This window comes from Maribacter aquimarinus (assembly GCF_047345505.1).
Taxonomy (GTDB): Bacteria; Bacteroidota; Bacteroidia; order Flavobacteriales; family Flavobacteriaceae; genus Maribacter.
In genome coordinates this window covers 57,246-114,916 of sequence record NZ_JBLFEO010000013.1, presented here as the reverse complement: position 1 = coordinate 114,916, position 57,671 = coordinate 57,246, and the positions used below count along the sequence as shown (strand labels likewise).

The following is a 57,671-nucleotide window of genomic DNA, read 5'->3' as shown; positions in this document are numbered from 1 at the left end:
ATATAGTTTAACCAAATATATGGCCAGCGGAGCGTTTGATCCAAAAATTGCCCTTGCGGGTGAAGAGATCAAAAATCTGTTTGTGCCGTGGTAAGGGAAACAATAGGGATGTGTAACGGGGAAGCCAAAGAATTGGAAAAGAAGGCCCGCTGTGTGTAAGGTATTTTTGATTTAAGGCCCCTTGGTCTTGAGCGCAACCACCGCGGCCGTCCCATGTTGGTTTCTTTGAAAGAAATGGATTTTAGTATGAGTACAGTTAAAGCTTGGAAGGAAAAAGTGACCCTCCCCACCTATGAAATCGGGGAGGCAGAGAAGTATCCGGTGTTTTTGGAGAAACGCGTGTATCAGGCCAGCAGTGGATCGGTGTACCCCAATCCGGTGGTGGAGCACATCAGTGACAAAAAAGTGGACAAGGAATGGGATGCCGTGTTCCTTGAGAACGATTATATAAAAATAATGGTGCTTCCCGAACTTGGGGGTAGGGTACAGATGGCCTATGACAAGATCCGTGAGCGTCACTTTGTGTACTACAACCACGTTATAAAGCCGGCCCTTGTGGGGCTAACGGGTCCATGGATTTCGGGTGGCATTGAATTCAATTGGCCCCAGCACCATAGGCCAAGCACGTATGCTCCAACGGACTGCACCATAGAAACCTTTGGGGATGGCAGTGTTACGGTCTGGGTGAGCGAGGTGGAACGGATGTTCCGCACCAAGGGCATGGCCGGATTTACCCTCTACCCGGACAAGGCCTATCTGGAAATTAAGGCCCAACTGTACAATCGCACGCCGCATCCGCAGACCTTCTTGTGGTGGGCCAACCCCGCCGTAGCGGTCAACGACCACTATCAATCTGTCTTTCCTCCAGATGTCAATGCCGTATTTGATCACGGTAAGCGAGATGTTTCGGAATTTCCCATTGCAAAGGGCACTTACTACAAAGTGGATTATTCGCCCGGCACGGATATCTCCCGCTATAAGAACATTCCCGTGCCCACATCCTATATGGCCATTAACTCTGATTATGATTTTGTGGGCGGTTATGAGAATGACAGTAAGGGCGGGCTCCTCCATGTGGCAGACCACCATATTTCTCCCGGAAAGAAACAATGGACCTGGGGCAATGGCGATTTTGGCCAGGCCTGGGACAGAAATCTTACGGACAACGACGGTCCTTATATTGAGCTCATGTGCGGTGTTTACACGGACAACCAACCAGATTTTTCCTGGATGCACCCGTATGAGGAGAAGAGTTTTAAACAGTATTTCATGCCCTATCACAACGTGGGCGTGGTCAAGAACGCAAGCAAGGAGGCCCTGTTGAATTTGGAGTTTGAGGCGTCATCCGCCGTGGTAAAGATCCACGTCACGGGAACGTATCCCAAAGCGCGCATAGTGCTGCAGAACGGTGATGAGGTGCTCTTTGAACAAGAAACGGACCTGGACCCCGCCAATGGGTTCGAGCAGAGCATTCCCCTGGGAACGGCCAATACAAAGAACATCAGGGCAAGCTTAATGGACCAAAAGGGGAACACCTTGGTGAGCTGGATGCCGGAGGGCCCCAAAGCCAAAGATATCCCGGAGGCCGCCACCGCGGCCAAACAACCAAGGGATATCGCCACCGTGGACGAACTTTTTCTAAATGGGCTGCATTTGGAGCAATACAGGCACGCAACCTATGACGCGTCCCTGTACTACCAAGAGGCACTCTCCCGTGAGCCCAAGGACGTGCGCTGCAACAATGCCATGGGACAATGGCACCTAAAGCGCGGACAGTTTAAAAAGGCACTGCCCTATTTTGATAGGGCCATAGCATCCCTAACCCAACGCAACCCCAACCCCTACAATGGGGAACCTTACTTTAACAAAGGGGTGGCCCTCCGGTTTCTGGGGAGGGACCAGGAAGCCTATGCCGCCTTTTACAAGGCGTGCTGGAACGCGGCCTGGCAAGACGCCGGTTACTTTAACCTGGCCCAGATAGACTGTCTTAACGGCAATTACGAAAAGGCCCTGGAACTGGTGGAAAAAGCCCTGATTCGCAATTGGCACAACCACAAGGCCCGTCATTTGAAGGTGATATTGCTCAGAAAATTGGGAAAAACGGGCCAGGCCCTGTCCCTTATTGAAGCATCCCTGCGCATAGACCGTTTTAATTTTGGGGTGCTGTACGAGAAATATCTGATGCACCGCACCAAGGAAGGACTGGAAGAATTCAAGGAGATGCTCAGGGATGAGGTGCACAGTTATATGGAGTTTGCCCTGGACTACGCCCAGGCGGGTCAATATACCGAGGCCATAGCCTTGTTGCAGCACTATGCCCAAGGCAGGCAACGGGCCTATCCCATGGCCCATTACTTTTTGGGTCATTTCTATGGGGAGAGCGGGCAGAGGACAGAAGAACTGAACCATTACCAATTGGCCCAACAAATGCCCATGGACTATTGTTTCCCCAATCGTTTGGAAGAAGTGGTGGTGTTGCAAAGTGTTATGGAGCGGCACAAGGCCGATGCCCGTGCGCCCTACTATTTGGGAAATTACTGGTATGCTTCCCGTAACTACGACGAGGCACAGCGATGCTGGGAGAAGGCCCTGGCCCATGAGCCAGAAAATGCCATTGCGCACCGTAACCTGTCCCTGCTCTATTTCAATAAGAGAAATGAAAAGCAAAAGGCCAGGAAACACTTGGAAATGGCCTTTGGGCTATCTCCAAACAATGCCCGAGTGTTTATGGAACTGGACCAACTGTACAAAAAATTGAATGTCTCCCTGGAAGAGCGATTGGCGTTCTTGGAGCACCACCGCCATTTAACGGAAATGCGGGACGACCTTTATCTGGAACTCGTGGCTTTGCACAATTTCAAGGGGCGGTACAAAAAGGCTCTGGAGCTCATTGGAAAACGACAGTTTCACCCTTGGGAGGGCGGAGAGGGAAAAGTTCCGTTTCAATACCTCACGGCAAAGATCGAACTGGCCAAAAGACATCTGGAACAAGGAGAGCCCCAACAGGCCATTGCCCATTTGAACGAGGCCCAAAAGTACCCGCACAACTTGGGTGAGGGCAAGCTGTATGGGGTGCAGGAAAACGATATATTCTATTGGCTTGGCTGCGCCCACCAGCAGCTGGGAGAACATAAAAAGGCCGTGGCCCTATGGGAAAGGGCGGCTACCGGCCTAACGGAACTTGGGGCGGCCATTTTTTACAATGACCAGCAACCGGACAAAATCTTTTACCAAGGCTTGGCCCTTTTAAAATTGAATCGGAAAGCGGAGGCCCAGAAACGTTTTCAAGAATTTGTGGCCTACGGGGAGGAGCACCAAAATGATGAGGTGAAGCTGGATTATTTTGCCATTTCATTACCCGACCTATTGATCTGGGAAGAAGACCTGAACGATAAGAACAGGGCCCATTGCCACTACCTGATGGGGCTGGGCCACCTGGGAATGGGAAATACGGAAAAGGCCAAAGCCGCGTTCACTCTCGTTTTGGAACAGGAAGCCTATCACTTGCCCGCACAGCTGCATTTGAAGATGGCAACATCAAACAAAAACCAATTTCAAAACACCTAAAGGGATGAGGGCGCTGATCTGTTGTTTCCTGTTTTGGACGGGTATTTTGGGCAGTTTAAGCGCCCAGGAGCGGCCCAATGTGCTCTGGATCACCATTGAGGATACCTCTCCCCGGTTCATTGGGGCCTATGGGAATGGCCATGCGAAAACCCCGGTAATAGACCAGTTGGCCAAAGAGGGGGTGCGCTTTACCAATGCCTTTTCCACGGGCACGGTCTGCTCGCCGAGCAGGAGTACCATTGTTACTGGTGTTCCTACTTACAGACTTGGAACCGGCCACCATAGGAGCAAGGTGCTCATCCCGGACTTCATAAAGGGTTTTCCGTACTATTTGAAACAACAGGGCTATTACACTTCCAACAATTCCAAAACGGATTACAATCTGGCCAAGGAAAAGGATTTTATAGAGACGGCCTGGGATGAAAGCTCCAATTCCGCGGGATGGTGGAACAGAAAAGAGGAACAACCTTTTTTCTCGGTCTTCAATTTTGCGGAGTCGCACCAGTCCCGTACCATGTCCATGTCCTATGATTGGTACCGGGAGCATGTTTGGGAACCCTTACCGCAAGATCTTAGAATTGCCGACACCGATTTTGAGATGCCGCCCATTTACCGAGATACTCCCGAGATGCGAAAGCAGATGGCAAGGGTGTACAACGCCATTGCCCTCACCGATCTTGGAATGGGGCGGCTCTTGGAACGTTTGGAGAGGGATGGACTGCGGGAAGACACCATTATATTCTTTTTTGCAGACCATGGCGAGGGCATGCCCCGCGGCAAGACCAATGGTATCGACTATGGGTACCGGGTGCCCTTTGTCATCTGGTTTCCGGAGAAATATAAACATCTCTCTCCGTGGGGCACCGCAGGGGCAGTCACCGATGAGTTGGTTTCTTTTGAGGATTTGGCGCCCACCCTTATTTCCCTGTCCGGAGCAAAAGTGCCCTGGTACCTCAATGGGCGGGTGCTCTTGGGAAAGCAGCGGTCCAGGCCCAAAGAGTACCTGGTCCTGTCTTCTGACAGGGCAGACAATGGGCCCGATATGGTGCGCACCCTAACCAATGGCGAGTTTACCTACTCACGCAACTATATGCCCTTTTTACCGGCCTTGCGCTACATTAGGTATATGGAAATCTCGGATATTGCCAAGCAGATGCGCGCCGATCTTCAGAACAGCGCCCTGGACTCCCTTCAGAAAAGCTTGTTCGAGGAACGCCCAGCGGAATACCTGTTCCACATAGAGGGGGATCCCTGGGAAACCAAAAATGCGGTCAATGAAAAAAGGTACGGCACCCTATTGAAAAAGATGCGGAAAACGCTGGAAAACGAGTTGTTAAAGGCCAGGGACATCCATTTTCTTCCGGAATATGAATTGGGGCAATTGGCGCCAAAAACACCTTACCAACACCGGGAAAACAAAGCGGACTTTCCTTTCAAAATTATTTATGGCGCGGCCTCGCTCTCCGGAAAACGGGACGCATCCACCCTAAAAAAACAGTTATACTTGTTAAAGCACCAAAATGCCATGGTCCGGTATTGGGCCATCACGGGGCTAAAAAGCCACGGCAAGAAACACCTCGCCCCCATGCGGAAACAGCTTTTTGCCGCCATGGAAGACCCCTACGCTCCGGTGGCCATCATTGCGGCCGGTTTGGTTTACCATATGTACCAAGACGAGGCTGCGGCGCAGCGCTTGCAAAAGATGGCCAGGGAAGACAACATGGACCTGGCGCTTTTGGCCATCAATGAAATCACCTACCTGGAAAACAACACTTCTTTCATGGAAACCATGGAAGCTGTGCGCAAAATGCCCAACAGGTCCTACAACGTAAAAGCGGCATGTATGGATTACTTGGCGCTTTTGGGAGTGGTGGAACACAATGCCCTACCCGAAAAATGACACTGATCTTAAAGAACGACAAATGAGAAAATTAACCTTTTTACTGACCTTGGCGCTATGGTGCATGGGCGAAACCACCAACGCCCAGACAGATAGGCCCAACATTGTACTGATTTATGTGGATGATTTGGGTTTTGGTGATATAGGGGTCAACGGGGCCGTGGGAGTGAAGACGCCCCATGTGGACAAACTGGCCCAAAATGGAATTAATTTCACCGATGCCCATGCCGCGGCGGCCACCTGCACGCCCTCTAGATATGCTTTGATCACAGGGCAATATGCCTTTAAGAACAAAGCGGCCATCATTAACGGCGATGCCCCCTTGATCATAGATACCGAAATGCGCACGCTCCCAGATATGTTGAAGGATGCGGGCTATGTAACCGGTGTTGTGGGCAAATGGCATCTGGGGCTGGGGAATGGCAACACCAACTGGAACGAAAGGGTGTCTCCGGGCCCACAGGAAGTTGGTTTTGACTATAGTTTTCTCATTCCGGCAACGGGCGATCGGGTGCCCACGGTGTATCTGGAGAACCAACGCGTGGTGGGGCTGGACACCAATGATCCCATTACCGTGGATTATACCACACCTTTGGACGGCTACCCCATTGGCACGGAACGCCCAGAACTGCTCAAGCAACATACAGATAGGCAACATTTGGGCAGCATAACCAACGGCATAAGCCGTATTGGTTACATGAAGGGCGGGGAAAGCGCCCTTTGGGTAGATGAAGACATTCCCTTTGTGCTCACCGACAAGGCCAGTGCCTTTATGGAGACAAATAAAGAAAAACCCTTTTTTCTGTTTTTTTCTTTACATGACATCCATCAGCCCAGAATTGCACATATAAATTTTGTGGAGGCCAGTTCCATGGGGCCTCGGGGAGATGTCATTGCCCAAATGGATTGGTGCGTGGGCCAGGTGATGGGGAAATTGGAGGCAATGGGCCTTGCAGAGGACACCATGGTCATTTTTACCAGTGACAATGGCCCCATATTGGATGATGGCTATCTGGACTACGCCAGGGAACTGGTAGGGGAGCACAAGCCGGCAGGCCCCTTTAGGGGGTCCAAATATTCCGTTCATGAAGCCGGTACCCGTATGCCCACCATTGTTTCTTGGCCCAAGCGAATACAAGCCGGTACAAGCCGTGCCTTGCTCTCCCAGGTGGACCTCTATGCTTCTTTGGCCAGCTTAACGGGCCAAAGATTGGGAAAAGGGGACGCCCCCGATAGCGAGGACCACCTTTTGGCTTGGTTGGGGGAAAAGCCCACAGCCAGGGAGGTCTTGTTCCAAGAAGCCTATGCCTACGGCCTAAGGATGGGTAATTACAAGTACATCATGCCAAGGGAGAATGCAGAGATACCGCAATGGATCGCCCTAAAGTTCGTAGATCCCGGTTTCAGTGAGGAACCGCAACTTTATGATTTGGCCGTGGATCCTGGCGAGACCAGGAACATTGCCAAGGAATTTCCAAAATTGGTGCAAGAGATGCAAGACAAGTTGAACGAAATACTGAGTGAAAAATGAAAATCCTTAAAAAGTGGTTTCAGACACAAAATGGTGCTGCCACCAAATGGGCCTTGGCACTGGCCATAGCCGGTTTTGCCCTAGGTTGCGATCGTGGGGCTCCCACCTCCATCTCCCTGGAAGGGCCGTGGACGGTGAGGCTGGATTCTTTGGATGTTGGCGAAAGTGAGGCTTGGGCCAGCGCTCCCTTTGACGGAGCGGCCATATCCTTGCCCGGTACCCTGGACGATGCCGGAATGGGCACGCCGAACACCTTGGAGCCCGAGCTGAACAATTATGTGCTGTCCAATTTGGCGCGCAAGCACCAATATATTGGCAAGGCCTGGTACCAAAGGGAGGTTTACATACCCAAGGACTGGGAAAACAAGAAAATTACCCTTACCCTGGAGCGTGTCATCTGGGAGTCCACCGTTTTTGTCAATGGCCGGGAAATGGGAAAAGCGGAAAGTTTGATCGGCAGCCATACCTATGACCTCACCGAGGCCATGACCCCTGGCAAACATCTCTTGACCATACGCATAGACAACGGCAACAAATATCCGCTCATCAATGTTCCGGGGACAAGGTATCCAGATCCCATAAACCAAGATATGGCCCATGGCTATACCAACCATACCCAGATCAAGTGGAACGGGATGTTGGGCGATTTGATCTTGGAGGCCGCATCGCCCAATGCGCCCGGGAATCTGCAAATTTACCCCAAGGTGGACACCAACTCCATTCTCGTGACCTATGAACAGCCCAATGAAGATACCAGCGGACAGTATTTGGAGATCTTGAATGCCAATGGAACGGTGGTGTACCACACGCCAATGGATCGGGCCACCTATGAGTCTGGCTTGGTAAGCCTGGAAGTGCAAAGGCCAGAGGCACTTTATTTTTGGGATGAGTTCAACCCCAAGGTGTACACGGCAAGGGTGGTCAGCGCTTCAGATACGCTTCAGGCGCCCTTTGGCTATCAGAAAATAGCCCAGGAGAACGGAGACCTTACCTTGAACGGCAAGCGAATTTACCTGCGGGGAAATTTGGAGTGTTCCATTTTTCCCCTGACCGGGCATCCGCCCATGGAAAAGGAGGGCTGGGCGAGTTTAATAGGTCAGGCCAAGGCGTATGGCCTAAACCATCTGCGCTTCCACTCCTGGTGCCCCCCAAGAGCGGCCTTTGAGGCTGCGGACGAAGCCGGTTTTTATCTACAGGTGGAATTGGCGCATTGGAGCCTCCGAGTAGGTGAGGACGCGGCTACCACCGCATTTCTGAGAAAGGAAGCAGACAAACTGCTAAGGGAGTACGGCAATCACCCCTCCTTTATCCTTTTTGCCTTGGGCAACGAACTGCAGGGCGATATTGGACTATTGAACGAAATGACGGCAGAACTCAAGAAAAAGGATCAACGGCACCTGTACGCCACCACCGCCTTTTCCTTCCAAAGGCCCACCGGAGAGCGCCCTGAACCGGAAGATGAGTACTTTATAACCCAATGGACGGACAAGGGCTGGATACGGGGTCAAGGGATTTTTAACAGTAGTCCACCACATTTCAATGCCGATTATTCGGCCAACAGTGAGCATATAGAAATACCCCTAATTTCCCATGAAATTGGGCAGTATGCCGTGTATCCCGATATGTCTGAAATCCCAAAGTACACCGGTGTTCTGGAACCCCTGAACTTTATGGCCATACGCAATGATTTGGAGCAAAAGGGCCTTTTGGGGCTGGCCGGTGACTTTACGAACGCTTCCGGAAAATTGGCGGCCCTATTGTACAAGGAAGAAATAGAACGAGCTCTAAAAACCCCGGGGTTCGATGGTTTTCAACTGTTGCAACTACAGGATTTCCCCGGGCAGGGAACGGCTTTGGTGGGTTTGTTGAATGCCTTTTGGGAGTCTAAGGGCGCCATTTCGGCCCAGGATTTTCGCAAGTTCAACAGCGAAGTGGTGCCCCTTGTGCGTTTTGAAAAGGCCGTGTATGAATCCGGTGAGACCTTCAAGGCCCTTGTGGAAGTGGCCAATTTTTTTAAGGAACTGTCAGGGCAAAGAATTAACTGGTCCCTGAGCGATGAGGATGGTACCATCCTTGAACAAGGATCTTTTGGAAATGTGGACCTGATCCTTGGCAATAATGTGGGCCTGGGAGCCATTGAGCTTGCGCTGGAGACCGAACGGGCACAAAAGCTTACCCTGGCCGTGGCCATTGAGGGAACAGAGTACCAAAACGACTGGTCCATTTGGGCCTATCCAAAAAATGTGCCCACCACGGCGAACGACATTGTGGTCACGAGCTCTATGGCCAGAGCGGTGGCCGCTTTGGAAAATGGCCGCAAAGTGCTGTTGAGCCCGGATCCCGAATCCTTGGAGGGTGTGCAGGGGCGCTTTGTTCCCGTTTTTTGGAGCCCTGTTCACTTCCCCAACCAACCGGCCACGATGGGCTTCTTGGTGAACAAGGAACACCCTGCCTTGACCAACTTTCCCACGGACACGCATACGGATTGGCAATGGTGGGATCTGGCGATCAGATCAAAGTCCGTTTCCATGGATTCCCTGGATGTGGAGCCCATTGTAAGGTCCATTGACAACTTTGTCACCAACCGAAGTTTAACCACCTTGTTCCAGGCAAAAGCGGCCAAGGGCGCACTGGTTTTTTCTGCAATGGATGTCACCTCGGATCTGGAGAACAGGCCTGTGGCCAGACAACTTAGGCACAGTTTGCTCACTTATATGAAGAGCGATGCCTTTGCACCCAACAAATCCGTAACGGTCAAGGAACTAAGGAGTCTTGGTGTAAAAAATGGGGAAAAGGGTTTTTCAACCAAAGACATTTACCAATGAAGGCAAGGACCATGGCCTTGGCTTTTCAGGCCATGGTCCTTTTGTCCTGTACAGGGGAGGTGTGCAAAGAACGGCTTCACAAACCCAACACTGTCTTCCTTGTGGTGGATGACCTGGGCAGGTTGGGCCTCGGTTTCATGGGAAGTGAGCATTAGGAAACCCCCAATTGGGATGCTTTGGTCCAAGTGCCCATGGCAATGCCCCGTTTAAAAAGACCGCCCCCCAGAGAACACCTCTTTGTTTCGGACAGGGCGCTTACCCTGGCCAAGATGCTCAAATTGGCCGGATAGACCACAAGAAACTTCGGCAAATAGGCCCCAAGCAAGAGGGAATGGATGTGCACGTTGGGGTGGCCATAGGGACACCGGTGCCCAGCGAAGCCAACCCAGATTACCATGTAGTTCTTGAACAAAAAGCCAAATGGCCAGGTCTTGGGCCAATGAACGGCGCCAGGGCGTGCCATTTGTTCCAGGTGGGGCACCACGGCAAATATGGGTTCTTGGTGCATCCCGTTGGGCACGGCACCCTTACTTTTCTTATCTTTCCGGTGCTGTCTTCCTATGGCGATGCGCTCCAAAAGAAGAAACAACACCTCACTTTAAACCTTTTTGCAGATGTTCTATAACGGTAAATTTTTGGCTGTTTTTTTGAAGACTTGGATCACAGGCCTGTTGCTGTTGTGCATTGTGCTTGGTGCCCGCGCACAGCAAGACCCGGTGCGGTTGGGCGTTGCTGGGCTTACCCACGGCCACGTGGGATGGATCTTGGGTCGTGAAGACAAGGGAGATGTGGTCATGGTGGGCATTGTGGAGACAGATACCGTTTTGGCCCGGCGCCTGGCCGGGGAATTTGGCTTTTCCATGGACCTGGTGTACGCCAGTATGGAAGAGATGATCACGGCCACCAGACCGGAGGCCGTGGCGGCCTTTGGAAGCACCTATGATCATTTGGCCGTGGTGCGCGCCTGCGCGCCAAAAGGTGTTCACGTCATGGTGGAGAAGCCCTTGGCCGTTAACTTGGACCACGCCAAAAAAATGGCGCATTTGGCCAAAAAGCACAACATCCATTTGCTCACCAATTATGAGACCTCCTGGTATCCCACCAATATCAGGGCAAAGGAACTGTTGCAGCAAGGTGCCATTGGGGATCTGCGCAAGGTGATCGTGCGCGATGGGCACAAGGGACCAAAAAAAATCGGGGTGAACAAGGAGTTCTTGGCGTGGCTCACCGACCCCAAACGTAACGGTGGCGGTGCCCTTATGGATTTTGGCTGTTACGGGGCCAACCTGCTCACCTGGATCCATCGGGGCGTGCGTCCCAATTCCGTGACGGCGGTTACCCAACAGCTTCAAGCGGAGAACAACCCCAATGTGGATGACGATGCCACCTTGGTCCTGGCCTATGACACCTCCATGGGCGTGGTGCAGGCATCGTGGAACTGGCCCATGGGCAGAAAGGATATGGAGCTCTACGGCACCCTGGGGGCGGTCTATGCAGATGACAGGAACCAACTGAGGATAAGGAGCGCCCAAGGCTATGATGGTTTTGCGGAGGAGACGCTGTCCCTGCCCGAGCGAAGGCCCCCTTATCATGACCCCTTTGCACTCTTGGCCGCGGTCGTTAAGGGAGAAGAAGTGTTGGCGCCCTTTGACCCCTACAGCTTGGAGAACAATTTGGTGACCATGGAAATTTTGGATGCCGCAACGAAGAGTGCCAGAAAGGGCAAAACCGTACGGTTAAGATAGGGGGTGTGCGGTACAGTGGGCCGGCCCGCGGGAACATTCCCCTGCACCGCGGCATGGGTGGGGCCTTCCAAGCCAATGTATGGGTCCGTGTTCCAAAAGTCATTGAAAGCTGGGGTCCACTTCCCTGTACTCCTTTTTTTCAATGATGTCCGGCCTGTTGGAATCCACCGTGCGGCTGTACAGGTCCTTGCTCACGGGGTAGGCGTTTAGCCTTGCCTCGTCCTCATCCCTGTCCATGAGCTGCCGTACCGCTTCCGGGGTCAGGTCCGGCCGTAGCCAGTGGCCAATGTTCTTCTCGGGGATGATCACGGGCCGGCGTTTTTTATCGTTGTGAATTTGGGCAAACTTGGGCGTGGCCGCTTTGGTGAGGATGGTAAATGTCCACCGTTCATCTGCCGTTTGGGTATAGATGCCGGCAAGAAAGAGGGGTTCGCTCTCGCCGTGGTGAAAATAAAAGGGCACCTTGAAGTCTTTGCCCTTTACCTTCACTTGGGTATTGTGGGGCTCAAAGAAACCGTCCACGGGAATCACGCAACGCCGCCGTTCCCAGCTGTGTTTATAGATGAAATGCCCAAACAATTTCTCGGATTGCGCATTGAGTCCGCCAAAGGTGCGGGGGTTCTTGAAGTAGTCTTTGTGCGCCGCCTGTTCCAAGTGGGAGGGCATGAGGCCCCACATGGCCGGCAACAGCATGTTGGGGTGTTCCTGGGCCACCATCCACATAATGGGGTGGTTCCATCCGTTGGCATGGTAGTGCACCAGCTCCAGATCGGAGGCTTGGTCCTTTAATGCCGACTCCAATTGCAACCGTTGTTGCAGGGCTTCTTTTTTTCGGGTCTGTCGGGTACTGTAGCACATGGGTTAAAAGTACAAAAACCGGGCTGATCTGTGGCATTTGCAAAGTGCCTGTCGGAGAATGGTGTGCCCCGGGATTGGGGCCATCTGTCCCTTCCGGGCACTGGTTTTTGGTTTGCCCAAGGGCAGGGCACTTTGACCCAACAGATATATTGGACTTTCTTAATAAGGGTGCAACCCCCGATAAGACCAAGACTTTTGTGATTTAAGATGACCATTGCCACGGGGATGGAGCCAAAAGCGGCATAACGATCGGTTTTATGGGGGTTGGCAACCGCAATACCTCTCTGTTCCGTCCAGGCGTGTAATTTTTACTGCATCATCGGGGTTTAACTGGCGTTCATCTTCTTAAGGTAATCCGAAGGGGTCATCCCCTTATTGTGTTTTTTGAACTTGGCATTGAAATGTTGTATGGTGTTAAAGCCCGATTTTTGGGCTACACTGGCAATGGGTATCTCTTTGTTTTCCAACATGATCCTTTTGGCATTGTTAATTCTGTACTCATTTAAGAAGTGCATGAAGGAGGTGCCCGTTTTATTTTTGAACAACCTACAGAAAGAAGGTTTGGTGAGGCAGGCAATATCTGCAACCTCATCCAATGTAATTCTTTTCTCAATGTTGTTTCTTATGTATTGGAATATGCGATTTAAACGATCAACATCCTGGTTGGTGAGATCCGCCTGATAGCTTTCACTGGCAAGGATTTTATAGTCCTGCGCCTTGGTTAGCTTAAGCAGCAGTTCAAAAACCAAAATCCATCTGGAGAGTCCTTTTGTATCGTTTATTTCCTTCAGGAGCGGCGCTATTTCCTTGCTCGTCTTTCCGGGATAGGAAATGCCTCTTTTGGCGAGTTTAAAAAGTTTGGCCACGGGCTCCAGTTCCTCGGCAGCGCCAAAGAGATGGTTCATAAGGTCTTTGGGAAACTGCAAGGTCATTCTCCTGCTTCTTGAGGTGCGGTTGGTTTCTTTCTGATTGCTCCACATATGGGGTAGGTTGGAACCGATCAATATCAGGTCCCCTTTGCGAAAATTTGAAGTATTGTCCCCTATATACCGTACACCTTCACTTTCCATGATCAGGGTCAATTCTATTTCGGGATGAAAGTGCAAGGGGTGGTCAAAGTAGGGTTCGTCTATATAAGTGCACCGGAAGGGCGTTTCCCTGTCAAATATGATTTTGTAAAAAGATGGTTTCATTTTTTTAGCTTTTTTTGGGGAGTTGTGCACTTTCTTTTGTTCTCAGGGGTTCACCTTTTGGTGTGGGCTAACCCCAGTGGTACGCGTTCCAGAAATGGGCATCATAAAGTTTGGAAGCTCCCGTCAATGCCTTCTCTTCCGTAAGTGGGCTAACTGAAATGTCAAGGGTTTTGGCACCTTTTCCCAGGGCTTCAATGAAAGGTGGCAGGAAATATGTGGCCGCCTTGGAAATGTTTCCGCCAAAAATGATGGCATCTGGTTCAAAAACCTTGAGGTAGGATGTTAAAAAATGGGCCATATTGGTGCCAAATTCCTCAAAAACCGTTGCCGAATGTTCGTTCTTGAGCTGTGTCATTTCCTTGACCCCCTTAATGTACCGGCCACTGAGCGCGTTGTACCTTGCCAGGTGCCAACGTGTGGAAAAGTAGTGGTCTGCAATACCGTCTTTAAAAGGCTTGTCCCACAAGCATCCTCCCACGGGCACCCCTTTTCCAGATTGGAGGGGCAAGCCATTTTTTAAAAATGCCGCGCCAAAGCCCGTTCCCAAGGTCAGGACAATGACTTTTTTGTGTTGTTTGGCTTTCTCCGTTACCGTTGTCCCCACCCCAAATGCGGCGGCATCGTTCATAAATCGCATTTCAATGTTGGATGCCGTGATGTAAGCTGCCAAAGCTTCCCTTATGGATACGTTGTAGAGGTTCTTGTATTTTTCATTGTCCTTGAAAAGTGCTCTTCCCGTGGCATAGTTGAAGGGCCCGGGCATTGCAAATCCCAGCTTCACCCAATTTTTAAGGCCACTGGCCACGATACTTTTGTTAATGATCGTAGCCCATTCCCGTAAGATATGGTGCCTGTCTTTGGTGTTGTCTATGTGTCCGGAGGCCAACGTACCGTCAAGTATTTTAAAATCTTTTAAGCGTACGCCGGCGCTGGTGACATGGCTGCCACCAACATCCACTCCGATTACTGTGCCATCTTCCATATCACTTCATTTTTGCCTGATCTAAAGAGCCTCGTTCACTGGCCTACAAGAATCAAATCGGGTCCTTTTTATAAATTTCTCTTTATGTCAATGTCATAGGTGAAAAAATCGGTATGGTAATAGACCACATTGTACTCCACGGGTTTATCCCCAACATCCATGACCAATCTTTCCCTTCTTAGAATGGGGGTGTCCGCTCCCACTTCAAGAAAGGAGCCAATGTCCTTGTCTGCCTTTACCGCCCTTAATCTCTCTTTGGATGTGGCCACGACAATATTGTGCTGTCGCTCCAAAACTTCATAAAGGGGTTCAAAGAAATCTTCGTCCCCTTTTATGCCAACCCTTGGATGAAAATAGGAAACGGAGTATAGGTATCTTGCCGTTTTGGAACCCCTTATTTTTTCCAACTTCCAGATGTTTTCATCCGCTGCAAGATCCAGTGCACGGACTACTGGTTTGGGCGCCTTCACAAAGGATTTTCTGACCATATAGTTTACCACCTCGATGCCCTGGTTCCGCATCTCTTTGGTAAAGCTTATCCAATTGTCCAGCCTAGTGGTGATTTTTTTGGACACCACCTTGGTCCCAATTCCTTTTTTTCGCTCGATCAAGCCTTCGTGCACCAGTTTGTTGATCGCTTGCCGTGTGGTGCTTCGGGAAACGCCCAATCTTTTGGACATGGTGACCTCCTTGGGTAAAAAGGCCTCCCCATTTTTATATTCCTTTTGCTTTATAAGTTCCCTTAAGTACCCCTCGATCTGCGCATGAAAGGGAACCGGGCTGTTATGGTCTATTCTGAAATCCATTCTTATTTTTTGAAAACCAACTATACTTTAAAAAAATCCTGTCTTCAAGGCTTTTGGGAGGTAGGTTACGTTGCACTTCCTTACTACCGTTTGTTTTCCCTGCTCCATTCCTCAAGGAGTTCAATGGCCTTGTGCAGTACCCCTGCCGAGCCGCGGAAGGTACCGGAACCTTTAGGTTTGTTGTCTATGGTGTACCATTCATAGAAACCCTTGTTTTCAATGACACGATCCGTCATGGGCAACAACTGCTCGTATGCTTCCTGTGCAAAACCATATCTTACCAACTGTTGGATCATACGGGCTCCAAACCAAGTCCAATCTCCTCCGTTTTGGTAATTGTAAGGGGCCATCCCTTTGTTTTCAAAGGCCCAATCTGGGTACACGGGATATAGGGTGAGTCCAATGGAGGCGGCTCCTGATTCCCTGACATTTTCGATCATTTTGTTCAAGGATGCTTTGATCTGTTCTTGGTTTAGCAGGCCGGCCTCGATGGCCACTGCGGTTCCGCCATGGTAAAATATCCTATTCTCATCAAAAGACTCCGGGTATGGCGAGTCATCCAGATAGACGTGGGGAATGAACTTTTTGTTCTCATCGTCCCAGAGAACGCTCATCGTGTTTTTGGCTATGTTGTCCCGTATGGGCTGCCATTTCTGTTTCGTGTCTGGCAGCAGTTCCATCATATTGTCCAAGGCGATGACGAACATGGCGTTGTCGTACACATCCACACAGAATTTGGTGTCATCCGTGATGAAAACCCCCCAAGGGTGGGTGTGCTGTACGTCTCCCCAGTCTGCCGTGGTGGCACCATAGATGAGGCCGAACCTTTCTGCCCAACGTTTATCCAGGAGAAACTGCATCGCTTTTTCCATCCTTTGGGCAACGGTGAGGGCACCTGCCCTCCTGTTTAAAAAACCAGTGTTTCCCGTTTTTGCAATGTACTTGTAAACGGCTTGTACCAAGGAGGTTTCCTGATCGGTTTCCACGGTGTTTTTGTGTCCTGAGTATCTCGGCTCCAACGGCGTGTTGAGGTATTCGTAACCGCCTTCCACCGCCACGGCCTTTTCCTTGGGGATGAAGCCATCCACAATACCGCCATTGGCATCTTGCAACCTAAAGAACACCAATAGGTTCTCTTCCAATTCTTTGTGTTCATATACGTTTGCCGAAAGTTCTATGAAGGTATTGTAGTCCCTGATCCAGACCTCCCCGTAACCGTCCCCGGCGTTGAAGCCTGTTTTAACGGTTTCCAAAGCCATTTTTTTTACGGTCCGCAACGTCTTGTTCCTTTGGATCTTCTTGGCCAGTTCATCCTTGCCCGGCTGTGCGGAACAAGGGGCAAAGGCCAGGATAAGGCACAGGGGCATAATTTTTGGGATAACCATCATCTTCTTGTTTTTTGGGCCCGATCCATGACGGCGGTTTGTTTGGCCAGAAATGGATTTTTGGGCGTTGGTTCATATATGATTTTGGATTGCCACATACAGGGGTGCTTTGTTTCAGGGCATTATGGGTCCATGCCTAAGGTTTGTTTTGCCGGGGAGAGGGGGGCATTTCCTTTGTTCCCCATTTCGTATTGGGTTCCCTTCCCATGGTGAGCTCTAGGGTTCCACCTTTTAACAATTCCTTTGCAGGAAACCAAAAGTTTTCCAGGGGGGTTCCGTTCAGGACGGCCTTTTGTACATATTTGTTGTGAAACGAACTGTTCTTGGCCTCAATGGTAAAGTGTTTGCCCCGGCCATATAGCCCCCCCAGGTCTATCTGGGTTTTTTTGAATAGCGGGCTTCCTATTTCGTAAATGGGCTCTGTGGAGGTGCCGCCATCTGTTTGGAAAAGGCCCAGGGAGGCCATTAGGAACCAAGCGCTCATTTGGCCCTGGTCCTCATCTCCCAAATAAGCATTGGAAATTCCGTGGCCGTAGTATCTGTGCAAAATGTCCCTGCTCCACTTTTGGGTAAGCCATGGCTTTTTGGCCCAATTGAACAGGAAGGAAAAGTGCATGGACTGCTGGTTGCCCTGCGTTACAGGGAAATCCCAGTAGAGTTCGTTGGGGGCATTGTAGCGCCATTTGCTGCTAAGTTTAAAACCGTCGTCAAGACGTTTGGCAAAGGTTTCGTTCCCTATAATGCTGGCCAGTTCGGGAACATCCTGGGGAACAAAAAAGGTCAGTTGCCACGCATTGCCCTCGACAAACTGAAAATTGCCCGCGGTTTTTATAGGGTCAAAATCTGGGTGCCAGCTGCCGTCGGAATGTCTGAGGTGGGCAAAACCGGTTTCTGGGTTTATGGCATTTTTCCACCAGTAAGCACGATCAAGAAACGCTTTGTGTTCCTTGTCCTTGCCCAGGGATTTTGCCATTTGTGATACGGCATAATCATCAAAGGAATATTCCAGGGTGTTGGAGAACCTTCCTTTATTGTAGGGCACATACTTGTATTTTAAATAAGCTTCAAGATCTCTGTTGCCCGCATATCCATTGCCTACTTTTTCTCCCGGTCGGGTCTGCATCTTGTACAGGGCCTCAAAGGCCTTTTCTGCGTCAAAGTCACGAATGCCCATTTGGTAGGCCCCCACGATGAGCGGAATTTCGTGCTCGGCCACCATCACGGGGATATACTCCATTCCCGCCGGGCCCTTGGCCAACCAACCACCGGTATCATACATGGCCAACTGGGACTTTACCCACTTGGAAGTCCACTCGGGCGTGGCCAAGTTCCAAAACTGGTTCAGGTTCCAAAATGTGTTCCAGAATGCATCGCAGCCAAGGGCCAGGTCTTCTGGGTCGTTAAATTGTTGAATGATTTCGTTGGCATCCGTCCACCGGCCGTCCACGTCGCTAAAGATATTTCGGCTTACCAGCGCGCGGTACATGTTGGAATAGAATCTGGTTTTTTCCCTACGGTCATTGGTCTCAATGCGCACCCTGTTCAAGAGCTCGTTCCAGGTGTTTTCTTGATGTTCTCTCACGGCTTCAAAATTCCAGCCAAATGGTGTGCTGATCTCCTCTTGGAGGTTCCGCTCGGCGTTATCAATGCTCACGTAAGATATGGCCGTTCTGGTCTGTACCACTGCATTGTTCCGGGTGTTGAATTCCACAAAGGCCACCACGTCTTCGGGGTTTAGGATGGTCAGTTCGTTTTCATTCAGGGTCTTGCGGTCCTTTGCCCCCTCCTCGTTTCCGTCCAGCCATACCTTAAATGCTGTAATGGGACGATCAAATTCCATTGCAAAGTGCACGGTGTACTCTTGTGAAATGTCATCCCAATCCTTGGGCTGGTCGCCATCTTCAATGAACTGCTTCCTGTAGTAGCCTTCTCCCCATATCCCTTTTGAAACTTGTTTGCTGTACCCCACTATCTTATGGTCGTTCACCTTTTTAAAATAGGCCTCTTCAATGGTATAGGCATACTCTGAGGGAATCTGGAGGTCTATTAAAATCCTTGAGCCAGATCTTTGTTTTGGATAGGTATAGCGTTGCATACTGGCACGGGTGGTGGCGGTCATTTCCGCTTTGATGTCATAATCGGTGAGCTGCACTGCGTAATAGCCCAGGGGTGCCTCTTCGGTTTTTTTGTCAATTCGGGATCGGTAGCCGGAATCTGGATCCTCTGGAGAACCTACCGTTGTGCGCAAGGGGCCGTTGGTGGGGAAGGTGCCCAGGCCGGCCATGGTCCATTCATGGATGTGGCTAAAGACGCCAACGCTCTCAAAACTGGGTTGGTAACCGGCCTGCCAGCCACCTTCCTGGTTGTCCGGACTTATTTTTACCATGCTAAAGGGCATCCAAGGCCCGGGTGCGATCATCCACCTGGAGTGCCCTGTCCCAATTTTGGTGTCCACGTAATCGGAGGGCGAGATTCGTTTCTGCGGTCCCCTTTCAATGGAACCGGAGGCCAATTCAACACCATCCGCGGATACGGAATACCTACTTTTTGCAGCTTTTCCAATCGCGGGCATCGGAACCTCGTACTGGGCTCGGCCATTTTCCAAATCCTCCTTGAACAATACCTTACCGTCCAGGGCAACCTCAATTTTGGGGGTGCCCTCTAAATGCTGTATGTCCACAATAAGGGGCTGATAATGGATGTTGTTCCTTGAGATTTCATAGGGCGCTGCGGTCACATCGCGTACAAAGGCCTTTGCGGGCGTGATCAAAGGTGTTGTGTTGGGTGCCTCCAAGCGAATTTGATCAAAAACCAGCCAACTGCCCTGCAAAATGGTAAGTTGTACGTGGTTGCCCCCTTTTTTGAGGGTTTTTGGGGCAATGGGAATGCGTAAGAGCTGCTCTTTGGTGCCTTGGTTCATGCCCTTTAGCGCGCCTTCATTTTGACCATTTTCCAGTTGAAAGGTCCAGGGCGTGCCATTGACCGATACCTTTAGCAATGGAGGTGTTTCAGGATTGCAGTCCAACACATCCACGATCAACATATATTCTTCCGCTTGGGGGGCTTGCGCCATACCAAAGAGGATGTTGATCTCATGGGGCCTAATACCGGCCAGTCCGGAAGTGCCTCCCCAATAATCATAGGCGCCGGGCAATACAAAGGGGAAATCTTTTTTTTCATTGGAGTGGCCTATGAGAAAGAACTTGTCTTCCCAGCCAAAATCATGTTCCAAGAAATTTTCATAGGCTCCGTCCGATAGGGCAAATTCGGCACTGCTGTTGTCTTCGGTGCCAATTGTCCAAGCCACATTTTGGCCCCGGGCGTTGCCCAGGACGATAAGGGCAACAATTACGAACATTGTTTTCTTTAAAGGCATGTCTCATTGGGTTTACAAGCGTTCTCCTTCACGTGGGAGAGAATGACTTTTGCGGTTTTTTTGGAAAGATTGGTGAGTCTATACTTTTTTGCTGCGGCCGGGACAGCAAATGTTTCTGCGTAATTGAAGTTGGTGGCGGGCATGGATGGGGGGTGCAGCATGATCTGCTCCCCTTCCACCAACATTAAAATATGGCATTGACCTTGAGTTTCGATTTCAATTTCCCCATCAAACTCATACCGTACAATATCGTAAAAGTGATCTCGGTGGGTGGGAAGGTGGAATTTTTTCCAATCCTTTCCACTTTCGGTCATACGGGGTTTGGATACCAGTGTGTCTGTCACCACCTGGCCCTTTCTGGAGAAATCCAGGTTGTTAAAGGCGTGCTCAATGTTCAAGGGGCGGGGGGTGCCATCCAGGTCCAACCGTTGCCAATCATACATCTTAAAAGTAAAGATATAAGGGGTTGCACTGATTTCCAGAACCATGTTGTTTATGCCTGAACAGTGCACGGTGCCGTGGGGAATGAGAAAGAGCTCGTGTTTTTTGGAAGGAAGTTTTTGTACATATTTCTCAACGTCCAGCTTTTCTTTGGTCTCGAAACTGTGTTCCAGGTCTTTTCTGAACATCTGGGGATCAATATCTTTATGAAAGCCCAGATAGACATCTGCATCCTCACCGGCGTCCATAATGTAATAAGTTTCGTCCTGTGTAAAATTTTCGCCAAACTGGTCCCGTATGTATTTGGGAGAGGGGTGGCACTGAACGGAGAGATTGCCCCCATTGAAAGTGTCCAGAAAATCAAAACGAATGGGAAATTCATCTTTGAAACGGTCTGCGGCCTTCCCAAGGACGTTCTTTTGTTCTTGGTACATCAGCATATCAAAAGAGACTTCCAGCAAGGTGCCGTTGCTCTCGAACACGAGACCGTTTTCGGGCACGATCATTTCAAAGGACCAAGCGTAGTTGGGCACATTGGGATTTAAGCTTGAAAACCGTTCCTTCATCCAGCTCCCCCCCCAAACACCGGGCTCAAACCAGGGCCTTACCCTGAAGTAATTGGCGGACATTTCCTTTAAGTTGAATCGGAGGGCATCACCGGTGGTCCAGGTGGGCCGGTTGGGTCTTTGTTGGTCCACCACGGCCTTGGCAAGCGGTAGCAGTCGCTTCTTTTCTTTGTTCAGGACCACCCAATCCACGAAATAAAAACGTTTGTATGTGGTTTTGGGAGGCAGTGGTTGGTCATTGCCCAGATTAAATACCTCCCCTGCGCGCATGCGGTACTGCAGCTCATTCTTTGGCAGGTCCAGATACACCAAAAAACCATCCAGGCCGCAAAGCCCTGCCCCGGTTCCGTAAACCAAGGTAATGTCTGCCGAACCGTCCACGGTAAGCATCGCCAGTTTCGTGGCGTCAAAGAAATCAGACAGCGACAACGTGGTTTTATAGCCAAAAATGGATTCATTCTCTCCCATAAAGGGCCGTACCAAATCCTGAATCTCTTTCCGGTCTTTTAGACAATTGCCAACGTTCAAGGTCGCTACCTTTAATCCCTGTGCCGTTAAATGGGCGCTTAGGCTGGTAGAGACTTCCTTCCAGTCCACACCAATGTACCCGTCCAAAATGACAACGCGCTCCTTGGACAGGGCGTGCGACAGGCTCTCATAGCCTGTGCTTATCGTTCCGTCTTTAAACGGGAAGGAGGGAAAAAGGTCATACATGGCACCATTGCCAGCTTTTTTGTGCGCGGGCAGGAGGGGTTGGCTTGTTTTTCTTTTCATGCGATGAATGCGTTGCGTTAAAATCTCCGTAAAGATACAAAACAAATATGTATGTACATATGTACAAACTTAATCTTTTGTGAACGGGTTCCTGCCATCCCTCTTTTTTTGAGTGGGTGCACCGGGGGCCGGTTTTTTTTTGGTTGGGGAGCTTATGGTGCAGTCCCATGGGGCCCAAGCGGTCTCTGGTGTCCAAAAAGCCGCATAAATGGTAATGGCGATTCACACTAAGACAAAACAACTTCATTCACAATGGGTTTTACTTTTTATTTTTGGATACTTTAATGGGGCCGCCCCGTTCCATATTCCCATTTTGTCTTGGACTACCTGGATACATCAAAGCAACTATGGCTTGGATCACTTAAAGGGCTTGTGACTTTAGTTCGGGTTTGTCCCCTAAAGAGATAGGTTTCAAAAAAAACTCATATCAGATGAAGTATTACGTTTTTGTTTTTGTTGCGTTCTTTGTTCACCTTAACTCCTCGGCGGGGCCATTGAGCATAGCCGACCAGGCCAAGGCAACGGCTTCTTCCGAGCTGAACGCGGACCTGGCATCGGAAAACATCAATGACGGCCTTATGGCTGTTCACGGCAAAGGCAACTGGATGGCAAAAGGCAAAGAGGCCTGGGTGCAATTGGATTGGGCCACGCCCCAGTCCATATCCAAGGTGGTGATCTATAATTATCCCACAGAAAGGGGGAGAATCCTGAGCGGTACCCTGCAGTTTGCCGATGGAAGCCGTATGGACGTCACCTTGCCGGAGGATGGTTCTGCCCATGCGGTGTCCTTTGCCCCCAAAAACACCATATCCGTTCGGTTCATTGCCAAACAGGTGCTGGGCAAGAACGCGGGCCTGTCCGAATTGGAAGTGTTTCCATCAACCAGTCAGTATGCCGAAGCCGTGGATTGGGTAGATCCTTACATAGAGACCAATAGGGGGCGCTTTTTTCTTTTCATTACGGGGCAGCGACCCTATGGTGTGGTCGGTGCGGCGCCAATGACCAAAAATTGGAACAACGGTGGTGGTGGCTACGCGCATTTTTCAACAGAGATATTGGGATTCCCCCAAATACATGCCTGGACATTGTCCGGACTTAATCTTATGCCAACCCTGGCGAGTGTGGATCCCACCTTGGGAGAAAATGCCTGGAAGTCTGCTTTTAAACATGATGATGAAATAGTAAGGCCCGGATACCATCGGGTGTTTTTGCAAGACAGCAAGGTTTGGGTAGAGCAAACGGCAACTGATAGGGTGAGTTTTTATCGTTTTCGTTGGACCGAGGATACCAGGGCGCAAGTGTTGCTCTCCCTGCACGGTCTCTTGGGCAACAGCAAAATGACCGATGCCGAGGTGACCAAGATCACCGATACCGAGTATGAAGGATCGGTGAGTTCTGTGGAGCGCGCTTACAATGTGGGGCCAAAGGATGTGAAAATCTATTTTGTGGTGCAGACGGACAAGGCGTGGAACTCTTTTGACGGTTGGGACTACAAAGAACGCTTTAAGCAGGTAGATCGCATGGCGGGCGATAGTTTGGGGGTGTCCCTTGCCTATGACGTAAAGGCCGGGGAGGAGTTGAAAATGAAGATAGGCGTATCGTACACCAGTATTGACAATGCCAGAAAAAATCTGAATGCGGAGTGCACCACTTGGGATTTTGACGCCGTAAGACAGGATACCCGCAATATTTGGAACGAGTGGTTGGGAAAAATAAAAGTCAAGGGGGGAACTCCCAACCAAAACATTAAGTTTTATACGGACCTGTGGCACGTGCTCCTTGGCCGTCACCGCATCAATGATGTTAACGGCGATTATCCCGATCGTACCACGGGAGAAAAAACCAACACGGGAAACTTAACCGACGGTTTTGTGACGGATGCCAATTTTCTGGTGAAGAACACGGGGAAGAACCCAGACGGTAGCATCCGGCACAACATGTACAATTCCGATGCCTTTTGGCTCACCCAATGGAACCTCAATGTGCTATGGGGATTGGCCTGGCCCGAAATCCAGGACGATATGGCCGCTTCCATGGTGGCCTATTCACAAAACGGTGGACTGCTGCCCCGCGGGCCCTCTGGCGGGGGATATTCATTCATCATGACGGGATCCCCCTCCAGTAACTTGGTGGTGAGCACCTTTATGAAAGACATTCTCACCAAAGCGGATCCGAACGAGGCCTTTGAAGAGGTGAAAAGAAACCACTTCCCCGGCGGGATGATGGGCGGCGGCAAGTTCTTCTCCAAAGATCTGGACTTCTATGACAAGAAGGGCTGGTGGCCCAACAATGCCGGTATCAATGTAGAGGCGGCCTTCCAAGATTGGGGGGCGGCCCAAATGGCAAGAAAGCTGGGGAAAGAAGCGGACTACCGGTATTTTTTGAAGCGTTCCAACTCTTGGAAGCGGTGCTTCCACCCAGAGCAAAAACTATTGTTTCCCGTTGATCGCGACGGTAATTTTATCCATGACGACCCCTTGAGCGGAAATGGATTTGTGGAGGCCAATGCCTGGCAGACCACTTGGGGCGTGTCCCATGACATCAAGGGCCTGTACCAGTTAATGGGCGGTAAGGAGGTTTTGGTGGAAAAGCTCAACTATGCTTTTGAGCAGGAGGTGGAAAACAGCTTTGTGCACAGCTATGGTTCTGGCCACATCAGTTATGCCAACCAGCCCGGCTGCTCCAATGCCCATGTGTTCAGTTATGGAGGTGCACCTTGGTTAACGCAGTACTGGGTACGGCAGGTAAATGAAAAAGCGTACGGCGGTGTTACGCCAGACCTTGGTTATGGGGGCCATGATGAGGACCAGGGCCAAATGGGCGGCGTAAGTGCCCTGATGTCCATTGGCCTCTTCAACATTGTGGGCACCCAGTCTTCCAAACCCTACTATGAGATCACGGCACCGGTTTTTGATGAAGTCACCATTTCGCTGGATAACCGATACTATCAAGGAAAAGAGTTCGTGATCAAGACATACAACAATTCAGAAGAGAACGCCTATATCCAAAAGGCAAAGCTCAACGGGGAAAAACTGGATAATTTTTGGTTTTACCACGAGACCTTTGCCAAGGGCGGAATACTGGAAATCTGGTTGGGAAATGAACCCAACAAGGAATGGGGCCTAAAGGAATACCCTCCCGTGGACTGACATTTCATTGGTTACAATAACCGCCCGCCATTGGCCTGTACAGTCAGTTTTGTGCAACAGGTATGCCGGCATGTGCCCACCCTGCCTTGGGGGCCGTTTTAAATAGTTGGTTGGCAGAACCCACTTGCTTTGGGTAGTAGTGGCCATAAGAGAACTGGGACCATGGGGATGATGATGCCGTTGCACCAATTTGCGCCCAAAATTTAGGACAGCATGTCTGTACAAGGCTGTGCCCAAATAGGCTTTCTTTGATGTGGATCGGGAATCCGTGGGAAAGTGGTACCTGCGGTAAAAAATTAATGAACAAAATGGAGCATATGCACACCTTAAAGAAAACGAGTGCCATATTGGTGCTGTTCGCTTTTTCATTGGTCGTGGGCTGTGATGATCGCCCGGTGAAAACGGAGCCCAGGGAGACGCTGGTACCTTCCCTTGATGACCTATCTGCGATATGGATGGCGGCAGACACCATGGCCATTGAACCATCCATCCGTAATTTTCGCGGGCAAGCATTGCTTAACCGTGATATGACCTCGTTGAGTTGGTTTGTGTCCGCCCCTTTTTCCGGGGGCCACCATACCGGCACCCTAAAGATAAACGGGCGGGTGCCAAAGGCATCGCATTTTCGGTGGTATCCCTACCAGGCACTGCGAAAGGGAAGCCATCAAGGGCTGGAGATAGCGAGCGCCACCAGGATGTTGGTGGAAGAGGATGCCATCATGTGGGAAATTGAAATGACCAACAGTAAGGATACCGTACTGCAGGCCCAACTGGATTTGGATATGATAGGCTACATTAGCCAATACAAAAAGGGCGATTGGAAATGGTGGTATCCATTCCCCGATTGGAACGGCGAGCGCTCGGAAGGTCGTGATCAGGCCATAGAGAACATGCGCGCCAACATTGGGAAAGACAAGGTGCACGATACCGTGAACTGGCCAACGGATGCCCAGGTGCTTCGCTCAGCACATTATGAAGCCAGTGGGGACCGGGAGACCATCTACGTGAAAGATAGGAATACCCCTGCCATTACAGCCTTTTCCATAGCGGACGAACCAGATAGCATATCGGTTTTTGGAGCGGGCGCCACTGCCAAATGGAATTTGGAACTACAACCGGGCGAATCCAAGATGATTAGGTATTTTCTGGCCTACGGCGATGAAATGGAAACCCTAAAGGCCAACGTTGCCAATTGGAACCAAAATTTTGACCCCACCTTTACTTCGGTTAAAGAGAAATGGGCCCATAAGTGGTCCCAGTTGTTCACCCCGGGGAACACCATGGTTTCAGGGAGTTTTCCAGTGCTGGAAACAGAGGACAAGAACATTGAAAAAGTGTACTATACCGGTCCTTTGACCATGCTTTATCTACTGAACACCAATCTGCCGGAGCATGAACGGGTATATCTTACCGGCGGCCCAAGATGGGGAGCCTCCACCACATTTTTCTGGGACATTGCCATTTGGTCAGAACTATGGGCCGTGGTAGACCCAAAAATGATGCGTGAACACATTGTTTCCTGGATACAAATTGATCCCAACACCCATTATGGCAAAGACAATTTTGGAGGCAATGGGGTGGGCAATGCCTACTCTGCCAATTATTGGTGCCTGTTTAAGATTATAAGGGCCTACCTTACCCATAGTGGTGATTACGCCTTTTTAGATGAAACCATTGGCCAAAAAACTGTTTTGGAGCACCTTCATTCCTATGCCCTGAATTGGGAAAACCTATCCAAATTTGGTGAGCCAGGGCATGGGGACGAGCGCTATAAACTGGCAGATTTTGGACCGGATCCTTGGAATTTATTGGAGTGTGTGCCCACCTATATCCATATTGTGCCCTCTTTTAACATAGGATATGTTTGGATGATGCGTGAAACGGCAAAATTGTATCGGCGCAAGGGCAATGAGAAGGAGGCCTCGGTCTTGGAGACCCAGGCAGAAGAGATGGTCTCCCGTATTCTAGGGCTCTATGCCGGAGAGGGCATTTGGAACAGCCTGTACCCCAACAATGAAACGGTGGAAGTACGGCACGTATTGGATTTTATTTATTTTGGAAAATTCCTGGCAAATGACGTTGATGCAAATGTGAAACAGGAAATGATGGATTTTCTCAACACCGAACTGCGCACCGATCTATGGATGCGGGCCCAGTCCCTCAAGGATATAGCGGCAAAGGATTCCGATCGTCCGGACCATGGGCCACTGGGCAGTTTTGACGGTTGGATCCCCGAGGCCATGGAATCCATGATCAATATGGGATACGCCCAAGAAGCGTTGGATTTTTATACGGACATAGCACCGGTTACCCAAGAAGGTGTTTGGGCCCAGGCCAGGGAGCTCTGGGGCGAGGATAAATATAAAAAGACGGCCAGGGTAAGAATTGCAAGCAGGGGATGGAACAATCGTGAAAGTTCTTCGGGCATTGGAATTTCCCAGGTAATGCTCAAGAGCTTCTTTGGTTTTTATCCGCAGATAGACGGCCAGGCCATACAGGACCTTGGCGATTTCCCCTTTGCCGGCAAGGGAAAGATGCACCACGTTTTTTATGAGGGGGCTTACTACACGATCTATTTCCAGGGAGATAAACCCGTAATGAAAAGAGAGCGGCTAGAAAACGGTGGGTAAAAGATTCAAGGGCGTGAGAATGCTATAGGCAAAAGGCAAGGAAAGATGTACTGGAAACGGGCCCAGAGGGGCAGGAAACCAGAGTTGGATATGCCTTTGGATAAAGAATTAAGGGGTTTGGTACAGCCTGGGCGCCTTAGATATGATGTTTTGACTTAGGCATTTAATCACTAATGTTTTTGATATGGCAAGGGGGTGTGCTGACCATCCTTGCCATAAGGTTGTTGAATATTCCTTCTTTCATAAAACTCCTGTTGAACCGGTAACAGCATTCATCGGGATGGTCCTGAAGGTCTCTCACGTGGTGGTGCATTCCCCTGAGCCACCCCTTGAGGTTCATCACTGCACGGTGCAGTTCGGGAAAGTTGCTCCCCTTCCTTCCAGAGGGTTTTCGGGCCAAGCTCTCAAAGGTCTTGGCCAATGGGGCATAACCGGTCCATTGGTCGGTGGTCACCTTCGCCCCGGGGGCTATATGGTCCTTCATGAAACCGCGCAGTGACGCGCATCCGCTCTTGGTATCTGCCTTGCGCAATCTCTGGATGCTGTCTGCCTATGTGCCCGCAGACCGCCTGCAGATCGAATTTTTGAACAACGCCAGAAACGCGCAAAAGTATCCTGAGAACGACGACCTCGCACCCGCCAATGTTCCGTTGGAATACACCAGCGCGCTCACCCTGCCCGCACAGCCCCTGGCCTGGATGGAGCTTAGCGGCCTATCCCATTACGGTACCCTGAAAACACAGTTGGCGGCCTACCAAAAAGTGAAGTCGGACTTCCATCGCAACACGGTGCTTCCCGTGGGCGGCGAGCCATCGGGCAGTTCTTGGACGGGTTTTGCCGTTTATGGGAAAGACGCACCCAAATATCTAATGGTCTTTAGGGAGAAGGCCCTGGAGAACGAAATGCAGCTTTCCCTTCCCCTTTGGCCACCAGGGGCCAGCCTGACGCCTGTTTTTGGGGGCGACATCAGCGTAGAAACAAAAACGGAGGGGGGCCGCACAGCGCTCATTTTTAAGGGAAACGTTCCGTTTTCCCATGGATTGTTCATCATTGAGTAAGGACCAGGCTGGCAGGTCCTTTTGCCCTAGCGGGAGGGGTCAACTACCTTGAGAAAAGCTCCAGTGGACCTTTTCAGCGCAGGTGCGCGCGGGCGCGCGGGCCTTCGAATCCCTTGGGCATAACGAAAAAAACCACCCGAAAGGGTGGTTTTTGGAGTGGATCCGGAGACGACCGCAGCGTTGGGAAAAGGTCCGGTGGACCTTTTTAGCGCAGGTGCGAGCGGGCGCGCTGGCCTTCGAATCCCTTGGGCATAACGAAAAAAGCCACCCGCAAGGGTGGTTTTTTGGAGTGGATCCGGAGACGACCGCAGCGTTGGGAAAAGGTCCGGTGGACCTTTTTAGCGCAGGTGCGAGCAGGCGCGCTGGCCTTCGAATCCCTTGGGCATAACGAAAAAAGCCACCCGCAAGGGTGGTTTTTTGGAGTGGAGCCGGAGGGATTCGAACCCTCGTCCAAACAAGCAATTACAGTGCTTTCTACATGCTTAGTCCATGCTTGGTTTTCGATGCACGACCGACCAAGGACCGCCTATCGTACACTTAGCTTCTTCAAGTTTTAGTGCCGTTGCCAAAGCGAGCAACGACCTTATATTGACATTTCTGGTGCTCCGTATTGGATCGCCGTCAACAAGGGCTATCCAGGAACATCTCGCTTCCCTACCTTGTAGGGACGAGGCACATCCTACTATGATTCGGATTATGCGGCAAGAGCGTAATTGTTATCGCCAATTAAAAGTGTGAAGTATGATATTAACGAGCTGTACCCCAGCGCTCGGCATGCTTACATTGCCATTGGTCTCGCTGTCAAAACCAGTCGGCCCCATACTGCCACGGGCCCCAATGCCCCAAAACAGGGCGGTCCGGACCGTGTGCAATTTTTTATCAAAGAACGTCGCCAACCCATCGGGTCCACGCGGGGGCCCAGTTGTGGCCGTACCTTCCGGGCGTTTCCCCCGCTGCTCGGGGGCCGGGCTTTCCGCTGTATCTTTTTGGGCCACCGGGCCCAAAAAGGATGCCGCTGCAATCCCTAACGCAACCACCACAAAAGGCCACCAAAAGTACAGCAAAAAGCGTTCCAAACAAAATCCGCGACACATTGGCGCCCTTGCTGGCCGTAGGGCCCCACCATCGCCGCCCAATTCGCTTGGGAACCCATGGAAAAGGGCCAAAAAAAAACATTTGTTTTTTGGGGCACCGATCTTTTTTTTCCATTTATTTGTGTGCATTAAAATGGTGTTTAGGGCCCTGGGCCCCAATGGCAAAAAGACAGACACTTTCGGGCATGACCGGGCTTGGACCTCCCGGGCGTGCGGTGCACGGCAAGCACCACCGATACTTCGGCACAAGGTCCCCGTTCAACATCCAACAAGTTCTTTTGGTTCGCTTTTTTTTGGCGCCCCCGCGGCCTTCGCCCTCAGGGAACGGCCCAAACGGAACAAGCCGCGAAAAGCACCCCCACCGGCATCGGCATCCGCCCGTAAAAGGGGCGGGAACGCCCTGCAGATGGCCCCCTCTGGGCGGGGCCTGCCCCGGTGGCACACAACAGGACCCGTTGGCATTGTATAAAAACAAAAGCTAAAAAAATGAAAACGATCATCTGCCTGCTCTTCTTGGTGGGCACCCAAGTGAACACACCGGTACAGGAAACCATTACCGCCGTCTATGACGGCCCATCCGATGGCATCTATTATTTTACGGACAGCGAGCTCAACTCCTTCGGGTTCGATGAGGTGGCGGCCCCGGTGGCGGCCAAGTACGATCTTGATGACGATCAGTACCAGGGCCAGACCTTTCGCGTCACCTACATCGCGGATACCCGTACCGATGAAGATGAAATGGACTACGAGGTGTACGTGATCACCGGGCTGGAACTGGTGGAGTAAGGTGGGCACGTCTTACATCAATACCGGTAGCTCCCTGCCTGCCGCTGCCATCGCTGTCACGGTACGCTAATGTTGGCAAAAGAGATGACCTCCCCAAAGCGGTTCCTGTTCATATCGCGTTGGGGAGAATCCCTGGACATTGCCCTGGCGGTGCAGAAGGAGGGCCATGCGGTAAAGCTCTTTGTGGGCGATCGCGGGGCGCGCGAGGTGGGCTTTGGCTTTGTGCCCAAGGTAACCCAATGGGAGAAGCACGTGAACTGGGCAGATGTGCTCATTTTCGACTATACCGGCTACGGGGCAACCTGTGAAGCCCTCAGAAAACAGGGGAAATTGGTCTTTGGCGGCACCCCCTACACCGACCGGTTGGAGCTGGACCGCAATTTTGGCCAGAGCGAATTAAGGAACCACAAGATCAACATTCTGCCCTACAAGGAGTTCCATACCTTCCGGGATGCCATAGCGCACATTGGTGCCCACCCCAACGCCTACGTCATGAAGCCCTCCGGCGAAACCCAGGAGCTTAAACAATTGCTCTTTGTGGGCAATGACGATAAGGGGCAGGATGTGGTACGCCTGCTCAAGGCCTATGAAAAATCTTGGGGAGATGGCTTCGGCACCTTTCAGTTACAGCGAAAGGTAAAGGGCGTGGAGATTTCCGTGGCCGCCTATTTCAACGGGGAGCGCTTTCTGTCTCCCATCAATATCGCCTTTGAGCACAAAAAGCTCTTTCCCGGGGAGCTGGGCGTTTCCACCGGGGAAATGGGCACCAGCATGTTCTGGTCCCCGCACTCGCCCATTTTTGATCGTACCCTGAAAAAGTTGGGGCCCACCTTGGCCGCCCAGAATTTCCGGGGGCACCTGGACCTGAACTGTATCGTGAACGGCAATGGCATTTACCCCTTGGAGTTCACCGCCCGCTTTGGCTTTCCCCAAATTTTTATACAGCGCGCCGGCCTCAACCAACCCATAAGCGACCTGCTCTACCATGTGGCTGCCGGCACGTCCAGGGACATCCAGGTGAAAAAGGGCTTCCAGATCGGGGCTTTTCTGGTGGTGCCCCCCTTTCCCTACAATGACAAAAAGACCTTTGAGCTGTTCTCCAAGGACGCCGTGGTGGTCTTTAAAAAGAATGGGGCAGAGGGCATACACCCCATGCACGTGAAAAAGGTGAACGAGGAGTGGCTCATTACCGGAAACACCGGTATTGCGGTCATGGTATCGGCCACGGGACTCACCATGCGGGATGCCCAGAAGCTCCTATTCAAGCGCATGGGCAATGTGATCATAAACAATGGCTACTACCGCACGGATATTGGCGATCGCTGGTACGAGGATGCGGACAAACTATGGTCATGGGGGCTTTTATAGATCCTGGTCACCTGGCCTTGAGGCCTTGCACCGTGCCGCCGCCAGTCTGGTGGGCGGCCCTGCCACCGGATTGGCAAGGGGGCCTTACCGCTTTTTTGCAACAGGCCGGTACGGAGCCTGTTTGCCTGGTGCTGGAGCAAGCGGGGCAGTGCCGGGTGGCGGGAATGGTCTGCAGTGGCCTGCCCGCGGACCTTTTGCCCTTCGCCGAACAACTGGGCGCCTACGGCCGGCACGGACAGCGATACGTGGGCTACCTGTTTGCCCTGCCGCCATTCAGGGGCCAGGGCTGGGCCGGGCAATGGCTCCGCCTGGTCTGCCGGCGGTATCCTGGGGAGACCCTATGGCTCACGGTGGAAGAGGAGGCCCTCGTGGCCTTTTACCAACGCAACGGGTTTCGCTTCATCCAGACCCTGGAGCACAAGGGCAGCAAGGAATGGCTGTTGGCCAAGCCGCCAACAATGACCGGATAAAGTTTTGCCGCGGGCGCCCCATCGGTTATTTTTGTGGGCGGGCACAGGCTCAAAAAAAATCCAGCACCCATGAAAATAGGTCTTATACAAGAACGCAAGAACCCGCCCGATAAGCGGGTGGTACTTTCCCCAACCGCCTGCCGGCAGGTAATGGATGCCTTTCCCGAGGCAGAGATCCTGGTGGAACCCTCGCCCATACGCTGTTTTTCGGACAGTGATTATCGGGAACAGGGCATTGCCGTATCGCCCCGTATGGAAGACTGCCAGGTGCTCTTGGGCGTCAAGGAGGTGCCCATTGCCCATTTGTTGCCCAACAAGGACTATTTTTTCTTTTCCCACACCATAAAGGGGCAGCCCTACAACCGTGACCTGTTGCGGGCCATTTTGCAAAAGAACATTACGCTGTATGACCATGAGGTCATTACCAACCAAAAAGAACAGCGCCTGGTGGCCTTTGGGCGCTATGCCGGCATTGTGGGCGCCTACAACGGCTTTAGGGCCTATGGGCTCAAGCACGGCACCTTTGCCCTCCCCAAGGCCAATAACCTGCCGGACCAAGCGGCCCTGATCCAGGCCTTGCGGGGCCTGTCATTGCCCAACATCAAGGTGTTGCTCACGGGCCGCGGCCGGGTGGGCAACGGCGCCCGTGAAATGTTGGACGGTATGGGCATGCGCCGGGTGAACGTTGGCGAATTTTTGCAAGAGGAATTCCAAGAACCGGTCTATTGCCAGATAGATGCCGGGGAATACAACCGCCGCAAGGACGGCCAAAGGGGCAGTAAGGCCAACTTCTTTGCCCATCCGGAGGAGTATGAGAGCCATTTTATGCGTTTTGCCCAGGTGGCGGACATGTACATTGCCGGCCATTTTTACGGGGCCGGGGCCCCGTACCTCTTTACCCGCGAAGACGCCAAACAGCCCCAGTTCAACATCCGGGTCGTGGCAGACGTGAGCTGCGATATAGACGGCCCAGTGGCCTGTACCATTAGGCCCAGCACCATTGCCGATCCCATTTACGGCTACCATCCGCCAACGGAAACGGAGGTGCCCTTTGCCCAAGAGGATGCCATTGCCGTGATGGCGGTGGACAATCTTCCCTGCGAACTGCCAAGGGACGCCAGCATCGGCTTTGGAAAAGCCTTTGTAAACCATGTCATCCCCGCCTTTTTCAACGGGGACAAGGACGGCGTGCTGCGGCGCGCCCGCATGACCAAGGACGGCAGGCTCACCCCGCGCTATGCCTACCTCCAGGCGTACGTGGACGGCCATACCTCCTGAGGGCGTCAGGGCGTACCGGTGCCCATGGTCCTTTCTGGGATTTCGTGCCATTTCGATAAAGGGCAGATTTTGGGGTTTAAGGGAAGGGCACCTGCCTTTTTCCAATGGGGCGTACACTACCGTTCACCGACACTTTCCCAGCAATTCACCGACACTAACCTCCCGATCGTGCCCCGGGCCGCAAAGGCAGGGGTGCATGGCCTAGCTTTACCTAAAACTAATGGGAATGCAACTATTGGCAAACGGGATACGTATGGAAAACGGAGATCTTCAGGGGGTAAAGCGCATGCTGTTGTTCTGGCTTCCGGCCCTATACGCTTACGCGATGGTCATGTGGTACGTGCAGCCCTTGAGCACCGTAATGGCCTATGCCAACAGTTTTTTAATGTGCTTTGTGTTCCTTGTGGCCCTGTTGCCTTATTTTAACAGGACCTGGTGCCAAAAGTACTACCCGCAACTGGTCTTTGTCTCCTTGCTCTTGGTGGCCCAGTACACCATTTTGGCCACTTCCATGGCCCAATTCCATTTTCTTTACCTAGCGGTGTCCTGTTTGGTGCTTTTTGGCAGTTTGGTCTTACTGCCCAATATAAGTTATGGCATCCTGTTCGGCACCTTGTTCTTTGTCCACTACTATGCCCAGATCCGTCTGGGGGAGCTGGCGCCGGCGCAACGGGGGCAAATGTTCATGGTCTTGTCCATGGCCCTCTTGGGGGCCGTCTTCCTGGTGGCCCTACAGCACAACCTACAGTTGCAAAAGGCCCGGTTGGAGCACAAGATGAAACTGCGCACCAAGGATCTGGAGCGCAGGGCCAAGGAACTGGTCAGGAAAAACAAGGAACTGGAAGAATTTGCCTATGTGGTTTCCCATGACATGAAGAGCCCTTTGCGCAATGTGCATTCCTTGGGAAGCTGGGTAAGGGAAGACCTTGATGCGGGCGCCTACGGCCAGGCGGCCAGCAACATGCAACTGTTGCTGGACCAGGTGGGGCAAATGGATCTGTTGGTGGATGGTATCCTAAAATATTCCCTGGGGATCGAGAAGAAAAAGGTGACCCAGTTTTTGGACCTGAACCAATTGGTGGATGAGCTGATCAAGGCCAACAATGCCAAAAAGGTGCACATTGAAAAAGACAGTTCCCTCCCCAGGTTGCTCATGGACAAGGTGCAGATGCTGCAAGTCTTCCAGAACCTGGTGCAGAATGCCATAAAGTACAATGACAAGCCCATGGCGTTGATCAACATAGGGGTGGTGGATGAGGTAGATCGTTTTAAATTCTACGTCCGGGACAATGGCATGGGCATATCCAAGGAGCACTACGGCCGTATTTTTAAACTCTTCCAAAAACTGGGCAAGGAAAATGGCCGCAACTCCAGCGGCATAGGCCTGGCCGTGGTAAAGAAGATCGTGCACAAGAATGGGGGCGAGGTCTGGTTGGAAAGTACCGAAGGCAAGGGGACCACGTTCTATTTTACCTTGTACAAAGAGGACGTAACCCCAAATTTTGGCGCCAAAAATCAATGAGTTCCCCTTTGCGCACCTACTCCGCGACCACCACGTCCCAACGGGCCACAGGGTGCTTCCTCGGGGCCACATAGGCGCCCAGTGCCTTGAGCTCCAGGGTAAGCCTGTTAAGCCGCTCCAGGGTTTTTATGCGCAGCACATCGGTGCTGCCCGCGGGCACCACAAAGACCGCCGGCTTGCTGTAGAAGGTGAACGGCATGGCGTTTTCAAAGATGAGGTCGCTGCTGGTCTTGTTCTCCACGGTCACTTCCAGTACTTGGGTATTGGGCAGGTAGCGCGCCCCCAGAATGCCCAGGCTCTCTTGCAGCAGCGGTACCAAAAAGTTGGCCTTGCCTACCAGAAGGTCGTTGTAAGCGGCCACGGTACGGCCCGCAAAAAGGGCCTCCTTTAAGCTATCTTCAGTGCGATCCTTGGCAAAGACCAAGGTAACCGGCCGGTGGTTGCCCTTTTCCGTATAGTCCCAATCCACCAGACCGTGTATGTCGCTCGTGCCCATAATGGTCAGGTTGTGCTCCAGGGCCAGGGCCAGGGCCTCCTCGGAATAATCTATGGAGTTGATCACCTCAATCCCGTGCAGTTCGCCCTTTTTTATGCGCTCTTTTTGGAAATCGCTCAAAATGGGGGTGCCCTTGGGGCTTTGTGCGTGCCAGGCCGGATGGTTCCAAAAGACAAAGGCGCCCTGTTTTTTGGCTTCGGAAAAGGCGTTTTCGGCCCGGTCCACCAAGAGGGGGTTGGCATCCTTGATAAAGATGGCATTGCTGTGCCCAATGGGCTCGGCACGGGTGATCTCCGAACCGTGAAGGATAAGGAGCTCGTGGTCCTTGGCCTCTTCCAGGGCTATTTGGTAAGAGCGGTTGCGGTCTGGGTGGGGCAGGTCTGCCCGGTGCGGTTGGTACTCCAAATGTTCGGTGAGCGATATGGCGTCCAGATTTTCCCTCAGGGCCTCCATGACCCTAATGTTGGGCCATACCTTGCCATCGGAAAAGACGGTGTGTATGTGCAAGTCTGTCTTCAGGGTCTTATAGCCCGGAATGTCCGGAAATTGAAGCGGTTTTGCGCTTTGGTGCGTGTGGTCCTGGCCACTTAGCACTAAGGTGGCACAGAGAAAAATGGTGAGTGCGGTGGTTTTCATGATGGGGTATTTTAGCACGTTGGTTTTTTGTTCTCGTTTAGAAAGCAATGGTGGGGATAATGGGCTCTTGGCGTACTTTATCGGCACAACGCCAAATTGTTCTAAAAGATACTTTATTTTTCTTGAATTGCCATAAGGTGCCGGTCTCTTTCATATTCATTGTGCTGTGCACTTCAGGTCTTTGCCGCCATTTGGCCTCAGCGTATGTCTTGGGCTTAATCAATGAAGCTCATCCCCAGGCCCACGGTGGTCTGCAAATGGTTATAGTCGATCATGGATTCCCCATAGCCGCTGAACACCCTGAGGTAGCCGTTTAAATTGTTCTTCACAGGAAAGGTCCAATCCAACCGCAGGCTTCCCCTATTTTCGTTCCAATTGAGGGAGTGCTTTCCAATGAGCTGTACACGGTGCTTGCCCAGATCCCTTATCAACCGCAATTCTCCGCGCCCCAAATAGTTCATAATTTCCGGATTGCCCTCTTCAATACTGGGCAGTCTTATCCAGGTTTTGGCATATACCTGCCAGGGGCCTTTTTCCAGACCTGCCATTAGGATGAGCCGGTTCCAACTGCGGGAGCCGGGAACATCCAGGCCGTTGGACTCGTGGTTCAGGGAGAGTCCCAGCATTCTTCCATTTAACCCTAGAAACTTATAACGCACAGGAAAATTGAGAATGATCTCCGGTTCATAGTTCAATTCGCGCATGGGCCGTGAAATTGTTTTGTTGTAGAGTTGGTAAAAGGCACTTTGGGTAAAGGCAAACCAAACATCTGTGCTGTTCCACAGGATGTTGTGAAACACCTTGGTCTTCACGCTGAGCTGAAAGGCCGTTTCCACGTTGTCATAGGGCACAGGGCTTTCCAGGGCATTGTCCAAACCTACGCTCTTCGGTTGCCGGTTCATATCGTTGCTCCATTTTCCCAGCAGAAAATACAGGGGTCGGTAGGGGCTCAGCACAAAAGTGCCCTGATGATAGGGCTCTTCCAGTTCCCACAGGGCGGCCATGCTTTTCCCACCCACAAACTTGCCTAGGGTAGGGGCATCATCTTGCGCCTTGAGGGGAGTATGGTGAACCAATGGAAAGAGAAGCATCAATAAGGAAAATGGGGATAAAGAGGAAAAAGACATGTTCTTTTTTTAAGGACGATTTGTGGTTTAAAGTAGCCAAAGGTCTTGGGGTGCCTTGGCCCGAACCATCAAACTTTTGACAGTAAACCCAACATATGAATTGGAAATGCTATTACAGCCCCCGAGCTAGGGCGAATACTACCGCTGCGTTGCTTTTTTGCGATGTTACCATAGCGATGCCATGCTCAAAATCGATGCAACCCCAGTAATCATGGTATCCGAAACCCGACAACGAAATTTCAACACATCATTGGGGTTAAAAAGAACACCAAAAATGGGTCAGGTTGAGGTTGGATGCGAAAAAAAGCCTCTTGAAGGAATTGGATGAGGCCGTGCTGAAAGAGGTTTTACAGCAGGCCTATGGGATTGGTGGCAGAAAAATTGGGCTTAACGAAGCTGGGAACAAGGGAACCTTGCGTTTGTGACAGGGCATTGTCCTGCCTGTCCGGTGATTGCGGGCAGTGGTTTTGGCGCAAACATCCATACCATGAGCGTATTAGGGCGTAATAAGCCCTTTTTCCCGGTAGCGCTCAATGAATTTCCGGTCCAGGTCGGTGGAATCCTTGTATTTCTTCCTCGTTTCCAACAGCTTCTCTTTCATTTGTTGCAGCACATCGGCATAGGCCGGATCGTCATAGACGTTGTTCACTTCCTGTGGGTCTTTTTTGCGGTCGTAGAGTTCCCATTGGTCCACATCAAAATAAAAGTGCATCAACTTGTACGCCTGGGTGGCCATGCCGTAGTGCCGTTTTACGGCGTGTTCTGCCGGATACTCGTAGTAGTGGTAATAGACGGCGTCCCGCTGCCAGCGGTCCTTTTCGCCCTTGAAGAGGGGCATGAGGCTTTCGCCCTGCATATCTGAGGGCACTTGTGCCCCGGCGGCCTCCAGGAAGGTCTGTGCAAAATCCAGGTTCTGCACCATTTCCGTCTCGGTGGTATTGGGGGTGATCACGTTGGGCCAGCGCACCAACAGTGGCGTTTTAAAGGATTCGTTGTACATGAACCGCTTGTCGAACCAGCCGTGCTCCCCCAGATAAAACCCTTGGTCCGAGGTATAGACCACCATGGTGTTCTCCGTGAGGCCCTCGGCATCCAGGTAATCCAGTAGGCGCCCCACATTTTCATCCACGGCCGCAATGGTGCCCAGGTAGTCTTGCATATACCGTTGGTATTTCCAAACGGTGAGCAGACTGTCGTTCATTTCTCCGTGGCGCTTCTTAAAGTCCTCCGCTATGGGATCGTACACCGCATCCCAGGCGGCGCGCTGTTCGGGGTTCATCCGATCCACCCCGCCCGAGCCCAGGCGCTCGCTAATGCCCATCCCGTCCAGCACGGTCTTGGGCACCTTGAGGTCGTACCGGAGCAGCATGTCCTTTAAAATGCCCATTTCCGCTGTTTTTGCGGCATCGCCACGGGTGCGGTAGTCATCGAAGAGGGTGGGCGGAAGCGGGTAGGTCTTTTTTGTGAACTCGGGGTAATGCCGTTGGGCGGGCAACCAGCTTCTGTGGGGCGCCTTGTGCAGGTACATCAACAAAAAGGGTTTTGCGGTGTCCCGGCGTTGCTCCATCCAATCCAAGGTAAGGTCCGTGGTAATGTCCGTTACGTAGCCGGTAATGGTGGTGTCGCCATCTTGGGTGATGAAGCGGGGGTTGTAGTAATCGCCCTGGCCCGGTAGGATCTTGAATTCGTCAAAGCCCTTGGGGTTGTTGCCAAAGTGCAGTTTCCCGAACATGGCGGTTTGGTAGCCGGCCTTTTGCAAAAGCATGGGGAAGGTAACATTGGTGGTGTCAAAAGGGGAGAGGTTGTCTATTTTTCCGTTGATGTGGCTGTGCTTGCCGGTAAGGATCACCGCCCTGGAGGGGGCACAGATGCTATTGGTGACACTGGCATTGGTAAAGCGCATGCCTTCCTTGGCCAGCCGGTCTATGTGCGGGGTTTGGATCAGGCTACTGTCATAGGCACTGATGGCCTGGTAGGCGTGATCGTCGGACATGATGAAGATGATGTTGGGCCGCTTATTCCCTTGCTCCCCTGGGGAGCCCGATCCGGTACAGGCCCCGAGCGCGGCCATTAACACCGGCACCCAAGTCCAGAAACTTGCTTTTTTTATCACGGTGATCATCTGTTGTTGGTGCATGGGCTCCAGGTTTAGGGTCGTTTTTTAGAGTGCGTTCACGGTCTTTCGGATGGCCACCAGGTCGGTCAGCAACTTTTCCAGGAGGGCAAGGTCCAGCATGTTGGCGCCATCACTTTTGGCATTGGCCGGGTCAAAGTGGGTTTCCATAAAAAGGCCGTCCACGCCGGCCGCCACCCCGGCCCTGGCCATGGTGCCGATCAGTGCCGGCCGCCCTCCGGTGACCCCGGAAGATTGGTTGGGCTGTTGCAGGGAATGGGTAACGTCCAAGACCACGGGGGCATAGGCCCGCATGGTGGGAATGCCTCTAAAATCCACCACCATGTCCTGATACCCGAACATGGTGCCCCGGTCGGTGATCATGACCTGGGCGTTGCCGGATTCCTCCACCTTGGTCACCGCGTGCCGCATGCTCTCGGGGCTCATGAACTGCCCTTTTTTTATGTTCACCGTTCTCCCGGTCCGTGCCGCGGCCACCAGCAGATCGGTCTGCCGCGCCAAAAAGGCCGGAATCTGCAGCACATCCACGTACTGGGCGGCCCGCGCGGCATCTTCCTCGGTATGGATGTCCGTTACCGTGGGCACCTTAAAGGTCTCGGAGACCTTGCGCAGGATCTTCAGCGCCTTTTCATCGCCAATGCCCGTGAAGGAATCCAGCCTACTCCGGTTCGCTTTTTTAAAGCTGCCCTTGAAGATGTAGGGTATCTTAAGCCGGTCCGCAATGCCCACCACGGTTTCCGCAATGCGCAGGGCCATGGTCTCGCCCTCAATGGCACAAGGGCCGGAGAGCAGAAAAAAGAGGTCCGTGTCGGTATGTTTCATTTGGGGAATGCGTTTCAGTTCCATACAAAAAAGCTTTGGCCAAAGATACTATTTATAGCCGTTTGCTGTTATGGAAGGGTACTATTGTGCCCAACCCAGATCCATCAATGATACCACTGCGAAACCTAACGCTTTGCGCAATGCTCTTTCTGGCCTCCCAGGCCAAGGCCCAGTTTGGCAAAAACTGCGAGCTACGGCAGTTTAAGATCAATTTGGTGATGCCCAGCATTGAATACGAGATGGCGCTCGGTGTCAATACCACCTTGGACGTCAAGGCCGGACTCCAGCCCACCGTAGATCCGCTCTTGCCAGAGGTATATGATGAAGTGGCGGTCTTGCCCGCCCTCACCGTACAATACCGCTACTATTATAATTTTGAATCGCGCCAGCGCAACCGCCGTACCATTTACGGGAACGCTGCCAACTATATTGCCCCGGCCGCGGCCGCCTTCTTTCCCGGTACCCGTACGGTGAACAATACGGTTCAGAGCGGTGCTTTTGGTTACGCGGGCATTGTTACCGGGCTGCAGCGCAGCTATGATTCCGGGTTCAATTTTTCCGTGGATGCCGGTGCCGCCTATTATGTGGGCAATTTCCAAGGAGCCATTTACCCCGTGGTGAACATTGGCATTGGCTATATCTTCAGCGAAAAACGCTGGTGTGTGGGGCGATAGGTTAGTTGGTAGCGGGTAGTTTGTAGAAGGTAGCAGGATAAAGAGAGTTTCAGGTATTTATGTTTGGGGGGCATTCCCAAAACGTCATTACGAGGAGGCACGACGAAGTAATCTGTCGAATTGATGCGTGATGTTGAATGATCGGTGTATTAGGTCGCTTTAGTTGAATCCTCCTACTTGGAATTGGCTTGAGCTTGTGACTTGAACCTGAGTTTGTAGTTATAACCGGAACTCATAAAATTTCTATAAAACAGCAGTTGGTCTTTTCTTGATAGTTTACTTTTAAGAGGTATAAAAGTCCTGAAGATGACCAAAACTACCTGCCTATTCCTTTGTATTTCAAGTTTTTTTATTGCTCAGCTCCAAGCCCAACGTATCTCCGAAAAAGGAGTTGGTATCGTGAATTTGGAGCGGCACCAGTTTACCTTCGGGAGCGGATTTCGCTATGAGATCGGCCTGTTCCGCAATGTCAGTGCATCAACCAGCATGGCACCGGCCCTGGGTGCTTACGGGGAAGGGTACACCTTTGGCCTGGCGTGGAACATTAGAATGCGCTATTACCACAATTTTCAGGAACGCCTGGACATGAACAAGAACGTGGTGGGGAATTCCGCCAATTACCTGGGCCCCGCGAGGACGGCATTTTTTGGAAGTTTGCAGGCATCACAGAACCTTTGGGTGGACAGTGATTTCAACGCGGAGTTTTTTGGCGGTGTCTATGGCATACAGCGAACCTACCGGTCCGGCTTCAATTTTAACGCGGAAGTGGGCGTGGGCTATTTTCGGGGCGATGGGATACCGGACGGCTATGGCGGCCTGTTCAGTTTTATGGTGGGCTGGACCCCGATGAAGGGAAAAAAATCGCGGGAGCCTGTTTTTGATTGAGATTTTTATACCCCAAGTTCGATTTTAGAAAATCCTTGATATCAATATGGCCCTGGAACTGACAATAGAAAAAATCATTGATCATTGAACGATCAAACAATTACCTTGATCAATTAACGCCTATTTATCTACTGACCTCCATATTTTAAATTGCCGCAACATAAAATGGCAACGCAAAATAAATCCAAAGCCTCAGTTATTTAAGTTTAAAAGTTACAGGCAATTATTGGTTCTGGGGTTGAAGTGAGCCCAAGTGACAAAGATGGAACATTAACAATAGAACTACAAACCATGGATTTTTCCCTTATCTTTAGCTGAAACATCAGCGATAACCATGAAAAAGATGGGTTTTAGCCTTTTGTGGCTATTTTTATGTTGCGGCACCTTATATGCCCAAAAGCAGGTGGAAGCACGGTTGTTTAAATTGAATGCACTGCTCCCGGGGGTGTCCTATGAACTTGGTGCAGGTAAAACGTCCACTTTGAATTTCGAATTGGGACTGATCCCGGATACAACAGGAGAGGTTGAAATTTTTCCATTCTTGGGGGCAGATTTCAGGCATTTTACCAATTTTGAAAGAAGGATATCCAAGGGCAAGAACATTTCGGGCAATAGTGGGGATTATGTGGCCTTTGTGAACAGATTGATTGTGGCTGCCCCTTTATTGGGCAATAGGGAATACGATAACCCTTTTCCTTATGTGGGCGCTTTTGTTTACGGTTTTCAAAGAACGTACAACAGAGGCTTTTATTGGGGGTTGTCCTTGGGCCCTGGATTCTTCACCGGGGATAATGACCCCGGTCTTTCCCTGTTCACCGAGTTAAAACTGGGATGGGTCCTGGGCCAGAAAAAGAGAAATGCCGCCCGGTGAACAACTGGCTCAAAATCAGCCTTATAAAAAAACTTCCCTTTTTGCCTTCCCGAAAAAATTAAAAGTATCTTTGCACCCGCAAAATGGCCCTGGGCCATAAACAAACGCATTTATGTCAACAACAAAGAACATCGCCATCATTGCCCACGTGGACCACGGGAAGACCACGTTGGTGGACAAGATCATGTACCACTGCCAACTGTTCCGTGAAAACGAGAACACCGGAGACCTCATACTGGACAACAACGACCTGGAGCGGGAGCGTGGCATTACCATCACCTCCAAGAATGTTTCGGTCATTTACAAGGACACCAAGATCAATATCATAGACACCCCGGGCCACGCCGATTTTGGTGGGGAAGTGGAGCGCGTGCTCAATATGGCAGACGGCGTGCTGTTGTTGGTCGATGCCTTCGAGGGGCCCATGCCCCAAACCCGCTTTGTACTGCAAAAGGCCATTGACCTGGGGTTGAAGCCTTGTGTGGTGATCAACAAGGTGGACAAGGAAAACTGTACGCCGGAGGAGGTGCACGAAAAAGTGTTCGATCTTATGTTTGAACTGGGTGCCGAGGAGTGGCAGCTGGATTTCCCCACCGTCTATGGCTCTGCCAAGAACAACTGGATGAGCGAGGATTGGAAGCAGGAAACCGAGAACATTGAGCCTTTGTTGGACATGGTGGTGGAGCACATTCCCACTTTTAAACCCACTGAGGGCAATACCCAAATGCTCATTACCTCCCTGGATTTCTCGTCCTTTACCGGACGGATCGCCATTGGTAGGCTCACCCGGGGCACCCTGAGGGAAGGACAACAGATCTCCCTGGTAAAGAGGAACGGAAGTATCGTAAAATCCAAGATCAAGGAGCTGTTTACCTTTGAGGGCCTGGGCCGTAAAAAGGTGCAGGAAGTGGCCACCGGAGACATCTGTGCCCTGGTGGGCGTGGAAGGCTTTGAGATCGGGGACACCGTGGCCGACCTGGAAAACCCCGAGGGGCTAAAAACCATTGCCATAGACGAGCCCACCATGAGCATGCTCTTCACCATCAATGACAGCCCCTTCTTTGGGCAGGACGGCAAGTTTGTGACCTCCCGCCACATCAAGGAACGCTTGGAACGGGAACTGGAGAAAAACTTGGCCCTGCGTGTGCAAGAGACGGACAGTGCGGACAAGTTCCTGGTCTTTGGCCGCGGGGTGCTGCACCTCTCGGTGCTCATAGAGACCATGCGCCGCGAGGGCTACGAGCTGCAGATCGGTCAGCCCCAAGTGATCATCAAGGAAGTGGACGGCGTAAAATGCGAGCCCGTGGAGCACCTTACCATAGACCTCCCGGAGGAAGTCTCGGGCAAGGCCGTGGAAATGGTGTCCATTAGAAAAGGGGAAATGACGCATATGGAAGCCAAGGGAGAGCGCATGCTCTGCGAGTTCCTGATCCCTTCAAGGGGCATCATTGGCCTAAGGAACCAATTGCTCACCGCCACTGCCGGCGAGGCCATTATGGCGCACCGCTTCCTGGAATACCAGCCCATGAAAGGCGATATTCCGCAACGGCAGAATGGGTCCTTGGTCTCCATGGAAAAGGGCAAGGCCATTCCCTATTCCATAGACAAGCTGCAGGACAGGGGCAAGTTCTTTGTAGATCCCGGAGAGGATATCTATGAAGGTCAGGTCATTGGCGAAAATTCGCGTGGGGATGATATGGTGATCAACATCACCAAGACCAAAAAACTGAGCAATGTGCGCTCTTCGGGTGCAGATGACAAGGCCAAGATCGTACCGGCCATAAAGTTCTCATTGGAAGAGGCCCTGGAGTACATACAGAAAGATGAGTACGTAGAGGTGACGCCCAAACATTTGCGGCTGCGTAAGATCTTCCTCACGGAGAACGATCGCAAAAGGAACAAAATCGCTTAAGAAAGCGAAACCTTCAGAAGACCATCCGCCACGGAAACCCGATTTCCCTGGCGGATCTTTTTTGGGAAGAAGGCCCGAATGGTGGTTTTTTTTTTTGATAAAGGGGCAATCGGGTTGCCCTTAAGCACAGATGGGGCATTGATCGTGCCACTGCGGCCACAAATCGCGGCCCTGTGAATCGCTGCTGACTTTCGCCCGATCACCGTGGTGCTGGCCTTGCTTTGATGACAAAAGACTTGATGCCATTGGAGGTTGCGCCCTTATGGCGAAGCTCCAATACTTGGCAGGGGCTGATATTCGGTTCAAAAGGGCGCGAGCTGATCCTTTTTCTGGACCAAGGCGAAGCGAAAGGGTGAACAGGCAGCTTCGTTTTTCCGGTGACCACCATCTTTTGGTGCGTCCTTGTTTTACTGCCAATATGCTAAAATAACCGTTAATAATATGGCTATTTTATAATTATTTCATCTGTTCCGGGACCGGCTTTGGCGGCCATGGTATTTTCCTTAATTTAACCCTGATGGAAGGTTAAAAATTCCATCACGGTTGCAAATCCCAATAAAATCGATCGCAAAAGACTTGTTTTTTTGGGGGTGCTCCCTCATTACAAATGGCTGACAGCCCATCACGGTTTAAGGGGAACAATGGAATAAATGGAAGCAGTTTATGGACTTTGAAAACAAAAAAGTGTTGATCACGGGAGGCACCCGTGGCATTGGCAGGTGCATGGTGGCCGAGCTGGCCCGGGCCGGCGCATCCCATATTGCGGTGATCGCCAGGGACAAAAAGATGCTAAAGCAGTTGGCGGCGGCCCACCCCGAGGTGAGTTTCATGCGCATTGTAGGGGATGTGGCCCATAGCGAGGTGCTCAGGGAAGCCGCGGCGCGGATCGAGGATGAATGGGGCCATTTGGACCTTCTCATCAACAATGCCGGGATTCTCAGTGCCGGACCCTTGGAAGAGCTTCCGGATGAAGAGCTGTACGATCAGGTGGCCGTTAACCTTACGGCGGTGCTGTTGCTCACCAAATACTGCGTGCCCTTGCTCAAGGCGTCCAAAGAGGGCGCCATTCTCAACATCTCTTCCGGGCTTGGACTTTTGGGGCAGCCCTTTTATGCCGTGTACGGCAGTACAAAGGCGGCCTTGAAGCAGTTCACGGACTGCATGCGGCGAGAGTTGGCCCCGTACCGCATCCACGTGGCCTGTGCCTACCCAACCGCCACCGATACGGACATGATGAAGAAATTTGTGGGGCGCGAGATGGAATCGCCCGAGTCCGTGGCCAAACGATCCTTGCAGGGGGTACTGCAGAAAGAGCTGCACATTGTTTTTGGCGGAGAGGAGCGCGAGGCCCACGTAAAGCTCAATTTTGAGGCCCCCGGTAAATTTGATGCCATCGCCGCCGCCCACTACGAGAAACGGCGCGACAGCAGTGCGGGCCACAAGGCCCTGTAAGACCATTTCCCACTTGAAAATAAGCCGACAAAAGGTTTCTTTTTGCGCCCTATTTCAAAATAAAGATAAGCCGTGGCCGGGCCGGCTTGGGGCCCTGGGGAATGGAAGGAAAGAAACCGGCCATTGGCCTTGGGCATCAGGCCTTGGGGGCTCCGTGCAGGGCGGCTGCGGCCGCGCCCACGATGCCCGCGGAATTGCGCAGTTCAGCCGGGACCACCGGGGTCTCTATGGTAATGCAGTCCTTGTACTCCTTAAAGTCCTTGCTTGCCCCACCGCCCAGGATAATGTGGTCCGGGGCAATGATCAGTTCCACGTACTGCAGGAACCTATTGAAGCGCTTTCCCCATTTTTTATAGCTGAGGTTTTCCCGGGTCTTGGCGGAGTCCGCGGCCCAGAGTTCGATCTTTTTGTACTTTTTGTAGGGAATCTGTCCCAATTCCATGTTCGGAATGAGCTCCCCGTTGAAGAAGGCGCCGCTTCCCAGGCCGGTGCCAATGGTGATCATGACCACAAGGCCCTGTTTGCCCTTGCCAATGCCGTAGTTCATGGTGGCGTACCCGGCGGCATCCGCATCGTTCACCACGGTCACGGGCAGGCCGGTGGCCTCACTGAAGAGTTCCTTTACGTTTAGGCCCAACCATTTTTTATGGAGATTGCCTGGAGATTTGCAAATGCCGTGTTTAATGACGGTGGGGAATCCAACGCCCACCGGCCCCTTATAATCAAAATGCTTTACGATCTGGGCCACCACCTTGGCCATGTCCTTGGGCTTTCTGTCCTTGGGGGTGGGAATCCGGTGCTTTTTGGTCAACATTTCCCCGGTGAGCGAATTTACGATGGCCCCCTTGATCCCGGAACCGCCAATGTCAATGCCTAGAATTTCCATTCAATTTATTTTGGCACAAAGTAACAAAAAACATAGGGGAACGGGGCACGGATGTGGTGAATATGGTCATTTCTGTGGCCTGGGGCGGTGCCAAGGTGCGGCTCCCGTTTTAAAAACGGGCAACAATTCTTGGACAATGGCCCTTTGTTCCGGGGCCACGTTTTTGGTCTCGTAGGGGTCTTTGTGCAGTGCCCCGGGATACCTGTTTTGGGGCGCCGCTGTATTGGGCGCCAGGGCAATGGCCTCCCGTTGGTAGGCCTCCCAGTACCGTTCCGGGGCATTGAAGGGGAGGTGGGGCTTAAAAAAGCCCACACCCAGAAAAAAAGGGGTGTCCCGCTCCTTTAGCGCTGCCAGGGTGGAAAGGGCCAGGTTGGCAATGCGCCCATCGGGGTAGCCCTCATCTTCCACCTTAGCTTTTTCGTAGGGCTTTACCTGTTTGTTCAGGCTTTGCCGGTTCTCCCCATTGGCATAGGCGAAAAAGGCGTTCCATCCGGTTTCCCAAGGGCCGGCATCAAATTTTAGTTCGCTCCAACTCTGGGGAAGTTCGCGCAGGCTGCTCACGGAATCCCGGTAACCGTACACAAAGCCGTCTGCGGAGTGGCTTATTTTACCGATCCCCACGGTATGGTAGCCGGCCTGCTTTAGGCGATGGACAAAGGTCTCGGGCAAAGCATCCGGCCTGGGTTGGGAAAAGGCCTTTTCAATGGCATCGTTGCGCAAGTGTTGCGGCTGGCTGGGCCGGTGTCCCGTGAGCAGGGCGTACCGGCTGGCCCCGCAGGTGGGCACCTGAACGTAGTGGTGCTCAAAGAGGGCGCCCTCTTGGGCCAGGGCATCCATATTGGGGGTAAGGGCCTGCCCGCCATAGATGCCAAGTTCCGGCCTAAGGTCGTCCACCGCTATAAAGAGCACGTTGGGGCGTGCCTTGGGCGTTGCTTCCTTGGGAGGTTCTTGGCAACTGGCGAGCAAAAAAAAGGGATCAGGGCAATACAAAGGGATTTCCACATAAAAAAAGGGTGTCTGGCGGATGAACGTGGAAGATAACAAAAAGAGGTCAAAACCAGCGTTTCGGAGGGGGATCGGCAGGCATGGACCTAAAAAAAAGAAAAAAATGGGAAATTGCCCCTTTTAGGGCGTGGTGGTGTCCCCTGCCCTGGGGTCATTGCATCAGTTGGAGGCCCACAATGGTCCTTTCTTGGCCGGGCCGGCCATCTGCTGCCGCGTTCTGGAAGGAGACCTCAAACAGCAAACCCTTGAATTTTTCTTGCTCATCCAAGTTAACCTCTTCCTTAACGGCATCCAAAATGGCATGGAAATGCATTTTGTGGTCGTTCTCGTTTTTAAAGACATACTGGTTGGCCACTTTACCATCATAATACGCCATTAAGACGTTCTCGTCCTGCGCCACGGTGGGGGCTTCCAGGGCCATCATCAAAAATAGGGAAATGAGCAGTGCTTTCATCGGGTGCGTTTTACGGGTATCACAAAATGCTGCCCAAAAACATAAGGGGACAGCTGTATGTAAAACTGATTTTTTCGGATTTTATTTCAACCGTTGCAAAAAGCGGTTCGCCAAGGGGCTAGACGGCGCGCTGTACCACCTCAAAAACCTGGTTGGCATCGCATTTTATGGTCTTGGAGGGGTATTTGAGAATGAGCGCATAGTCATGGGTGGCCATTAGAATGGTACGGCCGGAGGCATTTATTTCCTGTAGCACCTTCATGACCTCCACACTGGTCTGTGGGTCCAGGTTGCCCGTGGGCTCATCTGCCAGAATGAGCTCGGGGTCGTTAAGCAGTGCCCTGGCAATGGCAATGCGCTGTTGTTCCCCGCCAGATAGTTCATGCGGAAACTTAAAGCCCTTGGTCTTCATCCCCACTTTTTCCAGAACGTGCAGCACACGGCTGTCCATCTCCGCCCGGTCCTTCCAGCCGGTGGCCTTGAGCACAAAGCGCAGGTTTTCGTTGATGTTGCGGTCCGGGAGCAATTTAAAATCCTGGAAGACAATGCCCAGTTTTCGCCTTAAATAAGGGATGTCCCGTTCCTTGAGGGTCTTCAAGTCAAAATCCACGATGCTCCCGCTCCCTTGCCGCAGGGGAAGATCGCCGTAGAGGGTTTTCATGAAACTGCTCTTGCCGCTTCCCGTTTTGCCAATGAGATACACAAACTCGCCCTTGGCAATGCGTATGTTCACCTCTTTGAGTATGAGGCTCTCTTTCTGAAAAATGGCCGCATCCTTTAGTTCCAATATGGTTTCCCCGTTCTCTTCCATCTGCTCAATGTTGATATAAAAGTAATAAGTTCCCAGGTATATTTGGAAAATGGCCCTTAAAATATTTTCTTTTGTGCTTGGGTGGGCATACTTAGCCATGATTATTGCCGTTATCCCTTGTGTTACCGTAATTCTTTTTAGTCTTAGAACACTATGTATAAAAAATCTGCAGCATTTTTCGTTGTGCTCTTGGCCTGTCTTTTGGTGGCCACCGCCCAAGAGAGCATGATCTACACCCATGAAAAGAAGTTGTACCAAGATGCCCTGAACCTCTACAACAATGAGCAGTACCAGGCGGCGCAGGCCCTGTTCGAGAAAGTGGCCGCCAGTGCCACGGACGAGGAGACCGTGGCCAACAGCGCCTACTACGTGGCCAACGCGGCGGTACGGCTAAACCAATTTGGTGCCGATCGCCTTATGGAGGAGTTTGTGGAGACCTATCCCACCTCCACCAAGCGCAATTCTGCCTTTGCCGATGTGGCGGAGTATTATTTTGACACGGGCAAATATCCCTATGCCCTTAAATGGTACGCTAAGGTGGACCAGAGCGCCCTCTCCCGTGCGGAGATGGACAAGTTCAACTTCAATTACGGCTACGCCCTGTTCTCTTCCCGCAAGCCCGAGGAGGCGGAACGTTATTTGGCCAAGGTGGCCAATTCTCCCGTGTACGGTTCCCAGGCCAAGTACTACATGGGGTACATCTCCTACCAGCAAGACGACTATGAGGAAGCCAACGAGCGTTTTGACCAAATCACGGACCAAGATGTGCTGGAAGAAAAGTTGAGCTATTACCAGGCCGATATGAATTTTAAGCTGGGCAAGTTCAACGAGGCCATTGCCATTGCCAAGAAACAGCTGCCCAAGAGCAACCGAAACGAGGTGTCCGAGCTCAATAAGATCATCGGCGAAAGCTATTTTAACCTGGAGCAGTATGCCAATGCCATTCCCTATTTGGAGGAGTACAAGGGAAAAAGGGGCAAGTGGAGCAATACGGACTACTACCTTTTGGGCTACAGCCATTACAAGCAGGGGCAGTACGAGGCGGCCGTACAACAGTTCAACCAGATTATCGGGGGCACCAACAGCGTGGCCCAAAATGCCTATTACCACTTGGCGGAGTGTTACTTGAAGCTCGATAAAAAACAGCAGGCGCTCAACGCCTTTAAGAATGCTTCGGAGATGGATTTCAGTGCGGCCATACAAAAGGATGCCTACCTGAACTACGCGCGCCTCAGTTATGAGGTGGGCAACGCCTACGAGCCCGTACCCGAGGTCATTACCCGGTATTTGGAGACCTATCCCAACGACGAGCACCAAGAGGAAATGCAAACCCTGTTGGTAGATTCCTTCATTACCTCCAGGAACTTTGCCGGGGCCATGGCCCTGTTGGAAAGAAACAGTGGCTTTGCCAGTGCGGAAACCTACCAGAAGGTGGCCTATTACCGCGGTGTGGAACTCTTTATGGAAGGGGCCTACGAGGAGGCATCGGCCCATTTTAAAAAATCATTGGACAGGGCCCAAAACGGGCTCTTTGAGGCCAGGGCCACCTACTGGAAGGCCGAGGCCGATTACCTGCTGAACCGTTTTGCGGAGGCCGCCAAGGGCTTCGCCGTATTTAAGCAGCACCCAAGGGCAAGTGATGTGCCGGAACATAGGGAAGTGGATTACAGTTTGGCCTATGCCCATTTTAAACAAAAGGACTACGAAAAGGCCATTCCCTTTTTCAATGCCTTTGCCCAGGTTCCCGGCACTGACGTGGAAAAGAAGAACGATGCCTTCCTGCGCTTGGGAGACAGTTATTACGCCACAAGGCAATATTGGCCCGCGATGGAAACCTACAACAAAGCCTTGGAACTGAGCGGTCCCGAAAAGGACTACGCCAGTTACCAAAAAGCCATGTGCTACGGTTTTGTGGACCGCAACGCCCAGAAGATAGAAGGATTGGAGGACTTTGTCTCGCGCTTTCCCAATTCCAGTTTTAAGGACGATGCACTTTTTGCCCTGGGCAGTACCTATGTGGCCACGGGGAAAGAGCAGCAAGGCCTGCAGGCCTTTGATCGCCTGATCTCCGAGCACCGGGGGAGCGGACTTACCCCCCAGGCCCTGATGCGGCAGGGGTTGGTGCACTACAATGCGGGCCGCAATGAAGCGGCCCTGTTCAAGTTCAAGACCGTGGTGCGGGACCACCCCATGGCCCAGGAAGCGGTGCAGGCCGTTTCCTCGGCAAAGTTGGTCTATGTGGACATGGGCCGGGTAAATGAGTATGCGGCCTGGGTAGAGGGGCTGGACTTTGTTTCCGTGACCGATACCGAGCTGGAAGATGCCACCTTCGAGTCGGCCCAGAAACAGTCCCTGCAGGGCAATTCGGAAGCCGCCATTAAGGGCTACAGGGAGTACGTGAACAATTTTCCCAATGGCCGGCACGCCGTGAACGCCAATTTCAATTTGGCCCAGCTCTATTTTGGCAAGGGCGAGAAGGAAGCCGCACTGCCCCATTACACCTTTGTGGCAGACCGCAGTTCCAGTGAGTATTCCGAACAGGCCTTGACCCGGGTATGCGAGATCTTCTTGGGCAAAGCGGACGCCCAAGGGGCGCTGCCCTACCTGTTGCGCTTGGAGGAGCAGGCCAACATACAACAGAACCGCACCTTTGCCCGGTCTAACCTGATGAAGGGCTATTACGGGCAGCGCAACTATGACAAGACCTTGGAATACGCCAAGAAGGTACTGGCCACGCCCAATATTGACGATAGGATAAAGAGTGACGCCCAGATCATGATCGCCCGCGCGGCGATGGCCACCAGGGACGAGACCCAGGCACAGGCCGCCTATGACCAAGTGCTCAAGATCGCCTCCGGCGCCGCGGCGGCAGAGGCCCTTTACCACCACGCCTACTTCAAGAACAAGGAAGGGGCTTTTGAGGATTCCAACACCGCGGTGCAGAAACTGGCAAAGGACTATGCCGCGCACAAGGAATGGGGCGGTAAGGGATTGGTGCTCATGGCCAAGAACTTCTATGCGCTTGAAGACGCCTTTCAGGCCACCTACATTTTGGAAAGTGTCATTGATAACTTTTCCCAATACCCAGATTTGATCGCCGAGGCCCGGACCACCTTGGCGGGCATCAAGGCCAAAGAGGCAGAGAGCAATTCATCCATTAGGCCCAACCAGAATTAATGTACCACAAGAGCACACTTATGTACACACGTATCGCATGGCCCCTATTGTCGTTTTTCTTCATGGCACAGTGGGCCGTTTCCCAAGAGACAGAGACCGAGGATATCGGTACCCAGACCGTAACCGTGACCAAGGCCTATACCCCCACGGTTGCCGATGCCTTTAAGATCAAGTCGGTGCCCAACCTCAATGACTCCATTGTGCTGCAAAAGAAGAAGATTGAATACAGTATTTTTTCCGTGCCCGTGGCCTCTACCTTTACCCCGGCCAAGGGAACGGCAAGCAAGGTGGAAAGGGTGCCGCCCCCGGTGCTCTACAACACCTATGCCTCTGCGGGCGGCGGTAATCCGGCCAATGTCCTGGCCGAGTTCCACACCAGTCAGGACATTGATCGGGAGAGCAACTACACCCTTTCCCTGAACCACAACTCCTCCCAGGGAAACATTGAAGGGGTGGTCCTGGACAATGTCTTTGCCAACACCCAGCTGAACGCGGCCTATAAAAAGCGGGAACGCGATATGGATTGGGGCGCCAATGTGGGGCTGCAGCACCAATTTTACAACTGGTACGGACTTCCGGAAGGTTTTGATGCCACGGGGCTGTTGTTTGATGAGGGACAGAACTATTTCATGGCCGAAGCGGCCGGACACATCCATGTGGAAGACGCCCTTTTTGACAAGGCCGATGCCCTGTACCGCAGATTTTGGGACGGCGTTGAGTCTGGGGAAAACCGCGCCAGGATCCACGGTGCCGTACAGCTACCGCTCAATGAAGAGCAGCTGGGCGTTGGCGTCCATGCCGATTATGTGGGCGGCAGCTTTGTAAACGCCAACCTGAACAGCAGTACCAACGACCAAGGCATTGCCTACGGCAACCTCCAAGTGGGCATACATCCCAGCCTACAGCTGTTGCGGGACGATCTGTCCCTGAACCTGGGGGTGAATTTGGTGTACGGTATGGACCTGGAAAACAGCGAGGGCAATTTTTACATCTATCCGGCAGTGACCGCATCGTACAGATTAATGGAAGAGACCGTCATTGCCTATGGCGGTGTGGAGGGAGAACTGCGGCAGAACTCCTATTACGATTTTGTGGAGCACAACCCCTTTGTCTCGCCCACCCTACAAATTGCACCAACGGACAGTCAGTACAACGCCTACGTGGGTTTCAAGGGCCAATTGTTGCCCAATGTGGGCTATAATGTAAAGGGCTCCTACAGTGCCGAGAATTTCAGCCCCCTCTTTAAGCTCAACCCGTTCAACGATTTTAGGAACGATGACCGCACCTATTATCTGGGGAACTCCTTTGAAGTGTTCTATGACGACATCAAGACCTTGGGCATGTTCGCCGAGATCAACGTGGACATTAACCGGGACTTTACCCTGGGGCTCAATGCAGAGGTGTTGGACTACAGCACGGAAACGGGCAACCCCGCCTGGAACCGCCCCAACCTTACGGCATCCATGATGATGGACTACCAAATAGGGGAGAAGTGGTTCACCGGCATCAACCTGTTTTTTGTGGGCGAACGCGAAGACGTGGCCACCACAGCGGTGCCCAATGCCCCGATCACCGATTTTCCGGCCACCCAGGTTACCCTGGAGTCCTTTTTTGACGCCAATGCGCACCTGGGCTACAGGGTAAACAAACAGTTGTCCGTATTTGTAAAGGGGGCCAACCTGGCCAACAACAATTACCAGCGTTGGGCCAATTTCCCGGTGCAGGGGCTACAGGTATTGGCGGGCGCCACCTACAGGTTCGATCTCTGAGGGCCCTTGTGGGGCGCTTTGCCCTTTGCCCGGTATGTTCGTGACCCTTTGGGTTTCATCGGTTTTTTTGGTGGTACAGCCTGTCTTTGGCCGTAAGCCCCTATTGATTGCCTATATTTTCTTACATTTAGGAAAATGAATGTGAGGTGTTGCGCACTGTCTTTTTCTTTTTCATCGGTATTATGGGCCCGGGACCGGCCTTCCTGGCCCAGGGCCAGAACCTGGTCCAGAACCCCAGTTTTGAACAGTATGTGAGCTGCCCTGACTCCATGGGGAACCTGGTGGAGGATGTGGCGCACTGGCAGACACCCTCGCTGGGTTCCACGGACTACTATCACAGCTGTAGCACCACCATGGGAACCGATGGGAATTTCAGTGGTTCCCAGGCTCCCGGGTTTGGTTCGGGCTATGCCGGGCTCTATTTCTATGCCGGTGATGAATACCGGGAATACCTTATGGGGGAACTTACCACCACCCTGGTGGCGGGAGAGCGTTACCGGCTTGCGTTTTATGTGAGCCTTGCAGAGCGTTCGGGCTATGCCGTGGATGCCTTTGGGGCACGGTTGCTGGAAAAACCCGTATTGGTGGAGACCAGAAAGGTGCTCTCCAAAAAACACCTGCTGGCCCAAGAGGGGGATGCCTCTCCCGTGATGGTACTGTCCAACGGCGACTTTTATGTGAACACCACGGACTGGGTGCGGGTAGCGACCGAGTTCGTGGCCAAGGGCACGGAGAATTACATCATTATTGGGAACTTCAACGCCAACCGGCGCACCAAGAAGCGCATTCAGGTGGCCAATGGCCTCAAGGGTGCCTATTACTATCTGGATGCCATTTCCCTGATGCCCTTGGAAGGCCGGCCGCCCCAAAAGGAGGCGGAGGTGGGGGCCGCCTTTGAAACCAACCGTTCCATTGTCTTTGAGAACGTGCGGTTTCGGTTTGATACCGCCACCTTGGAGCCCGGGGCCATTTCGGAGATAGAGCGCGTGTACGGGTACCTCCGGGAGCATCCCACCCTCCATATCGCCATAGAGGGCCACACGGACCAACTGGGAAGCACCACCTACAACCAAAAGCTGTCAGAGGGAAGGGCCGCTGCGGTGGCCGCCCATCTCATTGCCCTTGGTCTGGAGAAGGACAGGGTGTCTTGGAAAGGATATGGCAGCACCCGCCCCCTGGCAGTTGGCAAGGGTGCTGCCGCGCGCCAAATGAACCGGCGGGTGGCGTTTGTGATATTGGAATGAGTGCCACAACGGGGGCGGCGCATCCTTTGTTCCGGTATGAAATTTTGTTCTTGAAAACGGGAGGGACATCAAAGTAAAAATCTCTTTTAAAAGCCCCAAAGCGGTCGCAAAAGCCAGTATCTTTGGTAAAATTTGAATTATGGACATCAATTTGGCCGTTCTGATAGACGGAGACAACATCCCCTCGGGATATATCAAGGAAATGATGGAGGAGATCGCCAAGTACGGCAACCCCACCATTAAGCGCATTTATGGCGATTGGACCAATCCGCGCCTGTCCAAATGGAAGAACATCCTTTTGGAGAATGCCATAACGCCCATACAGCAGTACGGATACACCCAGGGTAAGAACGCCACCGACTCGGCCATGATCATAGATGCCATGGACATCCTCTATTCCGGCAAGGTCAATGGGTTCTGCATTGTGAGCAGTGACAGCGATTTTACCCGTTTGGCCACAAGATTGCGCGAGGCCGGGATGCAGGTGTACGGCATTGGGGAGCGCAAAACGCCCAACCCCTTTATTGTGGCCTGTGACCGTTTCATCTATTTGGAGATCCTCAAGGACAAGGAGGCCGATCCCGATGCCAGTGCGGCCGCGAAGGTGGACAAGAAAAGTACGGTGGACAAGATCACGCCCAAGGAACTGCGCTTTATTGCCAATACGGTAGATGATGTGGCCGATGACGATGGCTGGGCCTTTTTGGGCGATGTGGGCAGCCTGTTGCAAAAGAAACAGCCCAATTTTGACGCCAGGAACTACGGTTTTCAAAAATTGACGCCCCTGATCAACAGCCTGCCCAATTTTGAAATTGAGCGCAGGGAAGACTCACGGGGCAGGAGCAAGCTCATCTATGTGAGGCTAAAAGAAAAGAAAACCGCCAGGAAGCGGAAATAGGCGTCCGGCCGCCCAAACGGTTTCGCTCTTGGGCACTGGCAAGGGACAGCACAGCGCGCATACAATGAAAATCACAGATAAAATGAAACAAAAAGGACGATTTTTAGGGGCGGGAATGGCCTTGCTCCTGTGCGGTTTTCCAATGGCTCAACAAGCTGCGGCCACCCCGGAGATGAACAACAGCCTTGGCGTGCCCTACGGCCACAACAAGCGGGCTGCGGACAGCCTGGAGGGTGCCTGGGCCTATGAGGCCGAGGGGGTGGACTATCCCTACCGCAAGGGCACCCTACTCATTGGCCGCAAAAACGAAGCCTACACAGTGCAAGTGAATCTTCCCCAAGGCAGTATGGACGGGTATCAGGTAACCGTCAAGGACGGTACCATCCGTTTTTTCTTGAATGTGGATGGCGTGGAGCGCGTTGCGGTAAGCTTGGAACAAAAGGGGGACACCCTGCAAGGAAAGGCAGTGACTTCCCAAGGTACTTTTTCCGTAACGGCCCAAAGAAAATTGCCGGGGAAGGAGTAGGGGGGGATGTCCCCAATGGGAAGTGAACGTTGGAAAAAGGGGCATTGTTTTCGGGATGCTGATCAAGTTGACTTCCATGCGCAGAACATCGTTTGGTTGTTTTTTGCTTATTTAGTGGACAACAGACAAGAAAGGCCCACCGCAAAAACGGCAGATTTGGTTATAGCCTACACAAAAGCAACGCTAAAAAAACCAAAAGAGCTGTTTTTTGCCAACGCTCTGACAATAATGGAGTGAATAAATGACATTAGAACAATATATAGACAACCTAGACAAAAGGTACAGACTCGGAAACGCAACCGAACATACTTTCCGTGGCGACTTACAGCAACTTTTGGAAAGTTTGGTGCCGACCATCAGGGCGACCAACGAACCGAAAAGACAAAAATGTGGCGCACCTGACTACATTTTGACCAAAAAGGATATTCCCGTTGGATTTATTGAAGCCAAAGACATTGGCGACAAAGACCTTGACGGAGTAAAGAAAACAGGAAACAAAGAGCAGTTTGACCGCTACAAGGCTTCGCTGAACAATTTGATTTTCACGGACTACATTAACTTTCATCTGTACCAAGAAGGCGAATTCAT

At 52.0% G+C, this 57,671-nt stretch carries 44 protein-coding genes and 1 other RNA gene (2 of these 45 cut by a window edge); 27 read left to right on the top strand and 18 right to left on the bottom strand.

Going from position 1 to position 57,671, the window contains the following annotated elements:
- From ACKWCC_RS11220 to ACKWCC_RS11195, 6 genes are all read left to right on the top strand, one after another.
- Positions 1-94, top strand: the 3' end of a protein-coding gene (locus ACKWCC_RS11220) for a sugar-binding domain-containing protein (protein ID WP_413996027.1). The gene continues 2,738 nt to the left of window position 1, outside the view; the window shows 94 of its 2,832 coding nt (coding positions 2,739-2,832); its start codon lies off the left edge, out of view; it ends in the stop codon at positions 92-94.
- A gap of 152 nt (positions 95-246) precedes the next feature.
- Positions 247-3,567 (top strand): DUF5107 domain-containing protein, encoded by a 3,321-nt coding sequence (locus tag ACKWCC_RS11215; protein ID WP_413996026.1) that lies wholly within the window; start codon positions 247-249, stop codon positions 3,565-3,567.
- Positions 3,568-3,571: 4 nt separating this feature from the next.
- The gene (locus ACKWCC_RS11210) at positions 3,572-5,467 is read left to right on the top strand and encodes a sulfatase-like hydrolase/transferase (protein ID WP_413996025.1); all 1,896 of its coding nucleotides are present in this window, start codon (positions 3,572-3,574) and stop codon (positions 5,465-5,467) included.
- Positions 5,468-5,489: 22 nt separating this feature from the next.
- On the top strand, positions 5,490-6,998 hold the full coding sequence (locus ACKWCC_RS11205; protein WP_413996024.1) for a sulfatase family protein: 1,509 nt from the start codon (positions 5,490-5,492) through the stop codon (positions 6,996-6,998).
- Complete coding sequence (locus ACKWCC_RS11200) at positions 6,995-9,823, top strand: sugar-binding domain-containing protein (RefSeq protein ID WP_413996023.1); 2,829 nt, start codon at positions 6,995-6,997, stop codon at positions 9,821-9,823. The genes ACKWCC_RS11205 and ACKWCC_RS11200 overlap by 4 nt, the downstream gene beginning before the upstream one ends.
- A complete protein-coding gene (locus tag ACKWCC_RS11195) occupies positions 9,820-9,978 on the top strand; it encodes a hypothetical protein (protein ID WP_413996022.1) in 159 nt (52 codons plus the stop codon). The genes ACKWCC_RS11200 and ACKWCC_RS11195 overlap by 4 nt, the downstream gene beginning before the upstream one ends.
- On the opposite strand, the gene ACKWCC_RS11190 is transcribed toward ACKWCC_RS11195, so the two are convergent.
- Positions 9,975-10,415 carry a hypothetical protein gene (locus tag ACKWCC_RS11190; RefSeq protein ID WP_413996021.1) on the bottom strand — a complete coding sequence of 147 codons (441 nt, stop codon included), beginning with the start codon at positions 10,413-10,415 and terminating at the stop codon, positions 9,975-9,977. The two genes, ACKWCC_RS11195 and ACKWCC_RS11190, sit on opposite strands and share 4 nt — an antisense overlap.
- A 22-nt stretch (positions 10,416-10,437) precedes the next feature.
- Between ACKWCC_RS11190 and ACKWCC_RS11185 the strand changes: the two genes are divergently transcribed.
- The gene (locus tag ACKWCC_RS11185) at positions 10,438-11,568 is read left to right on the top strand and encodes a Gfo/Idh/MocA family protein (RefSeq protein WP_413996020.1); all 1,131 of its coding nucleotides are present in this window, start codon (positions 10,438-10,440) and stop codon (positions 11,566-11,568) included.
- Between the two features lie 99 nt (positions 11,569-11,667).
- On the opposite strand, the gene ACKWCC_RS11180 is transcribed toward ACKWCC_RS11185, so the two are convergent.
- The 7 genes from ACKWCC_RS11180 to ACKWCC_RS11150 all read right to left on the bottom strand — a co-directional run bounded on the left by ACKWCC_RS11180 (position 11,668) and on the right by ACKWCC_RS11150 (position 21,949).
- Complete coding sequence (locus tag ACKWCC_RS11180; RefSeq protein WP_413996019.1) at positions 11,668-12,426, bottom strand: SOS response-associated peptidase; 759 nt, start codon at positions 12,424-12,426, stop codon at positions 11,668-11,670.
- A gap of 326 nt (positions 12,427-12,752) precedes the next feature.
- Positions 12,753-13,619, bottom strand: coding sequence for an AraC family transcriptional regulator (locus ACKWCC_RS11175; protein ID WP_413996018.1), 867 nt, complete (start codon positions 13,617-13,619; stop codon positions 12,753-12,755).
- Between the two features lie 67 nt (positions 13,620-13,686).
- A complete protein-coding gene (locus ACKWCC_RS11170; protein ID WP_413996017.1) occupies positions 13,687-14,601 on the bottom strand; it encodes an ROK family protein in 915 nt (304 codons plus the stop codon).
- 68 nt (positions 14,602-14,669) lie between these two features.
- A complete protein-coding gene (locus ACKWCC_RS11165; RefSeq protein ID WP_413996016.1) occupies positions 14,670-15,407 on the bottom strand; it encodes a GntR family transcriptional regulator in 738 nt (245 codons plus the stop codon).
- A gap of 83 nt (positions 15,408-15,490) precedes the next feature.
- Entirely contained in the window at positions 15,491-16,795 is a 1,305-nt protein-coding gene (locus ACKWCC_RS11160) for a glucosidase family protein (protein WP_413996015.1), read from the bottom strand.
- Positions 16,796-16,928: 133 nt separating this feature from the next.
- Positions 16,929-20,150, bottom strand: a complete 3,222-nt coding sequence (locus ACKWCC_RS11155; RefSeq protein ID WP_413996014.1) for a GH92 family glycosyl hydrolase — start codon at positions 20,148-20,150, stop codon at positions 16,929-16,931.
- Positions 20,151-20,158: 8 nt separating this feature from the next.
- Positions 20,159-21,949 carry a class I mannose-6-phosphate isomerase gene (locus ACKWCC_RS11150; RefSeq protein ID WP_413996013.1) on the bottom strand — a complete coding sequence of 597 codons (1,791 nt, stop codon included), beginning with the start codon at positions 21,947-21,949 and terminating at the stop codon, positions 20,159-20,161.
- 431 nt (positions 21,950-22,380) lie between these two features.
- Here ACKWCC_RS11150 and ACKWCC_RS11145 point away from each other — a divergent pair, with 431 nt between their 5' ends.
- Positions 22,381-25,098, top strand: a complete 2,718-nt coding sequence (locus tag ACKWCC_RS11145) for a glycoside hydrolase domain-containing protein (protein WP_413996012.1) — start codon at positions 22,381-22,383, stop codon at positions 25,096-25,098.
- Positions 25,099-25,406: 308 nt separating this feature from the next.
- Entirely contained in the window at positions 25,407-27,728 is a 2,322-nt protein-coding gene (locus ACKWCC_RS11140; protein WP_413996011.1) for a hypothetical protein, read from the top strand.
- A gap of 163 nt (positions 27,729-27,891) precedes the next feature.
- Here ACKWCC_RS11140 and ACKWCC_RS11135 read toward each other — a convergent pair whose 3' ends face one another.
- Positions 27,892-28,212: a transposase gene (locus ACKWCC_RS11135; RefSeq protein WP_413996010.1), complete on the bottom strand. Its 321-nt coding sequence runs from the start codon at positions 28,210-28,212 to the stop codon at positions 27,892-27,894.
- Here ACKWCC_RS11135 and ACKWCC_RS11130 point away from each other — a divergent pair.
- Entirely contained in the window at positions 28,211-28,786 is a 576-nt protein-coding gene (locus tag ACKWCC_RS11130) for a hypothetical protein (protein WP_413996009.1), read from the top strand. The genes ACKWCC_RS11135 and ACKWCC_RS11130 overlap by 2 nt on opposite strands.
- A gap of 420 nt (positions 28,787-29,206) precedes the next feature.
- Here ACKWCC_RS11130 and ssrA read toward each other — a convergent pair.
- Positions 29,207-29,605, bottom strand: a transfer-messenger RNA (tmRNA) gene (gene ssrA, locus ACKWCC_RS11125).
- Positions 29,606-30,366: 761 nt separating this feature from the next.
- Here ssrA and ACKWCC_RS11120 point away from each other — a divergent pair.
- The 5 genes from ACKWCC_RS11120 (at position 30,367) to ACKWCC_RS11100 (ending at position 35,304) form a co-directional block, all read left to right on the top strand.
- Positions 30,367-30,666, top strand: coding sequence for a hypothetical protein (locus ACKWCC_RS11120; protein WP_413996008.1), 300 nt, complete (start codon positions 30,367-30,369; stop codon positions 30,664-30,666).
- Positions 30,667-30,750: 84 nt separating this feature from the next.
- Positions 30,751-32,034 (top strand): phosphoribosylamine--glycine ligase, encoded by a 1,284-nt coding sequence (locus tag ACKWCC_RS11115; protein WP_413996007.1) that lies wholly within the window; start codon positions 30,751-30,753, stop codon positions 32,032-32,034.
- A complete protein-coding gene (locus tag ACKWCC_RS11110; protein ID WP_413996006.1) occupies positions 32,019-32,504 on the top strand; it encodes a GNAT family N-acetyltransferase in 486 nt (161 codons plus the stop codon). The genes ACKWCC_RS11115 and ACKWCC_RS11110 overlap by 16 nt, the downstream gene beginning before the upstream one ends.
- 69 nt (positions 32,505-32,573) lie before the next feature.
- Positions 32,574-33,782 carry an NAD(P)-dependent oxidoreductase gene (locus ACKWCC_RS11105; protein ID WP_413996005.1) on the top strand — a complete coding sequence of 403 codons (1,209 nt, stop codon included), beginning with the start codon at positions 32,574-32,576 and terminating at the stop codon, positions 33,780-33,782.
- A gap of 226 nt (positions 33,783-34,008) precedes the next feature.
- A complete protein-coding gene (locus ACKWCC_RS11100) occupies positions 34,009-35,304 on the top strand; it encodes a sensor histidine kinase (protein WP_413996004.1) in 1,296 nt (431 codons plus the stop codon).
- 16 nt (positions 35,305-35,320) lie between these two features.
- On the opposite strand, the gene ACKWCC_RS11095 is transcribed toward ACKWCC_RS11100, so the two are convergent.
- The gene (locus ACKWCC_RS11095; protein ID WP_413996003.1) at positions 35,321-36,436 is read right to left on the bottom strand and encodes an Sb-PDE family phosphodiesterase; all 1,116 of its coding nucleotides are present in this window, start codon (positions 36,434-36,436) and stop codon (positions 35,321-35,323) included.
- 215 nt (positions 36,437-36,651) lie between these two features.
- Positions 36,652-37,563 (bottom strand): phospholipase A, encoded by a 912-nt coding sequence (locus ACKWCC_RS11090; RefSeq protein ID WP_413996002.1) that lies wholly within the window; start codon positions 37,561-37,563, stop codon positions 36,652-36,654.
- 284 nt (positions 37,564-37,847) lie between these two features.
- On the opposite strand from ACKWCC_RS11090, the gene ACKWCC_RS11085 reads away from it, so the two are divergent.
- A complete protein-coding gene (locus ACKWCC_RS11085; protein ID WP_413996001.1) occupies positions 37,848-37,988 on the top strand; it encodes a hypothetical protein in 141 nt (46 codons plus the stop codon).
- A gap of 71 nt (positions 37,989-38,059) precedes the next feature.
- On the opposite strand, the gene ACKWCC_RS11080 is transcribed toward ACKWCC_RS11085, so the two are convergent.
- Positions 38,060-39,700: a sulfatase family protein gene (locus ACKWCC_RS11080; RefSeq protein ID WP_413996000.1), complete on the bottom strand. Its 1,641-nt coding sequence runs from the start codon at positions 39,698-39,700 to the stop codon at positions 38,060-38,062.
- A 24-nt stretch (positions 39,701-39,724) separates the two neighbouring features.
- Positions 39,725-40,543: a 3-deoxy-8-phosphooctulonate synthase gene (gene kdsA / locus ACKWCC_RS11075; RefSeq protein WP_413995999.1), complete on the bottom strand. Its 819-nt coding sequence runs from the start codon at positions 40,541-40,543 to the stop codon at positions 39,725-39,727.
- Between the two features lie 83 nt (positions 40,544-40,626).
- Between kdsA and ACKWCC_RS11070 the strand changes: the two genes are divergently transcribed.
- The 5 genes from ACKWCC_RS11070 to ACKWCC_RS11050 all read left to right on the top strand — a co-directional run bounded on the left by ACKWCC_RS11070 (position 40,627) and on the right by ACKWCC_RS11050 (position 46,313).
- Complete coding sequence (locus ACKWCC_RS11070) at positions 40,627-41,193, top strand: hypothetical protein (protein ID WP_413995998.1); 567 nt, start codon at positions 40,627-40,629, stop codon at positions 41,191-41,193.
- Positions 41,194-41,499: 306 nt separating this feature from the next.
- Complete coding sequence (locus ACKWCC_RS11065) at positions 41,500-42,078, top strand: hypothetical protein (RefSeq protein ID WP_413995997.1); 579 nt, start codon at positions 41,500-41,502, stop codon at positions 42,076-42,078.
- 481 nt (positions 42,079-42,559) lie between these two features.
- Positions 42,560-42,949 carry a hypothetical protein gene (locus ACKWCC_RS11060; protein ID WP_413995996.1) on the top strand — a complete coding sequence of 130 codons (390 nt, stop codon included), beginning with the start codon at positions 42,560-42,562 and terminating at the stop codon, positions 42,947-42,949.
- 112 nt (positions 42,950-43,061) lie between these two features.
- The gene (typA, locus tag ACKWCC_RS11055; protein WP_413995995.1) at positions 43,062-44,861 is read left to right on the top strand and encodes a translational GTPase TypA; all 1,800 of its coding nucleotides are present in this window, start codon (positions 43,062-43,064) and stop codon (positions 44,859-44,861) included.
- 663 nt (positions 44,862-45,524) lie between these two features.
- Positions 45,525-46,313, top strand: a complete 789-nt coding sequence (locus ACKWCC_RS11050; protein WP_413995994.1) for an SDR family NAD(P)-dependent oxidoreductase — start codon at positions 45,525-45,527, stop codon at positions 46,311-46,313.
- Positions 46,314-46,449: 136 nt separating this feature from the next.
- Here the strand turns inward: ACKWCC_RS11050 and ppgK are convergent, their stop codons facing one another.
- From ppgK to ACKWCC_RS11030, 4 genes are all read right to left on the bottom strand, one after another.
- The gene (gene ppgK, locus ACKWCC_RS11045) at positions 46,450-47,199 is read right to left on the bottom strand and encodes a polyphosphate--glucose phosphotransferase (RefSeq protein ID WP_413995993.1); all 750 of its coding nucleotides are present in this window, start codon (positions 47,197-47,199) and stop codon (positions 46,450-46,452) included.
- A gap of 66 nt (positions 47,200-47,265) precedes the next feature.
- Entirely contained in the window at positions 47,266-48,165 is a 900-nt protein-coding gene (locus tag ACKWCC_RS11040; RefSeq protein ID WP_413995992.1) for a sulfatase-like hydrolase/transferase, read from the bottom strand.
- A 190-nt stretch (positions 48,166-48,355) separates the two neighbouring features.
- On the bottom strand, positions 48,356-48,658 hold the full coding sequence (locus tag ACKWCC_RS11035; RefSeq protein WP_413995991.1) for a hypothetical protein: 303 nt from the start codon (positions 48,656-48,658) through the stop codon (positions 48,356-48,358).
- A gap of 118 nt (positions 48,659-48,776) precedes the next feature.
- Positions 48,777-49,469: a cell division ATP-binding protein FtsE gene (locus tag ACKWCC_RS11030; RefSeq protein WP_413996031.1), complete on the bottom strand. Its 693-nt coding sequence runs from the start codon at positions 49,467-49,469 to the stop codon at positions 48,777-48,779.
- Between the two features lie 153 nt (positions 49,470-49,622).
- On the opposite strand from ACKWCC_RS11030, the gene ACKWCC_RS11025 reads away from it, so the two are divergent.
- From ACKWCC_RS11025 to ACKWCC_RS11000, 6 genes are all read left to right on the top strand, one after another.
- Positions 49,623-52,646, top strand: coding sequence for a tetratricopeptide repeat protein (locus ACKWCC_RS11025; protein WP_413995990.1), 3,024 nt, complete (start codon positions 49,623-49,625; stop codon positions 52,644-52,646).
- Between the two features lie 20 nt (positions 52,647-52,666).
- Positions 52,667-54,415 carry a TonB-dependent receptor gene (locus ACKWCC_RS11020; protein ID WP_413995989.1) on the top strand — a complete coding sequence of 583 codons (1,749 nt, stop codon included), beginning with the start codon at positions 52,667-52,669 and terminating at the stop codon, positions 54,413-54,415.
- Between the two features lie 146 nt (positions 54,416-54,561).
- Entirely contained in the window at positions 54,562-55,659 is a 1,098-nt protein-coding gene (locus ACKWCC_RS11015; protein ID WP_413995988.1) for an OmpA family protein, read from the top strand.
- Between the two features lie 139 nt (positions 55,660-55,798).
- The gene (locus tag ACKWCC_RS11010) at positions 55,799-56,557 is read left to right on the top strand and encodes an NYN domain-containing protein (protein ID WP_413995987.1); all 759 of its coding nucleotides are present in this window, start codon (positions 55,799-55,801) and stop codon (positions 56,555-56,557) included.
- Positions 56,558-56,639: 82 nt separating this feature from the next.
- Positions 56,640-57,083, top strand: a complete 444-nt coding sequence (locus ACKWCC_RS11005) for a hypothetical protein (protein ID WP_413995986.1) — start codon at positions 56,640-56,642, stop codon at positions 57,081-57,083.
- A gap of 241 nt (positions 57,084-57,324) precedes the next feature.
- Positions 57,325-57,671 carry the 5' end (the start) of a type ISP restriction/modification enzyme gene (locus ACKWCC_RS11000; RefSeq protein ID WP_413995985.1) on the top strand. Its footprint extends 2,938 nt past the window's final position, so only the first 347 of its 3,285 coding nucleotides appear in the window; its start codon is at positions 57,325-57,327; the stop codon falls past the right edge of the window.

What these genes read in the sequence shown, in the direction of transcription:
- ACKWCC_RS11215 (WP_413996026.1), top strand. Translation starts at nt 247, where the DNA reads ATGAGTACAGTTAAAGCTTGGAAGGAAAAAGTGACCCTCCCCACCTAT.
- ACKWCC_RS11210 (WP_413996025.1), top strand. Translation starts at nt 3,572, where the DNA reads ATGAGGGCGCTGATCTGTTGTTTCCTGTTTTGGACGGGTATTTTGGGC.
- ACKWCC_RS11205 (WP_413996024.1), top strand. Translation starts at nt 5,490, where the DNA reads ATGAGAAAATTAACCTTTTTACTGACCTTGGCGCTATGGTGCATGGGC.
- ACKWCC_RS11200 (WP_413996023.1), top strand. Translation starts at nt 6,995, where the DNA reads ATGAAAATCCTTAAAAAGTGGTTTCAGACACAAAATGGTGCTGCCACC.
- ACKWCC_RS11195 (WP_413996022.1), top strand. Translation starts at nt 9,820, where the DNA reads ATGAAGGCAAGGACCATGGCCTTGGCTTTTCAGGCCATGGTCCTTTTG.
- ACKWCC_RS11185 (WP_413996020.1), top strand. Translation starts at nt 10,438, where the DNA reads ATGTTCTATAACGGTAAATTTTTGGCTGTTTTTTTGAAGACTTGGATC.
- ACKWCC_RS11180 (WP_413996019.1), bottom strand. Translation starts at nt 12,426, where the DNA reads ATGTGCTACAGTACCCGACAGACCCGAAAAAAAGAAGCCCTGCAACAA.
- ACKWCC_RS11175 (WP_413996018.1), bottom strand. Translation starts at nt 13,619, where the DNA reads ATGAAACCATCTTTTTACAAAATCATATTTGACAGGGAAACGCCCTTC.
- ACKWCC_RS11170 (WP_413996017.1), bottom strand. Translation starts at nt 14,601, where the DNA reads ATGGAAGATGGCACAGTAATCGGAGTGGATGTTGGTGGCAGCCATGTC.
- ACKWCC_RS11165 (WP_413996016.1), bottom strand. Translation starts at nt 15,407, where the DNA reads ATGGATTTCAGAATAGACCATAACAGCCCGGTTCCCTTTCATGCGCAG.
- ACKWCC_RS11160 (WP_413996015.1), bottom strand. Translation starts at nt 16,795, where the DNA reads ATGATGGTTATCCCAAAAATTATGCCCCTGTGCCTTATCCTGGCCTTT.
- ACKWCC_RS11155 (WP_413996014.1), bottom strand. Translation starts at nt 20,150, where the DNA reads ATGTTCGTAATTGTTGCCCTTATCGTCCTGGGCAACGCCCGGGGCCAA.
- ACKWCC_RS11150 (WP_413996013.1), bottom strand. Translation starts at nt 21,949, where the DNA reads ATGAAAAGAAAAACAAGCCAACCCCTCCTGCCCGCGCACAAAAAAGCT.
- ACKWCC_RS11145 (WP_413996012.1), top strand. Translation starts at nt 22,381, where the DNA reads ATGAAGTATTACGTTTTTGTTTTTGTTGCGTTCTTTGTTCACCTTAAC.
- ACKWCC_RS11140 (WP_413996011.1), top strand. Translation starts at nt 25,407, where the DNA reads ATGGAGCATATGCACACCTTAAAGAAAACGAGTGCCATATTGGTGCTG.
- ACKWCC_RS11130 (WP_413996009.1), top strand. Translation starts at nt 28,211, where the DNA reads ATGAAACCGCGCAGTGACGCGCATCCGCTCTTGGTATCTGCCTTGCGC.
- ACKWCC_RS11135 (WP_413996010.1), bottom strand. Translation starts at nt 28,212, where the DNA reads ATGAAGGACCATATAGCCCCCGGGGCGAAGGTGACCACCGACCAATGG.
- ACKWCC_RS11120 (WP_413996008.1), top strand. Translation starts at nt 30,367, where the DNA reads ATGAAAACGATCATCTGCCTGCTCTTCTTGGTGGGCACCCAAGTGAAC.
- ACKWCC_RS11115 (WP_413996007.1), top strand. Translation starts at nt 30,751, where the DNA reads ATGACCTCCCCAAAGCGGTTCCTGTTCATATCGCGTTGGGGAGAATCC.
- ACKWCC_RS11110 (WP_413996006.1), top strand. Translation starts at nt 32,019, where the DNA reads ATGGGGGCTTTTATAGATCCTGGTCACCTGGCCTTGAGGCCTTGCACC.
- ACKWCC_RS11105 (WP_413996005.1), top strand. Translation starts at nt 32,574, where the DNA reads ATGAAAATAGGTCTTATACAAGAACGCAAGAACCCGCCCGATAAGCGG.
- ACKWCC_RS11100 (WP_413996004.1), top strand. Translation starts at nt 34,009, where the DNA reads ATGCAACTATTGGCAAACGGGATACGTATGGAAAACGGAGATCTTCAG.
- ACKWCC_RS11095 (WP_413996003.1), bottom strand. Translation starts at nt 36,436, where the DNA reads ATGAAAACCACCGCACTCACCATTTTTCTCTGTGCCACCTTAGTGCTA.
- ACKWCC_RS11090 (WP_413996002.1), bottom strand. Translation starts at nt 37,563, where the DNA reads ATGTCTTTTTCCTCTTTATCCCCATTTTCCTTATTGATGCTTCTCTTT.
- ACKWCC_RS11080 (WP_413996000.1), bottom strand. Translation starts at nt 39,700, where the DNA reads ATGCACCAACAACAGATGATCACCGTGATAAAAAAAGCAAGTTTCTGG.
- kdsA (WP_413995999.1), bottom strand. Translation starts at nt 40,543, where the DNA reads ATGGAACTGAAACGCATTCCCCAAATGAAACATACCGACACGGACCTC.
- ACKWCC_RS11070 (WP_413995998.1), top strand. Translation starts at nt 40,627, where the DNA reads ATGATACCACTGCGAAACCTAACGCTTTGCGCAATGCTCTTTCTGGCC.
- ACKWCC_RS11065 (WP_413995997.1), top strand. Translation starts at nt 41,500, where the DNA reads ATGACCAAAACTACCTGCCTATTCCTTTGTATTTCAAGTTTTTTTATT.
- typA (WP_413995995.1), top strand. Translation starts at nt 43,062, where the DNA reads ATGTCAACAACAAAGAACATCGCCATCATTGCCCACGTGGACCACGGG.
- ACKWCC_RS11050 (WP_413995994.1), top strand. Translation starts at nt 45,525, where the DNA reads ATGGACTTTGAAAACAAAAAAGTGTTGATCACGGGAGGCACCCGTGGC.
- ppgK (WP_413995993.1), bottom strand. Translation starts at nt 47,199, where the DNA reads ATGGAAATTCTAGGCATTGACATTGGCGGTTCCGGGATCAAGGGGGCC.
- ACKWCC_RS11035 (WP_413995991.1), bottom strand. Translation starts at nt 48,658, where the DNA reads ATGAAAGCACTGCTCATTTCCCTATTTTTGATGATGGCCCTGGAAGCC.
- ACKWCC_RS11030 (WP_413996031.1), bottom strand. Translation starts at nt 49,469, where the DNA reads ATGGAAGAGAACGGGGAAACCATATTGGAACTAAAGGATGCGGCCATT.
- ACKWCC_RS11025 (WP_413995990.1), top strand. Translation starts at nt 49,623, where the DNA reads ATGTATAAAAAATCTGCAGCATTTTTCGTTGTGCTCTTGGCCTGTCTT.
- ACKWCC_RS11020 (WP_413995989.1), top strand. Translation starts at nt 52,667, where the DNA reads ATGTACACACGTATCGCATGGCCCCTATTGTCGTTTTTCTTCATGGCA.
- ACKWCC_RS11010 (WP_413995987.1), top strand. Translation starts at nt 55,799, where the DNA reads ATGGACATCAATTTGGCCGTTCTGATAGACGGAGACAACATCCCCTCG.
- ACKWCC_RS11005 (WP_413995986.1), top strand. Translation starts at nt 56,640, where the DNA reads ATGAAACAAAAAGGACGATTTTTAGGGGCGGGAATGGCCTTGCTCCTG.